The 52,643-nt window shown below is 64.1% G+C and carries 63 protein-coding genes (2 of these 63 running past the window's edge); 31 read left to right on the top strand and 32 right to left on the bottom strand.

Annotated features, from left to right (window positions below; translation table 11 throughout):
- On the top strand, positions 1-484 hold the 3' portion of the coding sequence (locus tag ACZ5WT_RS05995; protein ID WP_464286471.1) for a penicillin-binding protein activator. The gene continues 755 nt to the left of window position 1, outside the view; the window shows 484 of its 1,239 coding nt (coding positions 756-1,239); its start codon lies beyond the left edge, outside the window; its stop codon occupies positions 482-484.
- An 8-nt stretch (positions 485-492) separates the two neighbouring features.
- On the opposite strand, the gene hemW is transcribed toward ACZ5WT_RS05995, so the two are convergent.
- Genes hemW through rph form a run of 4 tightly spaced genes read right to left on the bottom strand, consistent with a single transcriptional unit; the run spans position 493 to position 3,170 of the window.
- On the bottom strand, positions 493-1,650 hold the full coding sequence (hemW, locus tag ACZ5WT_RS05990; protein ID WP_464286470.1) for a radical SAM family heme chaperone HemW: 1,158 nt from the start codon (positions 1,648-1,650) through the stop codon (positions 493-495).
- Positions 1,640-2,278 (bottom strand): non-canonical purine NTP pyrophosphatase, encoded by a 639-nt coding sequence (locus ACZ5WT_RS05985; protein ID WP_464286469.1) that lies wholly within the window; start codon positions 2,276-2,278, stop codon positions 1,640-1,642. Before ACZ5WT_RS05985 ends, hemW begins: the two co-directional genes overlap by 11 nt.
- Positions 2,275-2,457, bottom strand: a complete 183-nt coding sequence (locus tag ACZ5WT_RS05980; protein WP_464286468.1) for a hypothetical protein — start codon at positions 2,455-2,457, stop codon at positions 2,275-2,277. The genes ACZ5WT_RS05985 and ACZ5WT_RS05980 overlap by 4 nt, the downstream gene beginning before the upstream one ends.
- The gene (gene rph, locus ACZ5WT_RS05975; RefSeq protein ID WP_464286467.1) at positions 2,454-3,170 is read right to left on the bottom strand and encodes a ribonuclease PH; all 717 of its coding nucleotides are present in this window, start codon (positions 3,168-3,170) and stop codon (positions 2,454-2,456) included. The genes ACZ5WT_RS05980 and rph overlap by 4 nt, the downstream gene beginning before the upstream one ends.
- Positions 3,171-3,310: 140 nt before the next feature.
- On the opposite strand from rph, the gene hrcA reads away from it, so the two are divergent.
- The 3 genes from hrcA to ACZ5WT_RS05960 all read left to right on the top strand — a co-directional run bounded on the left by hrcA (position 3,311) and on the right by ACZ5WT_RS05960 (position 5,354).
- On the top strand, positions 3,311-4,387 hold the full coding sequence (hrcA, locus tag ACZ5WT_RS05970) for a heat-inducible transcriptional repressor HrcA (RefSeq protein ID WP_464286466.1): 1,077 nt from the start codon (positions 3,311-3,313) through the stop codon (positions 4,385-4,387).
- Between the two features lie 99 nt (positions 4,388-4,486).
- A complete protein-coding gene (gene grpE, locus ACZ5WT_RS05965; protein ID WP_464286465.1) occupies positions 4,487-5,065 on the top strand; it encodes a nucleotide exchange factor GrpE in 579 nt (192 codons plus the stop codon).
- 70 nt (positions 5,066-5,135) lie between these two features.
- Positions 5,136-5,354 (top strand): DUF6500 family protein, encoded by a 219-nt coding sequence (locus ACZ5WT_RS05960; protein WP_464286464.1) that lies wholly within the window; start codon positions 5,136-5,138, stop codon positions 5,352-5,354.
- Between the two features lie 47 nt (positions 5,355-5,401).
- Here the strand turns inward: ACZ5WT_RS05960 and pncA are convergent, their stop codons facing one another.
- Together pncA and pabB are read right to left on the bottom strand one after the other, a co-directional pair.
- Positions 5,402-6,037 carry a bifunctional nicotinamidase/pyrazinamidase gene (gene pncA, locus ACZ5WT_RS05955; protein ID WP_464286463.1) on the bottom strand — a complete coding sequence of 212 codons (636 nt, stop codon included), beginning with the start codon at positions 6,035-6,037 and terminating at the stop codon, positions 5,402-5,404.
- Positions 6,034-7,833, bottom strand: a complete 1,800-nt coding sequence (pabB, locus tag ACZ5WT_RS05950) for an aminodeoxychorismate synthase component I (RefSeq protein WP_464286462.1) — start codon at positions 7,831-7,833, stop codon at positions 6,034-6,036. Before pabB ends, pncA begins: the two co-directional genes overlap by 4 nt.
- Before the next feature lie 175 nt (positions 7,834-8,008).
- Here pabB and ACZ5WT_RS05945 point away from each other — a divergent pair, with 175 nt between their 5' ends.
- The 5 genes from ACZ5WT_RS05945 to ACZ5WT_RS05925 all read left to right on the top strand — a co-directional run bounded on the left by ACZ5WT_RS05945 (position 8,009) and on the right by ACZ5WT_RS05925 (position 14,161).
- Entirely contained in the window at positions 8,009-8,344 is a 336-nt protein-coding gene (locus ACZ5WT_RS05945; protein WP_464286461.1) for a hypothetical protein, read from the top strand.
- A 266-nt stretch (positions 8,345-8,610) separates the two neighbouring features.
- Positions 8,611-10,524 carry a molecular chaperone DnaK gene (gene dnaK, locus ACZ5WT_RS05940; protein WP_464286460.1) on the top strand — a complete coding sequence of 638 codons (1,914 nt, stop codon included), beginning with the start codon at positions 8,611-8,613 and terminating at the stop codon, positions 10,522-10,524.
- 280 nt (positions 10,525-10,804) lie between these two features.
- Entirely contained in the window at positions 10,805-11,872 is a 1,068-nt protein-coding gene (locus ACZ5WT_RS05935; protein ID WP_464286459.1) for an alpha/beta hydrolase, read from the top strand.
- A gap of 259 nt (positions 11,873-12,131) precedes the next feature.
- The gene (gene dnaJ, locus ACZ5WT_RS05930; RefSeq protein WP_464286458.1) at positions 12,132-13,268 is read left to right on the top strand and encodes a molecular chaperone DnaJ; all 1,137 of its coding nucleotides are present in this window, start codon (positions 12,132-12,134) and stop codon (positions 13,266-13,268) included.
- A gap of 32 nt (positions 13,269-13,300) precedes the next feature.
- Entirely contained in the window at positions 13,301-14,161 is an 861-nt protein-coding gene (locus ACZ5WT_RS05925; RefSeq protein WP_464286457.1) for a glycosyltransferase family 8 protein, read from the top strand.
- On the opposite strand, the gene ACZ5WT_RS05920 is transcribed toward ACZ5WT_RS05925, so the two are convergent.
- Together ACZ5WT_RS05920 and ACZ5WT_RS05915 are read right to left on the bottom strand one after the other, a co-directional pair.
- On the bottom strand, positions 14,158-14,367 hold the full coding sequence (locus ACZ5WT_RS05920; RefSeq protein WP_464286456.1) for a hypothetical protein: 210 nt from the start codon (positions 14,365-14,367) through the stop codon (positions 14,158-14,160). The genes ACZ5WT_RS05925 and ACZ5WT_RS05920 overlap by 4 nt on opposite strands.
- 70 nt (positions 14,368-14,437) lie before the next feature.
- Positions 14,438-14,839, bottom strand: coding sequence for a VOC family protein (locus tag ACZ5WT_RS05915; protein ID WP_464286455.1), 402 nt, complete (start codon positions 14,837-14,839; stop codon positions 14,438-14,440).
- A gap of 150 nt (positions 14,840-14,989) precedes the next feature.
- Here ACZ5WT_RS05915 and ACZ5WT_RS05910 point away from each other — a divergent pair, with 150 nt between their 5' ends.
- The 4 genes from ACZ5WT_RS05910 (at position 14,990) to ACZ5WT_RS05895 (ending at position 17,683) form a co-directional block, all read left to right on the top strand.
- Positions 14,990-15,532, top strand: a complete 543-nt coding sequence (locus ACZ5WT_RS05910; RefSeq protein ID WP_464286454.1) for an NADPH-dependent FMN reductase — start codon at positions 14,990-14,992, stop codon at positions 15,530-15,532.
- Positions 15,533-15,537: 5 nt separating this feature from the next.
- Complete coding sequence (locus ACZ5WT_RS05905) at positions 15,538-16,143, top strand: histidine phosphatase family protein (RefSeq protein WP_464286453.1); 606 nt, start codon at positions 15,538-15,540, stop codon at positions 16,141-16,143.
- Between the two features lie 65 nt (positions 16,144-16,208).
- The gene (pyrF, locus tag ACZ5WT_RS05900) at positions 16,209-16,907 is read left to right on the top strand and encodes an orotidine-5'-phosphate decarboxylase (RefSeq protein WP_464286452.1); all 699 of its coding nucleotides are present in this window, start codon (positions 16,209-16,211) and stop codon (positions 16,905-16,907) included.
- Positions 16,904-17,683 (top strand): TIM barrel protein, encoded by a 780-nt coding sequence (locus tag ACZ5WT_RS05895; protein ID WP_464286451.1) that lies wholly within the window; start codon positions 16,904-16,906, stop codon positions 17,681-17,683. Before pyrF ends, ACZ5WT_RS05895 begins: the two co-directional genes overlap by 4 nt.
- 97 nt (positions 17,684-17,780) lie before the next feature.
- Here ACZ5WT_RS05895 and ACZ5WT_RS05890 read toward each other — a convergent pair whose 3' ends face one another.
- A complete protein-coding gene (locus ACZ5WT_RS05890; RefSeq protein ID WP_464286450.1) occupies positions 17,781-18,785 on the bottom strand; it encodes an adenosine kinase in 1,005 nt (334 codons plus the stop codon).
- Positions 18,786-18,847: 62 nt separating this feature from the next.
- Positions 18,848-19,411: a TetR/AcrR family transcriptional regulator gene (locus ACZ5WT_RS05885; RefSeq protein ID WP_464286449.1), complete on the bottom strand. Its 564-nt coding sequence runs from the start codon at positions 19,409-19,411 to the stop codon at positions 18,848-18,850.
- Positions 19,412-19,471: 60 nt separating this feature from the next.
- On the opposite strand from ACZ5WT_RS05885, the gene ACZ5WT_RS05880 reads away from it, so the two are divergent.
- Positions 19,472-19,927: a DUF2214 family protein gene (locus ACZ5WT_RS05880; RefSeq protein ID WP_464286448.1), complete on the top strand. Its 456-nt coding sequence runs from the start codon at positions 19,472-19,474 to the stop codon at positions 19,925-19,927.
- 63 nt (positions 19,928-19,990) lie between these two features.
- On the opposite strand, the gene nth is transcribed toward ACZ5WT_RS05880, so the two are convergent.
- Entirely contained in the window at positions 19,991-20,665 is a 675-nt protein-coding gene (gene nth, locus ACZ5WT_RS05875) for an endonuclease III (RefSeq protein WP_464286447.1), read from the bottom strand.
- Between the two features lie 48 nt (positions 20,666-20,713).
- On the opposite strand from nth, the gene ACZ5WT_RS05870 reads away from it, so the two are divergent.
- Both ACZ5WT_RS05870 and ACZ5WT_RS05865 read left to right on the top strand, forming a co-directional pair.
- Complete coding sequence (locus tag ACZ5WT_RS05870) at positions 20,714-21,199, top strand: DUF2244 domain-containing protein (RefSeq protein ID WP_464286446.1); 486 nt, start codon at positions 20,714-20,716, stop codon at positions 21,197-21,199.
- Positions 21,200-21,282: 83 nt separating this feature from the next.
- On the top strand, positions 21,283-22,152 hold the full coding sequence (locus ACZ5WT_RS05865) for a methylated-DNA--[protein]-cysteine S-methyltransferase (protein ID WP_464286445.1): 870 nt from the start codon (positions 21,283-21,285) through the stop codon (positions 22,150-22,152).
- Positions 22,153-22,394: 242 nt separating this feature from the next.
- On the opposite strand, the gene ACZ5WT_RS05860 is transcribed toward ACZ5WT_RS05865, so the two are convergent.
- The 3 genes from ACZ5WT_RS05860 to dapB form a co-directional block, all read right to left on the bottom strand.
- A complete protein-coding gene (locus ACZ5WT_RS05860; RefSeq protein ID WP_464286444.1) occupies positions 22,395-23,009 on the bottom strand; it encodes a 2,3-bisphosphoglycerate-dependent phosphoglycerate mutase in 615 nt (204 codons plus the stop codon).
- The gene (locus tag ACZ5WT_RS05855) at positions 23,006-23,383 is read right to left on the bottom strand and encodes an EVE domain-containing protein (protein ID WP_464286443.1); all 378 of its coding nucleotides are present in this window, start codon (positions 23,381-23,383) and stop codon (positions 23,006-23,008) included. Before ACZ5WT_RS05855 ends, ACZ5WT_RS05860 begins: the two co-directional genes overlap by 4 nt.
- Before the next feature lie 81 nt (positions 23,384-23,464).
- Entirely contained in the window at positions 23,465-24,271 is an 807-nt protein-coding gene (dapB, locus tag ACZ5WT_RS05850; RefSeq protein WP_464286442.1) for a 4-hydroxy-tetrahydrodipicolinate reductase, read from the bottom strand.
- Positions 24,272-24,388: 117 nt separating this feature from the next.
- Between dapB and ACZ5WT_RS05845 the strand changes: the two genes are divergently transcribed.
- Positions 24,389-24,739, top strand: coding sequence for a VOC family protein (locus ACZ5WT_RS05845; RefSeq protein ID WP_464286441.1), 351 nt, complete (start codon positions 24,389-24,391; stop codon positions 24,737-24,739).
- A gap of 147 nt (positions 24,740-24,886) precedes the next feature.
- Here the strand turns inward: ACZ5WT_RS05845 and coaA are convergent, their stop codons facing one another.
- The 7 genes from coaA to hisB form a co-directional block, all read right to left on the bottom strand.
- Complete coding sequence (coaA, locus tag ACZ5WT_RS05840) at positions 24,887-25,837, bottom strand: type I pantothenate kinase (protein ID WP_464286440.1); 951 nt, start codon at positions 25,835-25,837, stop codon at positions 24,887-24,889.
- A complete protein-coding gene (locus ACZ5WT_RS05835) occupies positions 25,837-26,154 on the bottom strand; it encodes a phosphoribosyl-ATP diphosphatase (RefSeq protein ID WP_464286439.1) in 318 nt (105 codons plus the stop codon). The genes coaA and ACZ5WT_RS05835 overlap by 1 nt, the downstream gene beginning before the upstream one ends.
- Positions 26,155-26,300: 146 nt before the next feature.
- Positions 26,301-27,080, bottom strand: coding sequence for an imidazole glycerol phosphate synthase subunit HisF (hisF, locus tag ACZ5WT_RS05830; protein ID WP_464286438.1), 780 nt, complete (start codon positions 27,078-27,080; stop codon positions 26,301-26,303).
- The gene (gene hisA / locus ACZ5WT_RS05825) at positions 27,077-27,808 is read right to left on the bottom strand and encodes a 1-(5-phosphoribosyl)-5-[(5-phosphoribosylamino)methylideneamino]imidazole-4-carboxamide isomerase (RefSeq protein ID WP_464286437.1); all 732 of its coding nucleotides are present in this window, start codon (positions 27,806-27,808) and stop codon (positions 27,077-27,079) included. The genes hisF and hisA overlap by 4 nt, the downstream gene beginning before the upstream one ends.
- Positions 27,805-28,455 (bottom strand): imidazole glycerol phosphate synthase subunit HisH, encoded by a 651-nt coding sequence (gene hisH, locus ACZ5WT_RS05820; protein ID WP_464286436.1) that lies wholly within the window; start codon positions 28,453-28,455, stop codon positions 27,805-27,807. The genes hisA and hisH overlap by 4 nt, the downstream gene beginning before the upstream one ends.
- Positions 28,452-28,799, bottom strand: coding sequence for a DUF2628 domain-containing protein (locus ACZ5WT_RS05815; RefSeq protein ID WP_464286435.1), 348 nt, complete (start codon positions 28,797-28,799; stop codon positions 28,452-28,454). The genes hisH and ACZ5WT_RS05815 overlap by 4 nt, the downstream gene beginning before the upstream one ends.
- A 138-nt stretch (positions 28,800-28,937) precedes the next feature.
- The gene (gene hisB / locus ACZ5WT_RS05810) at positions 28,938-29,525 is read right to left on the bottom strand and encodes an imidazoleglycerol-phosphate dehydratase HisB (protein ID WP_464286434.1); all 588 of its coding nucleotides are present in this window, start codon (positions 29,523-29,525) and stop codon (positions 28,938-28,940) included.
- 279 nt (positions 29,526-29,804) lie between these two features.
- On the opposite strand from hisB, the gene hslV reads away from it, so the two are divergent.
- Genes hslV through hslU form a run of 3 tightly spaced genes read left to right on the top strand, consistent with a single transcriptional unit; the run spans position 29,805 to position 32,189 of the window.
- The gene (hslV, locus tag ACZ5WT_RS05805; RefSeq protein WP_464286433.1) at positions 29,805-30,365 is read left to right on the top strand and encodes an ATP-dependent protease subunit HslV; all 561 of its coding nucleotides are present in this window, start codon (positions 29,805-29,807) and stop codon (positions 30,363-30,365) included.
- Positions 30,362-30,886 (top strand): N-acetyltransferase family protein, encoded by a 525-nt coding sequence (locus tag ACZ5WT_RS05800; RefSeq protein ID WP_464286432.1) that lies wholly within the window; start codon positions 30,362-30,364, stop codon positions 30,884-30,886. Before hslV ends, ACZ5WT_RS05800 begins: the two co-directional genes overlap by 4 nt.
- On the top strand, positions 30,879-32,189 hold the full coding sequence (gene hslU, locus ACZ5WT_RS05795) for an ATP-dependent protease ATPase subunit HslU (RefSeq protein ID WP_464286431.1): 1,311 nt from the start codon (positions 30,879-30,881) through the stop codon (positions 32,187-32,189). The genes ACZ5WT_RS05800 and hslU overlap by 8 nt, the downstream gene beginning before the upstream one ends.
- Positions 32,190-32,405: 216 nt before the next feature.
- Here the strand turns inward: hslU and ACZ5WT_RS05790 are convergent, their stop codons facing one another.
- Genes ACZ5WT_RS05790 through ACZ5WT_RS05775 form a run of 4 tightly spaced genes read right to left on the bottom strand, consistent with a single transcriptional unit; the run spans position 32,406 to position 34,674 of the window.
- A complete protein-coding gene (locus ACZ5WT_RS05790) occupies positions 32,406-32,894 on the bottom strand; it encodes a hypothetical protein (RefSeq protein ID WP_464286430.1) in 489 nt (162 codons plus the stop codon).
- 60 nt (positions 32,895-32,954) lie between these two features.
- Positions 32,955-33,326, bottom strand: coding sequence for a helix-turn-helix domain-containing protein (locus ACZ5WT_RS05785; RefSeq protein WP_464286429.1), 372 nt, complete (start codon positions 33,324-33,326; stop codon positions 32,955-32,957).
- 10 nt (positions 33,327-33,336) lie between these two features.
- Positions 33,337-33,930, bottom strand: a complete 594-nt coding sequence (locus ACZ5WT_RS05780) for a Smr/MutS family protein (RefSeq protein ID WP_464286428.1) — start codon at positions 33,928-33,930, stop codon at positions 33,337-33,339.
- A gap of 30 nt (positions 33,931-33,960) precedes the next feature.
- Positions 33,961-34,674, bottom strand: a complete 714-nt coding sequence (locus ACZ5WT_RS05775; RefSeq protein ID WP_464286427.1) for a Tim44/TimA family putative adaptor protein — start codon at positions 34,672-34,674, stop codon at positions 33,961-33,963.
- 119 nt (positions 34,675-34,793) lie between these two features.
- On the opposite strand from ACZ5WT_RS05775, the gene ACZ5WT_RS05770 reads away from it, so the two are divergent.
- Together ACZ5WT_RS05770 and secB are read left to right on the top strand one after the other, a co-directional pair.
- Positions 34,794-35,297, top strand: a complete 504-nt coding sequence (locus ACZ5WT_RS05770) for an FxsA family protein (RefSeq protein WP_464286426.1) — start codon at positions 34,794-34,796, stop codon at positions 35,295-35,297.
- A gap of 78 nt (positions 35,298-35,375) precedes the next feature.
- Positions 35,376-35,885: a protein-export chaperone SecB gene (secB, locus tag ACZ5WT_RS05765; protein WP_464286425.1), complete on the top strand. Its 510-nt coding sequence runs from the start codon at positions 35,376-35,378 to the stop codon at positions 35,883-35,885.
- A 60-nt stretch (positions 35,886-35,945) separates the two neighbouring features.
- Here the strand turns inward: secB and dnaQ are convergent, their stop codons facing one another.
- Genes dnaQ through ACZ5WT_RS05745 form a run of 4 tightly spaced genes read right to left on the bottom strand, consistent with a single transcriptional unit; the run spans position 35,946 to position 38,674 of the window.
- The gene (gene dnaQ, locus ACZ5WT_RS05760) at positions 35,946-36,659 is read right to left on the bottom strand and encodes a DNA polymerase III subunit epsilon (protein WP_464286424.1); all 714 of its coding nucleotides are present in this window, start codon (positions 36,657-36,659) and stop codon (positions 35,946-35,948) included.
- Positions 36,649-37,251: a dephospho-CoA kinase gene (gene coaE / locus ACZ5WT_RS05755; protein WP_464286423.1), complete on the bottom strand. Its 603-nt coding sequence runs from the start codon at positions 37,249-37,251 to the stop codon at positions 36,649-36,651. The genes dnaQ and coaE overlap by 11 nt, the downstream gene beginning before the upstream one ends.
- A 2-nt stretch (positions 37,252-37,253) precedes the next feature.
- Positions 37,254-38,087, bottom strand: coding sequence for a shikimate dehydrogenase (locus ACZ5WT_RS05750; protein ID WP_464287154.1), 834 nt, complete (start codon positions 38,085-38,087; stop codon positions 37,254-37,256).
- Complete coding sequence (locus ACZ5WT_RS05745; RefSeq protein ID WP_464286422.1) at positions 38,081-38,674, bottom strand: Maf family protein; 594 nt, start codon at positions 38,672-38,674, stop codon at positions 38,081-38,083. Before ACZ5WT_RS05745 ends, ACZ5WT_RS05750 begins: the two co-directional genes overlap by 7 nt.
- A gap of 442 nt (positions 38,675-39,116) precedes the next feature.
- Here ACZ5WT_RS05745 and hemE point away from each other — a divergent pair, with 442 nt between their 5' ends.
- The 8 genes from hemE (at position 39,117) to ACZ5WT_RS05705 (ending at position 47,983) form a co-directional block, all read left to right on the top strand.
- Entirely contained in the window at positions 39,117-40,142 is a 1,026-nt protein-coding gene (gene hemE, locus ACZ5WT_RS05740; protein ID WP_464286421.1) for a uroporphyrinogen decarboxylase, read from the top strand.
- 20 nt (positions 40,143-40,162) lie between these two features.
- Positions 40,163-40,588: a protoporphyrinogen oxidase HemJ gene (gene hemJ / locus ACZ5WT_RS05735; protein WP_464286420.1), complete on the top strand. Its 426-nt coding sequence runs from the start codon at positions 40,163-40,165 to the stop codon at positions 40,586-40,588.
- Between the two features lie 369 nt (positions 40,589-40,957).
- Entirely contained in the window at positions 40,958-42,223 is a 1,266-nt protein-coding gene (rho, locus tag ACZ5WT_RS05730) for a transcription termination factor Rho (protein WP_464286419.1), read from the top strand.
- A 72-nt stretch (positions 42,224-42,295) separates the two neighbouring features.
- On the top strand, positions 42,296-43,582 hold the full coding sequence (gene mnmE, locus ACZ5WT_RS05725) for a tRNA uridine-5-carboxymethylaminomethyl(34) synthesis GTPase MnmE (protein ID WP_464286418.1): 1,287 nt from the start codon (positions 42,296-42,298) through the stop codon (positions 43,580-43,582).
- Between the two features lie 181 nt (positions 43,583-43,763).
- Entirely contained in the window at positions 43,764-45,626 is a 1,863-nt protein-coding gene (gene mnmG / locus ACZ5WT_RS05720; RefSeq protein WP_464286417.1) for a tRNA uridine-5-carboxymethylaminomethyl(34) synthesis enzyme MnmG, read from the top strand.
- Positions 45,626-46,273: a 16S rRNA (guanine(527)-N(7))-methyltransferase RsmG gene (rsmG, locus tag ACZ5WT_RS05715; protein WP_464286416.1), complete on the top strand. Its 648-nt coding sequence runs from the start codon at positions 45,626-45,628 to the stop codon at positions 46,271-46,273. Before mnmG ends, rsmG begins: the two co-directional genes overlap by 1 nt.
- Positions 46,274-46,294: 21 nt before the next feature.
- Positions 46,295-47,098, top strand: coding sequence for a ParA family protein (locus ACZ5WT_RS05710; protein WP_464286415.1), 804 nt, complete (start codon positions 46,295-46,297; stop codon positions 47,096-47,098).
- A 9-nt stretch (positions 47,099-47,107) separates the two neighbouring features.
- Positions 47,108-47,983 (top strand): ParB/RepB/Spo0J family partition protein, encoded by an 876-nt coding sequence (locus tag ACZ5WT_RS05705; RefSeq protein WP_464286414.1) that lies wholly within the window; start codon positions 47,108-47,110, stop codon positions 47,981-47,983.
- Positions 47,984-48,188: 205 nt separating this feature from the next.
- On the opposite strand, the gene holA is transcribed toward ACZ5WT_RS05705, so the two are convergent.
- From holA to leuS, 3 genes are read right to left on the bottom strand one after another with little or no spacing between them, the layout of a single operon-like run.
- On the bottom strand, positions 48,189-49,208 hold the full coding sequence (gene holA, locus ACZ5WT_RS05700) for a DNA polymerase III subunit delta (RefSeq protein ID WP_464286413.1): 1,020 nt from the start codon (positions 49,206-49,208) through the stop codon (positions 48,189-48,191).
- A complete protein-coding gene (gene lptE / locus ACZ5WT_RS05695) occupies positions 49,208-49,711 on the bottom strand; it encodes an LPS assembly lipoprotein LptE (RefSeq protein ID WP_464286412.1) in 504 nt (167 codons plus the stop codon). The genes holA and lptE overlap by 1 nt, the downstream gene beginning before the upstream one ends.
- Entirely contained in the window at positions 49,698-52,304 is a 2,607-nt protein-coding gene (gene leuS, locus ACZ5WT_RS05690; RefSeq protein WP_464286411.1) for a leucine--tRNA ligase, read from the bottom strand. The genes lptE and leuS overlap by 14 nt, the downstream gene beginning before the upstream one ends.
- Before the next feature lie 154 nt (positions 52,305-52,458).
- Here leuS and ACZ5WT_RS05685 point away from each other — a divergent pair, with 154 nt between their 5' ends.
- A protein-coding gene (locus tag ACZ5WT_RS05685) for a YggS family pyridoxal phosphate-dependent enzyme (protein WP_464286410.1) crosses the window boundary here: on the top strand, positions 52,459-52,643 show its 5' portion. The gene runs 493 nt beyond the window's last position; 185 of the gene's 678 nt are visible here — the first part of the coding sequence; it begins with the start codon at positions 52,459-52,461; the stop codon falls past the right edge of the window.

The following is a 52,643-nucleotide window of genomic DNA, read 5'->3' as shown; positions in this document are numbered from 1 at the left end:
GGCGCTGCCCGACATCAAGAAGGGCATGATCGATACGCTGTTCCTGCCCGAACGCGCCAGCGCGCCGAGCTTCGGTGCCCTGCTCGCACAGGCGGGCGTCACCGGGGAGATGGTGCAGGTCGTCGGCTCCGCTGACTGGGAGGGCGATCCGGCGATCGCTGGCTCCACCGCACTGGCCGGGGCAATCTACCCCACGGTCGATCCGGCGGGGATGGCGGCGATTGCGGGTGACTATCAGCGCCAGTTCGGCGGTCAGCCCCATGCGCTCGCGACCATCGCCTATACGGCGACGATACTCGCCAACGTCAACACGCTCTCGATGGCCAGCCCGCCCTACAACCCAACGCTGATGACCAGCGCCCAGGGCTTCAACGGCCGCGACGGGGTGTTCCGCTTCCTCGGCAACGGCCGCAGCGAATATGCACTGGCGCTGAAGCGCCTCGCACCGGGCGGGGCCCAGGTGATCGAGCCGGCGGGGCTTTAGGGGCAGCCTTAGGCCGCCAGGTCCGCCACCACGGCATCGAGCACCGGAAAACCCTTGTCGGTGACGCGGATATTGCCGTTGGGCAGGGTCTCGACAAACCCATAGCCCTTGAGCGCGTCGATCTGGAGGGCGGAGATCTTGCGGCCGGAAATGGCGGTGAAGCGGGCCGGGGAAATGCCTTCCTTGAGGCGCAGGCCCATGACGAGGAACTCGTCGCCCTGTTCTTCCCAGGTCAGCACGTCATCGACCACCATGCCATGGCCCTGCGCCACGACCTTCTTCTGCCATTCGAAGGGCAGCTTTTCGGCGGCGGTGGCGTGGCGCTGGTTGTTGATCATCAGCCGCCCGTGGGCGCCCGGACCGATGCCGGCATATTCGCCATAGCGCCAGTAGAGCATGTTATGACGGCTTTCCTGGCCTGGGCGGGCGTGGTTGGAAATCTCGTAGGCCGGCATGCCGGCCTCGGCCGTCAGCTCCTGGGTCATCTCGTAGAAGTCGGCGCCCAGATCTTCGCCCGGCAGCTTGAGCTTGCCGGCCTGCTGCAGGTCGAAGTAGCGCGTGCCCTGCTCGATGGTGAGCTGGTAGAGGCTGATATGGCCCTTGGCGAGCCAGAGCGCTTCCTTGAGCTCGTCTTCCCAGTCATGCAGGGTCTGCTTGGGGCGTGCATAGATCAGATCGAAGCTCGAGCGCTCGAACACCGACTGGGCGATGCGCACGGCGGAAATGGCCTCGTCGACCGTGTGGCGACGGCCCAGCTCGGCCAGCGGCCCCTCGCGCAGCGACTGCACGCCGAGCGAGACGCGATTGACCCCGGCTGCGCGATAGCCCTTGAAGCGGTCGACCTCGACGCTGGTCGGATTGGCTTCCAGCGTGATTTCGGCGTTGGAATCCATCGTCCAGTTCTTGGCGATGGCATCGAGAATGCGGCCGGTGGAGGTCGGATTCATCAGCGAGGGCGTGCCGCCACCAAAAAAGATCGACTGCACGCGCCGGCCGGGCGTCAGCGCGGCAGCATTGGCGATCTCGCGCTCATAGGCGGCGATATAGTCGATCTCGTCAAACGGCCCGCGATGAACGTGGGAGTTGAAATCGCAATAGGGGCATTTGGCCGCGCAGAAGGGCCAATGCACGTAAACGCCGAACATGTCATTCGGGTTATTGCTCAATCTGGCCCTCGACGAATTTGGCAAAGGAGCGCGCGCGGTGGCTCAGGCCGGTTTGGCCGGGAGCCCAGGAATGCTTCATTTCCGGCGGCATCTGGCCGAACGTGATGTCATAGCCATCGGGCATGAAGACGGGATCGTAGCCATGGCCCTGGGTGCCGCGCGGCGGCCAGACCAGGGTGCCCTCGCAGCGGCCCTCATAGATCACGTCGCGACCATCGGGATGGGCAAGGCAGAGCGTCGCATAGAACGAGGCCTTGCGCTGGCCGGGCGAGGTGGCGTTGGCTGCCTGCAGGGCATCTTCCACGCGCTTCATGGCGTGGTTGAAATCGCGCGGCACGCCAGCCCAGTCGGCCGTGTAGACGCCGGGATCGCCGTTGAGCGCATCGACGCACAGGCCAGAATCATCGCTCAGCGCCAGCATGCCCGAGCCCTTGGCGGCGGCATGCGCCTTGATGCGGGCATTCTCGGCAAAGCTGGTGCCGGTTTCTTCCGGCTCGGGCAGGCCGAGGTCACCGGCCGAAACCAGTTCGAGCCCGAAATGCTCGAACAGTTCCTGGAATTCCTTGAGCTTGCCGGCATTGTGGGTTGCCAGCACCAGGCGGTCGCCTTCACGCAGTTTCGGGATCATTTGGCGCTCCGCGGATCAATGTCGAGGGCCCGCACGATGTCGTTCCAGATGGCGCAATCGGGCGCGGGCGGCGCCAGTTCGACGGCAGCCAGACGCTGCGCCGGGCGGGCATCGGTGTCCTTCACGATGCCCTGCTGGGCGTCGTCAACAACGGGAACTTTCTTGCCGAAGAACTTCATGCCGCCAGCGCCGCCTGTTGCAGCAGAGTCAGCTCGCCAATGCCCTGCTCGGCCAGCGTCATCAGGCTGTTGAGCTCATCGCGGCTGAACGGCACCTGTTCGGCCGTGCCCTGGATTTCGACGAACTTGCCCGAGCCGGTCATCACAAAATTGGCATCGGTATGGGCTTCGACATCTTCGAGATAATCGAGGTCGAGCACCGGGGTGCCGCGATAGATGCCGCAGGACACCGCAGCGACCGAATCGCGCAGCGCCTTGCCCTTGGTCAGCTTGCGCTCGTCCATCCAGCGGATGGCATCGGCCAGCGCGATATAGGCGCCGGTGATCGAGGCGGTGCGGGTGCCGCCATCGGCCTCCAGCACGTCGCAGTCGACGGTGATCTGGTTTTCGCCGAGCAGTTGCATGTCGACCACCGCACGCAGCGAGCGGCCGATCAGGCGCTGGATTTCCTGGGTACGGCCGGTCTGCTTGCCGGCCGTGGCCTCACGGCGGGTACGGCTGCCGGTGGCGCGGGGCAGCATGCCATATTCGGCGGTGACCCAGCCCTGGCCCTTGCCGCGCAGCCAGCCGGGCAGGCTGGTTTCAACCGAGGCGGTGACCAGCACCTTGGTATTGCCAAACGAGACGAGGCACGAGCCCTCCGCCTTCTGGGCGACATTGCGCTCGATGGTTACCGCGCGCATCTGATGGGGCTCACGTCCGGACGGCCGCATGGGGATTCCACTAAAAATTGCAGTTAACCCGCTCTTAACCCTATGCGCCCCGCCTCACAAGACACGGACGCTTGGCGGGAAGCAGCAATGCGCTTAAATGAGGCCACACGGTTAAAGCGGACGATTTTATCGAAATCCTCATGGTCAAGCCTCCCGAAGACTTTCTGAGCGTGCTGAACGCCCGCAGCCAGGACATCTTTCGCAAGATCGTCGACCGATATCTTGAGACCGGCTCGCCCGTGGGCTCGCGCGATTTGAGCCGTATGCTGCAGGTAGGGCTGTCGCCCGCCTCGGTGCGCAATGTGATGGCGGACCTCGAAGACCTCGGCCTGATCGCGGCGCCCCATACCTCGGCCGGCCGCGCGCCGACCCAGGAAGGCCTGCGCTTCTTTGTCGATGCCATGCTCGAAGTGGGCGCCATCAACGAGAGCGAGCGCAGCCAGATCGCCCATTCCATCGAAGGCCAGCAAAGTGGCCTCGTAGAAGACGTGCTGACCGAAGCCAGCCAGCTGCTGAGCGGGCTCAGCCAGGGGGCAGGGGTGGTGATTGCCACCAAGAGCGACATGGTGCTGCGCCATATCGAGTTCGTGCGGCTCGACGCCACCCGCGCCATGGCGATCATCGTCGGCCAGGACGGGCAGCTGGAAAACCGCATCATGGATATTCCGCCCGGGCTGACCGCGGCGGCGCTGACCCAGGCGGGCAATTACCTGGCGCGGCACGTGGTGGGCCGCACCATTGCCGAGGCCCGCAAGACGCTGTCCGAACAGCGCGCCGAGCAGCGGGCGGAGCTGGACGAACTGACGCAAAAGCTGGTGGATGCCGGGATCGCCACGCTCGCCCAGGCCTCGCCGGCCAGCCAGCCGACGGTGATCGTGCGCGGCCGGGCCAACCTCATCAACGACACGATGGCCTCGGATGAATTGCTGCGCATGCGGCAGCTGTTCGATGAGCTGGAAAGCAAGGATGGGCTGCTCGAGCTGCTCGGCGACGCCGAAAAGGCGCAGGGCGTGCGCATCTTCATCGGCTCGGAAAACAAGCTGTTTTCCCTCTCGGGCTCCTCGGTGATCCTGTCCCCCTACAAGGACGCCAATGACAAGGTGGTGGGGGTGCTGGGGGTGATCGGGCCGACCCGGCTCAACTATGCCCGCATCGTGCCGGTGGTGGACTATACGGCCAACGTGATCACCGCCATGATGGCGCGCAAACGCCCGTGATTGCTGGTGCACTTTGTCCCGGCAACAGAGCAAGGCTTGAAATAGCCATCGTATTGGCCGATATCCGGGTCAAATTCAGAATTGCGGAACAGAACAATGATGAGCGACGAGAACGCCGCGTCGGGCGAGACGCCCGAAGTCGAAACCCCTGTCGAGCCCGAGGTTGACCCCACGGCGGCTTTGCGCGCCGAGAATGCCGAGCTCAAGGACCGGGTGCTGCGGACCATCGCGGAGATGGAAAACCTGCGCAAGCGCAACGAGCGCGAGATCAATGATACGCGCAGCTATGCCATTGCCGGCTTCGCCCGTGACATGCTGAGCGCCACCGACGCGCTGAGCCGCGCGCTGGTCATGCTGCCGGCCGGCGCCCGCGAATCGGAAGATGCCACGGTCAAATCGCTGATCGAAGGCATCGAGATGACCGAACGCGAAATGCAGCGCCTCTTGGCCAAGCATGGCGTGACCCCGATCCTGGCAGATGGCGAGAAGTTCGACCCGCACAAGCACCAGGCGATGTTCGAGGTTCCCGATCCGACCCGCCCGGAAGGCACGATCGTGCAGGTGGTGCAGTCGGGTTATGCCATCGGCGAGCGCGTGCTGCGCCCGGCCATGGTTGGCGTCGCCAAGGGCGGCCCGAGCCACGCCCCGGCCGACGAAGCCATCGACAAGAGCGCCTAATTCCAGCGATTGTCGTGAGAATTCAAGGACGTCCCACGGGGCGTCCTTTTTGTTTGAGGGGTATGATCCGATGACGCCAGCATTCCGCCAGAAGGCGATCGCCGTGTGCAATGCCAAGATCGCGGCGAAGGGCGAGGGCGTCGGGCTGTCGTTCTATGCCTTCTTCGCCAACCGGAATGACGACCCGGACCTGCTGATGGCGGCGGCGACCTGGTGGATCCAGACCCACAGGCTCGACCACTTCGAAAAAGCCATCAAGATCAAGGCCCTGCTGGAGGCTGGGGCGTAAGAGCCGGCCACGGTTTCACGTGAATCCTTTGGGGCACGCCTTCGTGGCTAGCCCAGGATATCCTTGCTCATCACCCGCTCGACTCCGGCATCGGCCATGTCGGTCCAGGCTTGGGCGAGGGAGCCGGCGGTGTCGATGGCGCGGGTGGCGTCTTCAATGACGGTGACATCAAAGCCGCCGGCAATGCCGTCGAGGGCAGTCCAGCCGACGCAGAAATCGGTAGCCAGGCCAACGACATAGAGCCGGCCAACGTCGCGCTCGTTGAGATAGCCGGCGAGGCCGGTCAGGGTTTCGCGGTCGGCTTCCTGGAAGCCGGAATAGGAATCCACCCGGCGATTATAGCCCTTGCGCAGGATCAGCTGGGCGTGGGGAATGTCGAGGTCGGCGGCGATGGCGGCGCCGTGGCTGTTCCAGACACAGTGGTCGGGCCAGAGCACCTGGGTGCCGTATTCGAGCTCGATGGTCTCGAACGGCGCCTTGCCCGGATGCTGGCTGGCGAAGGAAATGTGGTCGGCCGGATGCCAGTCCTGGGTCAGCACGACATTGCTGAAGTGACGCGCCAAGGTATTGATAAGCAGCACGATTTCGTCGCCGCCGGTCACTCCGAGGCTGCCGCCGGGCAGGAAATCGTTCTGCATGTCGACAACGACCAGGACGTCGGTTGGGTTGATCGAAATCGTCATGACGGCACTCCTTGATTGATGATGACGCGCTCGGCCCGCAGCAGGCCGCGCACGGAATTGCCGAGCCAGATGGCGTCTGCGGCGTCGAGATCGGCCGGGGTGAGCACCCGTTCGACCGCCTGGCCTGACGCCAGCAGCTCGGCGCGGAGCGTACCCGGCAACAGGCCAGAGGACAAAGATGGCGTCAGAAGCAGGCCATCTTTCTGCAAGAACAGATTGGTGATCGATCCCTCGGTCAATTCGCCCCGTTCATTGCAGAACACCACCTCATCGACCCCGAAAGCGGCATGGGCGCGCTGACGCGGCTCGTCGTAAAAGGCGCGGTTGGTGGTTTTGTGCAGCAGCCAAAGGCTTTGCGAATCAAGCACTTCCGGCGCGAGAGCGAAGCGGAACACAGCCGGGTTGGGCGGCAATTCCACCGCCGTCACCGCCGGGCCACTGGTATCGAGGGTCAGGCGGACGCGCATGGTATCGGCCGGGAAGCCTGCAGCAGCGTCTTGCAGCATGCTGACGGTTTTCTTGCGATTTTCCGGCAATTGGAAGTAGCGGGCCGAAAGCTCCAGCCGATCGAGGTGCCGGTCGAGCAGAACATAGCCGGTGGCACGATCCCAGCGCAGGGTTTCGATCAGGGTGACGGGCTGGGCCGGCTGGGTGAAGAAAGCCATCTTGAGCAGGGCCTCGCGATATTCATCGCCGGCGACGCTGTCGGCGACGATGCCGCCGCCAATGCCGATCTCGCCTTTGCCGGTCGAATCGATGACGGCGGTGCGGATGGCGACATTGAGCGTCACATCGCCATTGGGGGCGAAGTGGCCGATCGAGCCGGTATAGACGCCGCGCGGTCCGGCCTCGACCTGGTGGATGATTTCCATGGCGCGCAGTTTCGGCGCGCCGGTGATCGAGCCGCAGGGGAAGAGGTTTTCCAACAGGTCGAGCGGGCCGATGCCGGGACGGGCTTCGGCGATGATGCCCGAGGTCATGGTGTGGAGCGTGCGATAGGTTTCGACGGTGAAGAGGTCGGTGACCTTAACCGAGCCGATGCGGGCGATGCGGCTGAGATCGTTGCGCAGCAGGTCGACGATCATCAGGTTTTCGGCGCGGTTCTTTTCGTCGCTGGCGAGAGCGGCGCGGCCCGCCTCGTCTTCGGCGAGGGTCCGGCCGCGCTTGAGCGTGCCCTTCATCGGGCGGGCGCGCAGGGTGCCGAGGCGGCTCGAGACGAAGAGCTCGGGCGAGCGCGACAGGATCCAGTGCGCCCCAGTATTGATCAGCGCGCCATAGGACACAGGCTGCTTGCGCACCAGTTCGCGATAGAGCGCCACCGGATCACCTTCGAGACGGAAATCGGCCTTGAAGGTGAGGTTGACCTGATAGGTGTCGCCGGCCGCGATGAGCGCCTTGACCGTATCGAAGGCCCGGCCATAGGCCGCCTCGTCGACGCGGGGCACGATATCGAGCGCGGCGCCGGTACGGTCGCCGGCTATGGCGGCAAGGCGGACATCGACTTCGGTGGCGGTGAGGCGCTCGGGCGCATCATAGAGACCAAACCAGAGCAGGGGCGCCTGCGGGTCCTCTGGCAGCAGGTGCGCCAGGCGCTCCTCGAAGACGAAGCCCGCCTCATAAGCCAGAAAACCGGCGGCATGCAGGCCTTCGGAAGCGGCTGATTCGAGCCGGGCCAGCGCGCGCAGCACGCCGCGGCCGTCATGAGCAACCAGCACCTCGCGCGGGGCGGCGAACAGGAGGTTCTCCCCGGCGGGATCGAGCGTATCGTGCAGCAGAACAGTACCGGGGGCGAACATGGCGGCTTTCTAGACCAATTCGCCGCCGGGCAGAAGCGGGCTGATGGTGAGCCTCTGATACAGAATAGGGGCGATGATTTATTCACAGATCCCGCTAAACAACTGTATTGTCGACCTTATCAGTCGTGCTAGAAGCCGCTGCCCCGGCAATGTGCTTGGGGCAGGGAGTTTAAAAATGAACCTGAATGTTAAGGGCGCGCTCGTCGCCCTGGCGCTGGTCGCAGGGACTGCGTCGGCGATGGCGCAGACTGTTGAATTCACGCTGATCAACAACAGCTCGCAGTCGCTGCATTTCTTCTACACCACCCCGAGCAATGAAAACACCTGGGGTGAAGACCTGCTGGGCGAAACCGGCACGCTGGAATCGGGCATGGAAGGCACCGTAACCATCGGCGATGGTTCGGACCAGTGCCTGTATGACTTCCGCTTCGAGACCGGCGAAGGCGCGACGCTTGAAGTCGCAGCCGTCGATATCTGCTCGCTCGACAGCTATACTCTGACCGACGAATAAGCGCCTATAAACAAGCGCCTTTTGGGGGCCGGCGCCACCGTCACTTGATGGCCGGTGGCGCTGGCTCCAGCGCCGGTCCCGGCTTCGTCCGGGCCGGCGGCGAATCTGCCTGCGAAACGCTTGAAGCGTCCAGACACCCCCCCTATATAGCCAGCAAGCCCAATTGGGCGCATATCCGTTATTAAGGAACCCGGCTCGAACAGCCGCGGAGCCGCTTCCGCTGCGGAGGGCTCCAGCATGGGTTTGCTGAAAGAGAGGCTAGATTTATGGCTAAAGTCATCGGTATCGATCTGGGCACCACCAATAGCTGCGTCGCAGTGATGGACGGCGCCAATCCCAAGGTCATCGAAAACGCTGAAGGCGCACGCACCACGCCCTCGATGGTTGCATTCTCCAAGGATGGCGAACGCCTCGTTGGCCAGCCGGCCAAGCGCCAGGCTGTCACCAATCCGGAAGGCACGCTGTTTGCCGTCAAGCGCCTGATCGGCCGCCGCTACGACGACAAGGTCGTGGCCAAGGACAAGAACCTGGTGCCGTTCAAGATCGTTGCCGCCGATAATGGCGACGCATGGGTGGAAGCCTCGGGCGAAAAGTACTCGCCCTCGCAGGTTTCGGCCATGATCCTGCAGAAGATGAAGGAAACCGCCGAATCCTATCTCGGCGAAAACGTCACCCAGGCCGTCATTACGGTTCCCGCCTATTTCAACGACAGCCAGCGCCAGGCCACCAAGGACGCCGGCAAGATTGCCGGTCTTGAAGTGCTGCGCATCATCAACGAGCCGACCGCGGCTGCGCTCGCCTATGGCCTCGACAAGAAGAATACCGGCACGATCGCGGTCTATGACCTTGGCGGCGGTACCTTTGACGTGTCGATCCTGGAAATCGGCGACGGCGTGTTCGAGGTGAAGTCCACCAATGGCGACACGTTCCTGGGTGGTGAAGACTTCGACATGCGTCTGGTCGACTACCTCGCCGACGAGTTCAAGAAGGAGCAGGGCATCGACCTGCGTTCGGACAAGCTCGCCCTGCAGCGCCTCAAGGAAGCTGCGGAAAAGGCCAAGATCGAACTGTCGAGCCTGACCCAGACCGAAATCAACCTGCCCTTCATCACCGCCGACGCGACCGGCCCCAAGCACCTGACGCTCAAGCTGAGCCGCTCGAAGCTGGAATCGCTGGTGGATGACCTGATCCAGCGCACCATCGAGCCATGCAAGCAGGCGCTCAAGGATGCCGGCGTCTCGGCCAGCCAGATCGACGAAGTCGTGCTGGTCGGCGGCATGAGCCGCATGCCCAAGGTGCAGGAAGTGGTCAAGCAGCTGTTCGGCAAGGAGCCGCACAAGGGCGTGAACCCTGACGAAGTCGTGGCGCTCGGCGCGGCCATCCAGGCCGGCGTGCTGCAGGGCGACGTCAAGGACGTGCTGCTTCTCGACGTGACCCCGCTGTCGCTGGGCATCGAGACGCTGGGTGGCGTGTTCACCCGCCTGATCGACCGCAACACCACGATCCCGACCAAGAAGAGCCAGACCTTCTCGACCGCCGAGGACAACCAGAGCGCGGTGACCATCCGCGTGTTCCAGGGCGAGCGCGAAATGGCCGCCAACAACAAGCTGCTGGGCAATTTCGACCTGGCCGGCATTCCGCCCGCACCGCGCGGCGTGCCGCAGATCGAAGTGACCTTCGACATCGACGCCAACGGCATCGTGCAGGTTTCGGCCAAGGACAAGGGTACCGGCAAGGAACAGCAGATCCGCATCCAGGCCTCGGGTGGCCTGTCGGACGCCGACATCGAAAAGATGGTCAAGGAAGCCGAGCAGAACGCCGAAGCCGACAAGAAGAAGCGCGAAGCCGTTGAAGCCAAGAACCAGGCCGAAAGCCTGATCCACTCGACCGAAAAGTCGCTGGGTGAATATGGCGACAAGGTCACCGCGGAAGACAAGGCTGCCATCGAGGCCGCCATTGTCGACCTCAAGGGCGTGCTCGAAGGCGACGATGCCGAAGCCATCAAGGAGAAGACCGACGCGCTGGCGCAGGCTTCGATGAAGATGGGCGAGGCCATGTACAAGGCCAGCCAGGCGGAAGCCGAAGCCAAGGCCAATGGCACCAGCGATGACAGCGATGACGACGTGGTCGACGCTGACTTCGAAGAGGTCAAGGACGACGACGACAAGCGTCAAGCCTAAGTCGTTCCGGTTCTCAGAAACCAGGGGTTCGGCGCAAGCCGGACCCCTTTCTCTTTGCCGTTGTTTCGGCCCCAACCATCCGGCGGTTTCACGTGAATCACCGGGCAGGGGCCGGGCAGACGGCTGATCTTACCACCGGATTGGCGGGCGCCCCGCCGCCCCAATCCCCCGCTGCTGGCCGGGGCAGGCCTCGTCTGCCTCAAAATGAGCCCAATCGCGCCCAAGTCCCGGCCGGTTTTGGGCTCCAACTGCCGGGCCTCAGCGCTTGCGAGACGACCCCATGACTGACCCCTCATCCTTTCCCGCACCCGATATTCCCGCCTCCGACTCGATCGGGCGCATGGCCGAGCTGATCTCGGGCGACCCGATGGCGCGGCTTGATGCCGACATGAAGCATGTGCTCGACCGGCTGGGTGACCTGGGCGCCCGCCCGCTGGAAAACATTCCGCCCCATATCGCGCGCCGCCAGCCCAAGCCGGTCGACGCCATCAACGCAATCCTCGACCTGCAGCGCCGCGAGCGCCCCGAGGATGGCGTGGATGCCGAAGACATCACGGTGGATGGCGCCGAAGAGGCACTGGCCGCCCGCATCTATCGCCCGCAGGGCCTGCTCAAGCGGCTCAATCCGATGGTGATGTATTTCCATGGCGGCGGGTTCGTGACCGGCGATCTCGACAGCCATGACGCTTCGGCTCGGGCCATTGCCCGGCGCACCGGGGCGATCGTGATCTCGGCGGCCTACCGGCTGGCGCCCGAATACAAGTTTCCCGCCGCCCATGACGATGCCTTTGCCGCCTGGCGCTGGATGACGCTGCAGGCGGTGGAGCTGGGCGGGGATCCGCGCCGGCTGGCCGTGGCCGGGGAAGATGCCGGGGGGAACCTCGCCATGCATGTGGCGCTGCTCTCGCGCGACCATCCCAAGATCATCGCCCCGATCCACCAGCTGCTGATCCATCCGATTGCCGGGGGCGATCTCAGCACCGCTTCCTATGGCGAGACACTGCGCGCCCGCCCGATCGGCCTGCCGGCCATGCGCTGGCGGTTCCGCCACCTGCTCGAGGATGCCAGTGCGCTGGCCGATCCGCGCATTGACCTGGTGGCGCGGCACGACCTGGCGCGGCTGGCGCCGGCCACCATCGTGCTGGCGGGGATCGATCCGCTGCGCTCGGAAGGCGAGGCTTTGGCCGAGGCGCTCGAAGCGGCCGGGGTCAAAACGCGCTGCTGGACCTATGACGGGGTGACGCAGGGCTTTTTCGGGCTGGGGCTGGTGGTGACCAAGGCGCTGTTCGCGCAAAGCGACGCCGCCGACGCGCTCAGCCAGGCCTTCTTCCCGGAGCGGCGCAGCTAAGACCTTCGTCGGATTTTCCCGAAGAATTGAGCAATGGGCCGCCTGCGGGCGGCTCCTTTTTTGCCGAACGTGCCTCATCAGGGGCCCGGGCGGATTGATGGGCGGGGCCTGCCTTGCTATGGAGCCCCAGCATTACCTGCGGCTCAACGCCTCGAAACCCTTGCGGGCGGCGGTTCCGATCGCCATCTAGGGGCACGGGAGGCTTACGGCACACACGCGCGCGCCGGCAACCCGGCGCGCGGTATTGGAGACTGGACTTTTGGCAAAGCGGGATTTCTACGACGTGCTCGGCGTGCAGAAGGGCGCCGATGATGCAGCGCTGAAGAGCGCCTATCGCAAGCTTGCGATGCAGCATCACCCCGACCGCAATCCGGGCAATGCCGAAGCGGAAGCCAAGTTCAAGGAAATCAACGAAGCCTACGACACGCTCAAGGACGGCCAGAAGCGCGCCGCCTATGACCGGTTCGGCCACGCGGCCTTCGAAAATGGCGGCGGACGCGGCGCCAATGGCTTCGGCCCCGAATTCACCTCGTCAATGTCCGACATCTTCGATGACATTTTTGGCGACTTCATGGGCGGCGGTCGCGGCCGCAGCGGTGGCGGCGGCGCCTCCAAGCTGCGCGGCTCGGACCTGCGCTACAATCTCGAGATCAGCCTCGAGGAGAGCTTTGAAGGCCGCACTGTCGAGATCGACGTGCCGACGCTGGTCGGCTGCGACACCTGCGAGGGCTCGGGCGCCAAGCCGGGCACCGGCACCCATACCTGCCGCCAGTGCAATGGCCATGGCAAGGTGCGCGCGGCACAGGGGTTCTTCACCATCGAACGCACCTGCCCGGTCTGCCAGGGCCGCGGCCAGATGATGGACCAGCCCTGCACCGATTGCGGTGGCCAGGGCCGCCGGCAGGAAAATCGCAAGCTCTCGGTCGATATTCCCAAGGGCATCGAGGATGGCACGCGCATCCGGCTGGCCAATGAGGGCGAGGCGGGGCTGCGCGGCGGCCCGCCGGGCGACCTCTATATCTTCATCTCGATCCGCCCGCATGACCTGTTCCAGCGCGATGGCGCGGACCTTTATGCGCGTGTGCCGATCGCCATGACCACGGCCGCTTTGGGCGGGGAATTCGAAGTGCCCACGCTCGACAATGCCCGGGCCAAGGTGAAGGTCGCAGCCGGCACCCAGCCGGGCCAGCGCGTGCGCCTCAAGGGCAAGGGCATGCCTGTGCTGCGCAGCAAGGATGTCGGCGATCTCTATGTGCAGCTCGATATCGAGACGCCGCAGAATCTGAGCCGCCGCCAGCGCGAGCTGCTGGAGGAATTCCAGCGCATCACCACGGAAGACACCAATCCGACCTCGGAAGGCTTCTTCTCCAAGATCAAGAAGATGTTCGAGGCCTGATCGCCCCAGGGGGACGGGGCACGGGGGCGCGCGTGATCGACATAGCCGTAACGTTTGATGACGGGTTCTGGGCGCCGGCCTATGCCAGCATGCGCTCGGTCTGCCTGACCACGAGCCGGCCGCAGGACCTGCGGTTCCACGTCATCCATTCGGGACTGGCGGCGGGCGAGCATTTCGACGCCATCGCCTCGATCGGGCGCGACTATGGCGCGGCACTCAATTTCATTGACCTCGATGCCACCAATATCCTGTCCGAACGCATTGCCGGATTTCCCCAGATCCGGCTGCGGCGGCTCAACCCCATCGTCTATGCCCGGCTGTTCCTCGGCGACCTGCTGCCGGCCGATGTGAACCGGGTGCTGTATCTGGACTGCGATATCTTCGTGCGCAGCCCGATCGAGGGGCTGTTCCATGCCGATCTGGACGGCAAGGCAATCGGCGCGGTGCTGCAGCCGGACCGCATGCACTGCATTGCCGGCAAGGACCTGACCCAGCGCTCGGCCTTTTCGATGGCCGAGCCCTATTACAATGCCGGGGTGATGCTGATCGACCTGGAGCAGTATCGCGGCATGGATTTCGCGCTGACGCTCAATGCCAGCCTGACGCCAGACGAGCTGGCGCTGTTCTATTACGACCAGGACATCATCAACTACGTGTTCAAGGGGCGGTTCCAGGAGCTCGATACGCGCTGGAACCTGCAGAATCCCGAACCGGCGCATGAGGTGTTCAACCCCCATATCGTGCATTATTCGGCCAATGCGAAACCCTGGCTGAGCTGGTCGCGCGTGGCGTTCAAGCGCACCTACCGGCACCTGATGACCAATGACTATTTCTACCGCTATCGCAAGGAGCGGCAGGTGCGGCGGCTCAAGCGCCTGCTGCGCCTGGGCTAGGGCAGGGACAGCGCGCTGGCATCGAGCTCGCGCGCCAGCGCATCGAGCGCCGTGCGCGCGGCCTGTTCGGCATCGGCCAGCGCGGTGCCATAGGGCACTTCGAGGCCCAGGCGCTTGGCGGGATCATCGGTCCAGATGATCGACACATAGGACTTGCCGGCCTGCAAGTCGTGGCTCAGCCCGGTAACGACCAGTTTTGCTGCCATCGCGGCCTCCCTGTTTGCAGGGAGGATAGGCAGACGCAAGCGACCTCGGCAAGCCGAGGCCTGCCACGCCCTACTGCACGTAGGTCGGGTCCATCCAGAGAAATTCCCAGATGTGGCCGTCGAGATCGGCGAAGGCACGCGAATACATGAAGCCCAGATCCTGCACCGGGCGGGGCTCGGTGCCGCCAGCAGCGAGGGCCGCGGTCATGATCTCGTCGACCTCCAGCTTGCTGTCGCGCGAGATGGCATAGAGCGCCTGCGTCGCCTGTTTGGCATCGGCAATCGGCAGGGTGATGAATTCGGAGAATTTGGGCTTGGTGAGCAGCATGAAATAGATGCTGTCATCGATGACCAGGGCGGCGGCCGTCTCATCGGTGAACTGGGCATTGAAGCTGAAGCCCAGGCTGGTGAAGAAGGCCTTGGAGGCCGGCAGGTCGGCCACCGGGAGATTGACGAAAATGGACGTGGTCATATCCTGTCTCCTGTTACTTAATTGATTGCTTAAGTATAGAGCGCCGGGTCTTGGCGGTCAAGATGGCGCCAGACGGATCGTGCCAATCGGGTCTTGCGCGGATATCCCCGGCATCGCAGGATTGGGCAACAAAATCAGGAGTCTATCCGCATGGTCACCGCCCTCACGCTTTCCGGCTCCATCCGCAAGGGCTCGTATAACCGGATGCTGCAGGCCCATATGGGCGAGAAGTTGGCGGCGGCCGGCGTGAGCGTCAATGCCATCGACCTTGGCGATTTCGACCTGCCGATCTTCAACGAAGATCTCGAGGACAATATGCCCGAAGCGGCCGTGCAGTTGGCCGAACTTTGGCGCAGCCACGATATCGTCTTCATCGCGAGCCCGGAATATAATGGGGGCGTGCCACCGCTGCTGGTCAATGCCATCACCTGGATCAGCCGGCAGCGGCCGAGCCCGTTCCGCAACGCCATTTTCGGCATTGGCGGGGTCAGCTCGGGCAAATACGGCACGATCTGGTCGCTCAGCCATCTGCGCGACTCACTGTCCAAGGTGGGGGCGCTGGTGGTGCCGACCCTGCTGGGGATCGGCCCGGCCGAGGGGGCATTCGATGAAGAGGGCGGATTCGTCGAACCCGCCATCAAGCGCAAGGTGGACCAGATGGTGCACGAACTGACCCATTTCAGCCGCGGATAACCCAAATGCGGGCCCTCTATGTGACGCATCCCCAGGTCGACCTGGACGCCAGCGTGCCGGTGCCGCTGTGGGGGCTGTCGGCCTTGGGGCGGCAGCGCGCCGAAGCCTTTGCCACCTCGGGCGCCGTGCCGGAGGGCGCGCCGATCTTTTCGAGCGGGGAGCGCAAGGCGCTGGAACTGGCCGACCTGATCGCGGCGCGCACTGGCACCCCGGTGCAGATCGACCACCAGATGGGCGAGAATGATCGCAGCGCCACCGGCTTTCTGCCCCCGGCGCTGTTCGAGGACACCGCCAACCGGTTTTTCGAGCAGCCGGGGCAGAGCATTGACGGCTGGGAGCGGGCGCTCGACGCGCAGGCGCGGATCGTCGATGCGGTGCAGCGGGCACTGTCCGGGCTGAGCCAGCCGGGACCGGTGATCTTCTGCGGGCATGGCGCGGTGGGCACCTTGCTCAAATGCCATCTGGCGGCGCGGACCATTGCCCGCAGCGAAGACCAGGGCAATGGCGGTAAGCCCGGCGGGGGCAATTGCCTTGTCTTCGACATCACCGAAAGGCGGCTGATCTGCGACTGGACGGCCATGGAAACCCTGGCACCGGACTGGTTCGCCTAGCCGTGGTTGCGATGCGGCCGGATTTGGTTTAGTCCGGCCTCATCATACATATCGGAGGTTCGACCATGGCTGGCCAATTGATCGTGGGCCTGGACGTTTCATCGCGCGCCCGCGCCGAAGAAATCGTTGCACTGCTCGGCGATAGCGTCGACTTCTACAAGATCGGCTACCAGTGCTTTTACGGCGCCGATGGCTATGCGCTGGGCAAGGCGCTGATCGCGGCGGGCAAGAAGGTGTTCTTCGACCTCAAGCTGCTCGATATCGACAACACCGTCGAAAAAGGCGTCGCGGCCTTTGCCGAGACGGGCGCGGCCATGCTGACCGTGCATGCCTATCCAAAGACCATGGCCGCAGCCGCCCGCGCCGCGGCCGGATCGGGCCTCTGCGTGCTGGGCGTGACCGTGCTGACCTCGATGGACGATGCCGACGTGCGCGATGCCGGCTATGCCCGCGACGCGGCGGGGCTGGTGGCCCTGCGCGCCCAGCAGGCGCGCGATGCGGGGATTGGCGGCGTGGTCGCCTCGCCCCATGAAGCGGAAATGGTGCGCACCATTGTGGGGCCCAAAATGGCCATAGTGACCCCGGGCATCCGCCCCAAGGGCGCCGCTCTGGGCGACCAGAAGCGCGTGATGGGCCCGGCCGAGGCGCTGGGTGCCGGGGCGAGCCATCTGGTCGTTGCCCGCCCGATCATCGAGGCCGCCGACCCGACCGCCGCGGCCCGGGCAATCCTCCTGGAAATGAATACCGGCTCGCGCCTGGCATGAGGGGCTATTCCGCCTGCATCGACATGCTGTTTACGCGCGAAAGCGCCGATGTGGCGCAGCGCATCCACCTCGCCAAGGCCAATGGCATGGCGGCGGTGGAATTCTGGCTGTGGTCGAACAAGGACCTCGACGCGATCGAGGATGCCTTGGGGGAGACCGGGCTCGCGCTGGCCGGGATCGTCGCCGAGCCGTTTGCCGAGCTGACGCGAGTATCCGACCACCAGCGGTTCCTCGATGGACTGGCGCAAAGCCTTGCCGTGGCGCAACGGCTCGGCGCGCCGGTGATGATCGCGCAGGCGGGGCCGGAACTGCCCGGCATAGCGCGCCAGAGCCAGCATGAGGCGCTGGTGGAAGCCATGGCGCGGTCGGCCGAGGTGCTGGCGGGGTCGGGCGTGCGGCTGGCGCTGGAGCCGCTCAATACGCTGGTCGACCACAAGGGGTATTATTTGCCCTCCACCTCGGAAGGGCTCGACATCGTCGATGCGGTCAACCGGCCCGAGATCGCGCTGCTCTATGATCTCTACCATTCCATGGTGATGGGCGAGGACACTGCCAGCGTGCTGGCCGGGCGCGTGGATCGGATCGCGCATATCCATGTGGCCGATCATCCCGGCCGCAACCAGCCAGACACCGGGCAATTGCCGCTCAAGGCGAGCCTCGACTGGCTGGCGGGGCAGGGCTATGGCGGGTTTGTGGGGCTGGAATTCCGGCCGACAGACACAACGGCCGATGCGCTGGCAGAGACGCGGCGCGAGCTGGGCGATTTCGGCGGCTAGCCAGAATTGCCCAGGGCCGGATATCTCAAAAAGGCATCTCAGGATGGATCCCGGCTCAAGGCCGGGATGACATCGCGTCTGGCGTAGCAGCCGTTCCTTAGCCGATCAGGCCGTGCTGGCGGCCGAGGTCTTCGAGGTCGATCTGGGGGCGGGCGCCGATGTGGCTGATGACCTCGGAGGCGGCGAGGCACCCGGTCTTGAGGGCGCTTTCGATGGTCTGGCCGCGCGCCATACCGAGCAGGAAGCCCGAGGCGAAGAGATCGCCGGCGCCGGTGGCATCGACCACCTTGTCGACCGGGAAGGCCGGGACCGAAACCACTTCGCCATTGAAAATGGCCATGGCGCCATCGGCGCCCATGGTGATGGCGGCGAGTTCTGCATCCTTGGCGATTTCACGCACCGCGACGCCGAGATCGTCGGTCTCGTAGAGCGACTTCAGCTCATGCACATTGGCAAAGACATAGTCGATGGTCTTGGAGCGGATCAGGTCGAGGAACTCGGGGCGGAAGCGATCGACGCAAAACGGATCGCTGAGGGTAAAGGCCGAGGCGCGCTCATGCTTGTGGGCATAGTGCGCGGCGCGCACGAAGGCCTTCTTGGCCTCGACCGGGTCCCACAGGAACCCCTCCATATAGGTGATGGCCGAGCCACCGATTTCGTCTTCGATGATATCGGCCTCGGTCAGCTCGTGGCAGGCGCCGAGATAGGTATTCATTGTGCGCTCGCCATCGTCGGTGACGAAGATCATGCAGCGCGCCGTCATGGCGCCATTGATCAGGCGCGAGGTGGCGTAATGCACGCCCTGGTCGGCCATGTCGGTGGCAAAGACATCTCCCAGCTCATCCTGCGCCACCTTGCCGACGAAAGCCGCGCGGCCACCCAACGAGGCCACGCCCGAGGCGGTATTGCCGGCGCTGCCGCCCGAAAAGCGCTGCCGCTGCATCGGCATCTTGCCATAGAGATCGGCCGCGCGATCGCTGTCGATCAGGTGCATGATGCCCTTGTTCATGCCCTCGCCGGTGATGAAGCCCTCATCCACAGGGGCGATGACATCGACAATGGCATTGCCGATGGTGAGGACGTCGAAGCGGGTCTGGGTCATGAATTTTTCCGGCAGGAGGGGAGCCGTCAGTCGGTTTAGAGCAAGGGCGGGGCGGCGGCAACCTAGTGCTTCTCGATGATCTCGCTGACCAGCGCCTCGATATCCTCGCCCGCCTGCAGGGCGATCTGGCCATCGAGCAGCAAAACTGCCAGTCCATGCACCCGCGCCCAGGCCGCCAGAGCGGCGACGCGTCCGTTGCGATCGCTGCCGCCGGTCAGCTCGCGCAAAGTGGCAAAGGCCGCATCGGCCGCCATGCGCAGGCCCGGCCGGTTGTCCTTGCGCAACTGAGGCGAGAACATCAGCCGGAACAGGCCAGCATTATCGAGCGCGAACATGACATAGGTCTTGCCCATGGCCGTCAGCGGATCGGCGGGCTGAGAGGCCGCCACGTCGCGCATGGCCTGGGTGAAGCGCTGGAAGCCGGTGACGGCCAGAGCTTCGAGCAGAGCGGCGCGGCTATCGAAATGGCGATAGGGCGCGGCGGGGGAAACGCCCACCGCCCGGGCCAGGTCGCGCAGGCCTAAGCCTGCCTCTCCCTCGCGTTCGAGGATGCGCAGGGCGGTATCGAGCAGGACCCGGCGCAGGTCGCCATGGTGATAGGGGGCATTGAGGAGCGATGTTGACATTGCTTACTTGGCACTGAATATATGTAGGCGCTGTTAACATGAGGCAGCGGGGAGCCGCAAATGGATATCGACCTGATCCTGGCCATCGCCCATCACCTGGCCGTGTTTACCCTGGTAGCCGCCTTCGCGGCGGAGTTTGCATTACTGCGGCCCGGACTGGGCGGCGCGCGCATCGGGCAGCTGGCGCGCATCGACGCGGCCTATGGAGGGCTGGCGGCGCTGGTGATCGTGGTGGGCGTGCTGCGGGTGATTTTTGGGGCCAGCGGCTGGCACTATTACGTCACCAATTATGCCTTCTGGGCCAAGATGGCGGCGTTCCTCGCCATGGGGCTGCTGACCATTCCCCCGACCATCGCGATCCGCCGCTGGCTGGCCGGGAAGAAGGGCGATGCCAGCTATGTGGTGCCCGAGGGCGAGATTATTGCCAACCGGCGCTACATCTATCTGCAAGGGGCCACGCTGGTGGCTATTCCCAGCTTCGCGGCGGCTATGGCGCGGGGTTATGGCGTGGCGTGAAGGATGTACCCCACCTAGCCTCCTTTCCCCTCTCGGAGAGATTAGGTGGGTTGCACAACAATCCTACTTCCCCACGGGCAGCGGGGTCTTGGGTTCGAAGCGGCACCATTGGCGGATTTCGCAGCGCCAGCATTCGGGTGTGCGGGCCTTGCAGACATAGCGGCCGTGCAGGATCAGCCAGTGATGGGCATGCAGCATATATTGCGGCGGGATCAGCTTTTCGAGTTTCAGCTCGACCTCGAGCGGGGTCTTGCCCGGGGCCATGCCGGTGCGGTTGCCGACGCGGAACAGGTGCGTATCCACCGCAATGGTGGGCTGCTTGAAGAAGATATTGAGCACCACATTGGCGGTCTTGCGGCCGACGCCGGGCAGGGCCTCGAGCGCTGCGCGATCGGCGGGGACTTCGCCGCCATGCCGCTCGAGCAGCAGTTGGCTGAGCAGGAAGACATTCTTGGCCTTGGTGCGGAACAGGCCGATGGTCTTGATATGGCGCTCGATCTCGTCCTGCCCCAGCGCCACCATGGCGGCGGGATCGGGGGCCAGCTGGAACAGTTCCTTGGTGGCCTTGTTGACCCCGACGTCGGTGGCCTGAGCCGACAGCACCACCGCCACCAGCAGCGTGAAGGCATTGACGTAGTCGAGCTCGCCCTTGGGCTCGGGTTCGATCTCGTGAAAGCGGGCGAAAATGGCCTCCACATCGGCCTTGGGCAGGGCCTTCACTTTTTTTGCAGTCGCCATTCTCTCGCCTTTGATTCTGGGCCTATAGTCTATCTCCGAGAGATCGACATGCCGATGCAAGCCACAACCACTTCGCCGCTGTTTTCTGCGGCGCTGAAACCAGACCGCTCCCCGCGTGTCGCGGGTGGGTGGATTGCCTTTGCGGCTGCGACGGTGATGGGTGCGCCCTTTGCCGTACTGGTGCCCGAGGCGCTGGTGCCGGCGATCGTCGCCTTCTGTGCCGGGGGAGCCGGGCTGACCGTGATGACGGTTCGGAAGGCACGCCAGCTCAGCATCGTCGAACAGATCACGCTTTGGCCCGACCAGCTGGAAATCGTCAGCATCGATGGCGGCGGTACCCGCAGCCTGCGCCGGTTCGATCCGCATCTGGTGCGGCTGGTGCTGGAGCGTGACGAGAACGAAAAGACCACTGCCGTGCATCTGCGGGCCGGCAGCGAAGCCGTGGAAATCGGCGCCTGCCTCAAGAGCGAGGACAAATCGAGCTTTGCCAAGGCCCTGGGCACCGCATTGCGGCGGGCGCGACACCTGCAGTGAGCCGGGTCAAAACCGGGTCGCTTTGCCCCGATATCAGGCGTAGTCAGACACCCTGAACCAAGACGAGCGAAATGGGTGCCCGGATGAACCAGATCACACAGATGCCGCCGGCCAGCGACTATGACACCATTCGCGCCGCCATCCGCTATCTGAGCGAGACCGGCCCCGACATTGCCGATCTCAACGGCTTTGCGCGCAGCCTGGGGCTCAGCGAGCGGCAATTGACCGACCTGTTCCGGCGCTGGTGCGGGCTCAGCCCCAAGAGCTTTGCGCAGGCGGTGGCGCTCGACCATGCCAAGAGCCTGCTGCGCGACGCACAAAGCGTGCTCGACACCACATATGAAGTGGGCCTGAGCTCAACCTCGCGGCTGCATGACCTGTTCGTGACCTATGAGGCCATGCCGCCCGGCATTTTCCGCGCCGGCGGGGCAGGGCTCGACATGGTGTGGGGCGTGGCGCCATCGCCCTTCGGGCTCGCCGTGGCTACCGCCACCGAATATGGCATGTCCGGCCTTGGCTTTGCCGATGCCACCACTTCGGTGCAGCAGGCCTTTGAGGACCTAGCCAATCGCTGGCCCAATGCGCGCTTCACCCGCGATGACAACCGGGTGGCCCCGATGATCGCGCAGGTGTTCGACCCCTCGCGCTGGTCGCCCGACCGGCCGGTGCGGGTGGTGCTGATCGGCACCGACTTCGAGGTGCAGGTGTGGGAGACGCTGCTCAAGATACCCTGCGGGGCGGCGACCACCTATCAGAATGTCGCCAACCAGATCGGCCGCCCCAAGGCGGCGCGGGCGGTGGGCGCAGCCGTGGGCAAGAACCCGATTTCGTTTGTGGTACCCTGCCACCGCGTGGTGGGCACGTCGGGCGCGCTGACCGGCTATCACTGGGGCGTGCCGCGCAAGCGGGCCATCCTGGGCTGGGAAGCCGGGGTGATCTCGGCGGCGCATTGACGCTGGTGAGCGTCCGAAGTTTCACGTGAATCCGACGGGGTGGCTGGCAAGCCACAGAGTCATTCCGGCGCAGGCCGGAATCCACGTCCGGTAGCTACCGCAAGATCAGGTGTTGGGGTGAGATGCGGATATGGATCCCGGCCTGCGCCGGGATGACATCGGAGGCGGGGGAGCGCCGGCGGACAGGAAAGTGGCCCGCGGATCAAGTCCGCGGGCAGCGCCGGTGGGTGGGGTCGTAGAGATCAGATCTCGACGCGTTCGACGAGGGCGCCGTTGGGGCCGATCTTGTAGATGGTGGGCTGGCCGGTGCCGATTTCGCGCTTGAGGATCTGCTCGGGGGTGAGCCCTTCGATGGCCATGACCAAAGCACGCAGCGAATTGCCATGGGCGGTGACGAGAACGGTCTTGCCGGCTTTGAGCAGGGGCAGCAGCTCGGCGTCGTAATAGGGCAAGGTGCGGTCGGCCGTGTCCTTGAGACTTTCACCGCCCGGCGGGGGCACGTCGAAGCTGCGGCGCCAGATAAGCACCTGTTCCTCGCCCCACTTCTCGCGCGCATCATCCTTGTTGAGGCCGGAGAGGTCGCCATAGTCGCGCTCGTTCAGCGCCACATTGCGGGTGATGGTGACGTTGAGGATGTTCATTTCCTCAAGGATCAGATCGAGCGTGTGCTGGGCGCGGCGCAAGGCCGAGGTGTAATAGAGATCGGGCACGATACCCTTGGCCTTGATCGCCCGGCCGGTTTCGCGGGCTTCTTCCACACCCTGTTCGGTCAGGTCGGGATTGCGCCAGCCGGTGAACAGGTTCTTGAGGTTCCATTCGCTTTGGCCGTGGCGCACGAGGATCAGGGTGCCGGTCATTCAGAGTCTCCGAGGGTGAAACTTGCGCCAACGCCCATGGCGGCGGCGATGAGGGAAAAGTCACGCGCGCTGACGGGGAACAGCGACTTGCGGAAATACATGCCCCAGTGCACCGGATCGGTGACGAAATCGAACTGGGGCAGCAGGGGATAGATGTCGGCTTCGCTGGCCGGCAGGTAATGCGCGGGCCGGCTCCAGCCGGTGATGTCGGCGGTCATATGCCGGGGCAGAGGGTCACCCGGCGCGATGGTGCCGATGGCGACGAAGCGGCGGACCGCATCCTTGCCGCCCAGCGTTTCGGTGGGCGCGTAATAGGCAAACCAGTCGCCCGGCTGAACGCGGCGCACGGCGGTGTGCTGGCCATGCGCGAACATGACAAAGCCATGGGCCGCCCCTTGCAGAGCGTGGGCACGGGCCGCAACCCCAATCCAGCAATTGGGTGCGGCCACCAAGGTCTAGAGCCCCAGCACGTCGTTCATGGAATAAAGGCCGGGCTGCTGCCGCGCGGCCCACAGGGCGGCCCGGGCGGCGCCATTGGCAAAGATGCCGCGATCTTCGGCGCGGTGATTGAGCTCGATCCGCTCGAACTGACCGGCAAAGATCACCGAGTGATCGCCCACCACGGTGCCACCGCGCAGGGTGGCAAAGCCGATCGTGCCGGCTTCGCGCGGGCCGGTATGGCCATCGCGCACGCGAACCGAATGGTCGCGCAGGGAAATCTCGCGGCCAGCGGCGGCGGCCTCACCCAGCAGCAGGGCCGTGCCGGAGGGGGCATCGACCTTCTTGTTGTGGTGCATTTCGAGAATTTCGATATCGAATTCGGCGAGGGTCGCGGCCGCCTTGCGCACGAGGTCAGCCAGTACCACGACGCCCATCGAAAAATTGCCCGACTTGACGATGCGCGCGCCATTGCGCGCGGCTTCGGCAATGGCGGCATCATCGGCCTCGGAACAGCCGGTGGTGCCGATGATATGAATGAGGCCATGGGTGGCGGCGAGACGCGCATGGGCAACCGTGGCGCTGGGGGCGGTGAAATCGATGATGACATCGGCCCCGGCCAGCGCAGCGGCGAAATCGTCGCCGATCGCCACGCCCAGATCCTCGATGCCGGCAAAGCTGCCCGCGTCACGCCCGATGGCGGGAGCGCCGGGCCGGTCGATCGCGGCATGCAGGACCAGATCCTTGTTGGCAGCGACAGCCCGGATATTGGCGGCGCCCATACGCCCGCTTGCACCCGCTACCAAGACCTTGAGTTCTGCCATGTTCGACTCCCCAGCAATTGGGCCTGCCTATAGCAGCGCCACGGGAAAACGCCAACAGTTGCGCCCCGCGGGCGGCTTCATGCTAGGCTCGTTCCCAACCACACAGGGAGTGCTGCATTGACCATCACCAACGCGCTGGCCGGTATCGCGGTGGAGGACATCAACGACGCAATCGAATTCTATGAACGGCTGTTCGGGCGGCCCGCCGATGCCCGCCCGATGGGCGACGTGGCCGAGTGGAAACTGCCCGGCGGCGGCTGGGTGCAGGTGGTGAGCGACGCCGACCGCGCCGGCGCTTCCATGCTGACGCTGGTGGTGGACGATATTGCCGAGGACCTGGGGCGGCTGGCGCTGCATGGGGTGATGCCGGTGGCCAAATCAGTGGGCGACTTCTTCAAGACCGCCAAATTCCGCGACCCCGATGGCAACCAGATCGTGCTGAGCCAGCCGCAGCACGGGACGTATTAGGGTTTTTTGGGACTGGGTGCAGCGGCTCTCGGCCCCCACCTAGCCTCCCCCTGAAGGGGGAGGGACGGATAGAGTTTGGGGCGGGATCATTTCCCTCCACCGGATGGTCCCTTCCCCTTTCAGGGGGAGGTTAGGTGGGGGTAACGCCTAAACCCGGCGCAGTTGCACTTCTTCAATCAGGTGGCTCTTGCCCTTCTTGAGGATGAGGTCGGCGCGGCTGCGGGTGGGCAGCACGTTGTCGATGAGGTTGGGCAGGTTGATGGAGCGCCAGACCTGGCGGCCGAACACCCCGGCCTCCTCCTTGCTCATCTCGGCAAAGCGGCGGAAGAACGAGGTCGGGTCCTTGAAGGCGGTTTCGCGCAGGCGGAAGAAGCGCTCCATGAACCAGGCTTCCAGGTCATCGGTATCGGCGTCGATATAGATCGAGAAATCGAGGAAGTCGGAGGCGAACAGGATCGGCTTGCCATCCTTGGGCAGTTCGCCCGGCTGCAGGATGTTGAGCCCCTCGACGATAAGGATCTCCGGCTGGTCGATGGTGATGTCGCTGCCGGGCACCACGTCATAGACCAGGTGCGAATAGACCGGGACCTGTACATTGCCCTTGCCCGACTTGATATCGGCGAGGAACTGCACGAAGCGGGCGCGGTCATAGCTTTCGGGAAAGCCCTTGCGCTCCATCAGGCCTTTTTCGGCGAGGACCGCATTGGGATAGAGGAAGCCGTCGGTGGTGACGAGGTCGACTTTGGGGCTGGAGGGCCAGCGCTGCAGCAGGGCCTGCAGGATACGGGCGGTCGTGGATTTGCCGACCGCCACCGAACCAGCCACGCCGATGATGAAGGGCACTTTCTGGTCGGGCGTATCGAGGAAGCGGGTCGAGACGTTGTGCAGGCCCTGGATGGCCTCGACATAGTAGGACAGCAGGCGCGTCAGCGGCAGGTAGATCTTCTCGGCTTCTTCGAGCGAGATCGGATCGGAGAGGGTGCGCAGCCGCTCGATATCCTCGGCGGTGAGGGTCATCGGCTGACCATCGCGCAGCGTGCTCCACTGCGCCTTGGTGAAATGGTGGTAGGGGCGCTGAACTGGAGAACGCTTGGCCATCAGGGGGTGTCCCCGCGCGCGGCCTTTTCGGCGAGACCGGACTGGGCGGTGCGCGCGTCAAGCTCGGCCATCACCTCGCCCAACGGCACCCCGGCGGCGCGCAGCACCACCAGCAGGTGGTAGAGCACGTCGGCGGATTCCTTGACCAGCTCGGCGCGGTTGCCCGTCACCGCCGATATCACCGCCTCGGTCGCCTCTTCACCCAGCTTCTGGGCGCATTTTTCCATGCCCCGGGCGATGAGCTTGGCGGTGTAGCTCTCGTCGGGCGAGGCGGCCGCCCGCAGGGCGATGCGGGCTTCGAGGTCTTCGAGATTCATCCTGGTGCTCCCGATCTCTGGGTTGTCATCCCGGCCTTGAGCCGGGATCCATCTTGGGATCTCAGGATGGGCCCCGGCGCAAGGCCGGGGTGACACTGTGGCTGGGAAGGGCTTAGAGCAAAAAACCGGCGCGTCGTCACTACGACCTAAGCAATGCCGTCCATGCGGACGTCGACGCCGTGGTCGCGCAGATATTGCTTGGCCTGGGGGATGGTGAAGGTGCCGAAGTGGAAGATCGAGGCGGCCAGCACGGCGCTGGCATGGCCTTCCTTCACGCCCTCGACCAGGTGCTGCAGCGTGCCGACACCGCCCGAGGCAATGACGGGGACTTCCACCGCATCGGCAATGGTGCGGGTCAGCGCCAGGTCGAAACCGGACTTGGTGCCGTCGCGGTCCATCGAGGTGACCAGCAGTTCACCGGCGCCGCGCTCGACCATGCGCATGGCAAATTCCACCGCGTCGAGCCCGGATGCCTTGCGGCCGCCATGGGTGTAGATTTCCCAGCCCTGACCGCCATCGGCGCGCTGCTTGGCATCGACCGACACGACGATGCACTGATTGCCGAACTTGTCGGCGGCGCGGCCGATGAAATCGGGATCGTTCACGGCAGCGGAATTGATCGCCACCTTGTCAGCCCCGGCCAAGAGGAGCTTGCGGATATCTTCGATGGAGCGGACACCACCGCCCACCGTGACCGGCATGAAGCAGTGCTCGGCGGTGCGGGCGACAACGTCGAAGATCGTGTCGCGGCCTTCGTGGCTCGCAGTGATGTCGAGGAAGGTCAATTCGTCGGCACCAGCCGCGTCATAGGCGATGGCGGCTTCCACCGGGTCACCGGCATCGACCAGGTCGACGAACTGCACGCCCTTGACCACGCGGCCACCGGCAACATCGAGGCAGGGGATGAGACGGGTCTTGAGGGTCATGACTTTGCCTTCAGCAGAGCGAGTGCTTCACGTGAATCAATGCGCCCGTCATAGAGCGCGCGGCCGGAAATGGCGCCTTCGAGCACCTGATATTCCGGCTGGGTCATGCGCTCGATATCGGCCATGGAGGCAAGACCGCCCGAGGCGATCACCGGAATGGACGTGGCGCGGGCCAGTTCGAGCGTGGAGTCCCAGTTGATCCCCGCCAGAATGCCGTCGCGGTCGATATCGGTATAGATGATGGCGGCAACGCCAGCGCCCTCAAAACGCTTGGCCAGTTCGATGACGCTGAGCTCGGAGGTTTCCGCCCAGCCTTCCACCGCCACCATGCCGCCACGCGCATCGATGCCGACGGCAACCTGGCCGGGCCACTTCTGCGCCGCCTCTTTCACCAGAGCCGGATCGCGTACGGCGACAGTGCCGAGGATGACGCGGGCCAGGCCCTTGTCGAGCCAGCTTTCGATATGGCCGAGATTGCGGATGCCGCCGCCCAGCTGGACGGGGAAGTTGACGGTCTTGAGGATGGCCTCCACCGCCGCGCCATTGACGCTCTCACCGGCAAAGGCGCCGTTGAGATCGACCACGTGCAGATACTCAAAGCCCTGGTCTTCGAACGATTTGGCCTGCGCAGAGGGATCGTCGTTGAACACGGTGGCCTGGTCCATATCGCCCAGCTTGAGGCGAACGCACTGGCCGTCCTTGAGATCGATGGCGGGGAAAAGGATCACGGGGTCCACCTCAAAAAATTCTCGATAAGTTGCAGACCCAGCGCCTGGCTTTTTTCCGGGTGGAACTGGGTGCCGAAGATATTGTCGCGCCCGACGCAGGCCGTGACGGTGCCGCCATATTCGGTGGTGGCAAAGCAGGTGTCGGCGGTCGCGGTGGCCAGATGGTAGGAGTGCACGAAATAGGCGTGCAGCCCATCGGGACCATCCTTGATGCCGGCCAGCAGCGGATGGGGCTGGGTGATGGAAATGGTGTTCCAGCCCATATGCGGAATCTTGAGGGCAGGGTCGGACGGGGTGATGCGTTCCACGGCGCCGGGAATCCAGCCCAGGCCCGGTGTCACAGTCTTTTCGCGGCCTTCGCTGGCCAGCAGCTGCATGCCGACGCAGACGCCGAGGAACGGCGTGCCGCCCTTGATGACGCGCTCCTCGAGCACCTCCACCATGCCGGGCACCGCATCGAGCCCGGCCTTGCAGTCGGCAAAGGCGCCGACGCCCGGCAGCATGATGCGGTCGGCCTTGCGCACACGTTCGGGATCGGCGGTGACGACCACCTCGATGCCACCCAGGCCCGCCGCCATGCGCTCAAAGGCCTTCGAGGCCGAGTGCAGGTTGCCTGCGCCATAATCGATGATGGTGACCAGACTCATTGCAGTGCCTCCAATTGGGCGAGATCCGTGCTGGGTGCGACGCGGTAGCCCCGCGGCTGCCAGCCCCGCCAGACCAGCGCATGACGCCGCAGGCCCGGGGCGGCAAAACCCAGCCAGGTCACCGCGAGCAGATAGAGCAGAAAGGCGGCATCGTCGCCGATGAGCCCGGCCAGGATCACCAGCGCCACAACCTTGAGACCATAGGCCACCAGCTCCAGCCAGAGCCCATGGGCGACCAGAAAGACCGGCGGCAGTAGGGCGGCCAGCCACGAGAACTTTTCGGGGATCGCCGCAGGCAAGGCGGGCTTGCCGGGCTTGGGATCAAAAATGGCGTAGAGGGTCACAATGGTCTCCAGTACCTCGATGTCATCCCGGCCTTGAGCCGGGATCCATCTTGAGATCTCAGGATGGGCCCCAACTCAAGGCCGGGGTGACACCGCAGATGTGGGACGATCTAGTGCAAAAGGCGCGAAAGCGAAAGCCTAGAGCGTTCCCTTGGTGCTGGGCACACGGTCGGCGGCGCGGGGGTCGATTTCCACGGCGTCGCGCAGGGCGCGGGCCACGGCCTTGAACATCGACTCGGCCAGATGGTGGTTGTTGTCGCTGTAGAAGTTCTCGATATGCAGCGTGATGCCGGCATTCATGGCGAAAGCCTGGAAGAACTCGCGGAACAGCTCGGTGTCGAGATCGCCCACCTTGTCGCGGTTGAACTCGGCGCGGAACACAAGGAACGGACGGCCGGACACGTCGAGCGCGGCGCGGGTCAGCGTGCCATCCATCGGCAGGTCGGACGAGGCGTAGCGGCGAATACCGCGCTTATCGCCCAATGCCTGTGAAATGGCCTGGCCCAGCGCGATGCCGACATCTTCCACCGTGTGGTGAGCATCGATGTGCAGGTCGCCCTTGCAGGTCACCGACATGTCGATGAGCGAGTGGCGCGACAGCTGATCGAGCATGTGGTCGAAGAAGCCGACGCCGCTGGCCATGTGATGCACGCCAGTGCCATCGAGGTTCACCGAGACTGAGATCTCGGTCTCGTTGGTCTTGCGGGCAATGCTGGCGGTACGCATGTCGTTGGGTCTCCGGCGAAGATGAGGCTCACCTAGCATTAATGCACACAGGCTTAAAGAGAGCGTTGCATGGCGGCTCTTTCGGGTAGGCGCGGCCGAGGTCCTAGCCGAACGGATTAGGGGCCCCGATCCCAGCTGGGCATGGCATGGGCCGGCGGATCAGGCAGGATCGCGCCTGATGTACGTGCCCGGACCGGCCGCCCGCCGTGCCGGCCTGTACATTGCAATCGCGCCACCACCGCCTAAATATTGCAGCATGAGTTCTGGAGTACCTCCCCTATGAGTGACAGCAATTTCCCCGGGTGGCATGGGACGACGATCGTCTCGGTGCGCAAGGGCAACAAGGTCGTGGTGGCCGGCGATGGCCAGGTCTCCATGGGCCAGACCGTGATGAAACACGGCGCCAAGAAAGTGCGGCGCCTGGCGGGTGGCAAGGTGATCGGCGGCTTTGCCGGATCGACCGCCGATGCCTTCACGCTGTTCGAGCGCCTCGAAGCGCGGCTGGAGCAGTATCCCGACCAGCTGATGCGCGCCGCGGTGGAACTGGCCAAGGACTGGCGCACCGACCGCTACCTGCGCAAGCTGGAAGCCATGATGATCGTGGCCGACAAGAAGGAAACCCTGGTGCTGACCGGCACGGGCGACGTTCTGACCCCCGATCATGGCGTGACGGCCATCGGCTCGGGCGGCAATTACGCGCTGTCCGCGGCGCTGGCTTTGGCCGATGCCACCGACCTCGATGCCGAGGACATCGCCCGCCGCGCCATGAAGATCGCCGAGGAAATCTGCGTCTATACCAATGGCAATGTGACCCTCGAAACCATCGAGCTCGATAAGTGAGCCATGCGATCCGGCGCCTGACGGGGGACGATGTCGATGCCTACCGGGCCATCAGGCTGGAGGCGCTGACCGTATCGCCGGAATCCTATGGCACCTCGGCCGAGAACTTTGCCGCCCGCAGCACCGAATCGCTGCAGCGCCAGCTCGACACCATGGCGCTGTTCGCGGTGGCGGGCCCCGCCGGGGAGCCGGCTGGTATCGTCGCCTATGGCCGCGACGAGGGCGAGCGGGAAACCCATCGCGGCTGGCTGATGCAGGTCTATGTCAAACCGGCCCTGCGCGGCACCGGGGCATCGCTGGCGCTGCTCGAAGCGGCGGTGGAACATGCCCGGTCCGAGGTGATCCAGCTGCATCTGATGGTGGGAGCCCATAATGCCCCCGCCATCCGGCTCTACCAGAAGGCGGGCTTTGCCATCTATGGCACCGATCCCCGCTGCCTCTACGTGAACGGTCGATATATCGACGAACACATGATGGTGCGCTTCCTCGATGAGGCACCAGGAAAGACAGAAGATGAGTGAGAGTAACTTTTCCCCGCGCGAGATCGTGTCCGAGCTCGACCGCAACATCGTGGGCCAGAATGACGCCAAGCGCGCGGTGGCCGTGGCCCTGCGCAATCGCTGGCGCCGCCAGCAGCTGCCGCCCGAAATGCGCCGCGAAATCACGCCCAAGAATATCCTGATGATCGGACCGACCGGTGTCGGCAAGACCGAGATCAGCCGCCGCCTGGCGCGGCTGGCGCAGGCGCCCTTCGTCAAGGTGGAAGCCACCAAGTTCACCGAAGTGGGCTATGTCGGCCGCGACGTGGAGCAGATCATCCGCGACCTGGTGGAAGCCGGGATTGCCGTGCTGCGCGACAAGCGCCGCGCCGACGTTCAGGCGCAGGCCCACCAGAATGCCGAAAACCGTGTGCTCGACGCGCTGGTTGGCCATTCGGCGGCGCCCTCGACGCGTGACGCCTTCCGCAAGAAGCTGCGCAACAACGAGCTCGACGACAGCGAAATCGAGATCGAGATGACCCCGGCCACCAATACCGGCGGCTTTGAAATCCCCGGCATGCCCAATGGCGGCATCGGCATGATCAACATTTCCGACATGCTGAAATCGGCCATGGGCGGACGCGGCGTGAAGCGCAAGATCAAGGTCCGGGAGGCTTATGAGCCGCTGATCGCCGAAGAGGCCGACAAGCTGCTCGACCAGGAACAGCTCAAGAGCGAAGCGGTGGAACTGGTGGAAAACCACGGCATCGTCTTCATCGACGAGATCGACAAAGTGGCCGCGCGCGAAGGTGGGGTGACCGGCGGTCCCTCGCGCGAAGGCGTGCAGCGGGACCTCTTGCCGCTGATCGAAGGCACGACGGTGTCGACCAAATATGGTCCGGTGCAGACCGACCATATTCTGTTCATCGCCTCGGGCGCGTTCCACGTCTCCAAGCCGAGCGACCTCTTGCCCGAATTGCAGGGCCGCCTGCCGATCCGGGTGGAACTCAAGGCGCTGACCCGTGAGGACTTCATCCGCATCCTCGGCGACACCGATGCGAGCCTGATCAAGCAGTATGTGGCGCTGATGAGCACCGAAGGGGTGACGCTGGAATTCACCCAGGACGCCATCGAGGCGATTGCCGACGCGGCGGTGCGGGTCAATAACTCGGTCGAGAATATCGGCGCGCGGCGCCTGCAGACGGTGATGGAGCGGCTGGTGGAAGACATCAGCTTCGACGCCCCCGACAAGCAGGGTCACGTCATCAAGATCGACGCCGCCTTCGTCGCCGACAAGGTGGGTGTGCTGGCCGCGGACCAGGACCTGAGCAAGTTCGTGCTCTGATGGCGTTTGACCGCTGAACTGTTCCTCCCCCTAACAGGGGGAGGTCAGGTGGGGGTGTTGGGAGCCACGAAATCGGGGGAATCTGCGCGCGAGATACCGCCGCGCACTCCTATGCTGCCCCCGGACTTGATCCGGGGGCCTCTATCAACATCACCGAGCCGAGAGTGGCCCGCGGATCAAGTCCGCGGGCAGCGCCGGTGGTTGGGTGAACCAGCTCTAAATCAGCGCGGCGATCCTGGCTTCGCCCAAGGCGTGCAGGCAGGCGTTGCGGGTCTGGGACAGCTGGGGATCGGTGACTGCCGCGACCTTGACCAGGGCCGCGTCGATGAACTGGGCCGCCACAGCCGGCGGACCCTCGACATGGCTGGTGCCGCAGATGTCGGCGACGGTGAAACTGTCACCGGACAGCAAGGTCAGCACCCCGACCGGATTGGCGCTCAGCGCGCGGGACAGCGCGGTGGCAAGGCTTTGCTCGATCGCGGCGTCGGCGCCCGGTTGCAGCAGGGGCACCACATCGATCCAGCCGCGATCGCCCGCACTGACATGGGCGAGAAAAGTCTCCCAGCTGATAGGATCGAGCCCATGCACCACCGTGGCGGCGTCGCCCTCGGCCAGCAAAGCGCGCAGGTCTCCGGGGCTCAGGTCGGCGGAGAAGGCGGGTAAACTCATCGCGGCGAGGATGGCCGCGACACCTAAAGTGCGCATTTCAACCTCCTTTTGCGGATAGTTGAGAATACGCCTGTCAGGGCCGGCGCACCAGCGCCCTCAGGGGCGTTTGCGGCCCGAACGGCGCACCACTTCATCGCGCAGGAAGCGCAGGTCTTCCGGTTCGAGCTTGCCGATATCGAGCGCCAGGCGATTGGTGAGTTCGGTGGCCTCAGGCGCCATGCCGCCGGTATCGATCGTCACCTTGGGGTCGCTCATTTCGGCGAGGCGCTGCAGTTCCTCGGCCTCGTCCCAGATGACGTTGAAGAAGGTGATGATGCGGTGCAGCAGGAAGCCGGTGGGCTTGCCGCGCTTGCCGTGCTCCAGCGCCGACAGGTAAGCACTGGACACATTGAGCGCGGTGGCCATTTCCTTGAGCGAGATGCCGCGTTCCTCGCGCAGCTGGCGGATTTTTGCACCAAGCGGGGTCATGATCGGTCCCTCATGCGCGGCGCAGGCGCACATACCACGCCCCCTCGCCACCATGGCCGCGCGCGGCAATGCTCCAACCCGACACCATCGGCGCCAGGGACGGCTCGTTGAGCCAGATCGGCAGCATGGTGCGCAGCACGCCGCGCTCGGTCATCGCCGCCATATAGTCGTTGTCAGTCTTGAGGCCCTTGCCAGTGATGACAAGCACGGTGCGATCGCCGCGCAGGAACCGGGCATGGATGAAACGATGCAGCGCGCCACGCGCTTCGGTCTGGGTCATGCCATGCAGGTCGATGGTGCCGTCGATATCGATACGGCCGCGCCCGACCTTTTTGCGGATGGCCGGATCGACCGCCTTGTCGGGCACGCTGGCCGAGGGCGGGGGCGCCTGGTAAGGCGGCAGGAAGGATTTTTTGGGAGGCTGGCGCCGCGGCGGCGGCCTGAGTTCGGGGGCGGGAACAACGGGTTGTTCCTCGGCTGGCAGCGGCAGCGGCCCATTGGCCAACTTGAGCAGGCCCTTGCGGCGCAGGGGATCCACCGTGGCGGCAACAGCCGTCCACAGGTGGAAGTCATGGGGCAGGCGCCTCGGTTCACGCTTGGACATGGATAGGACGCCGGCCCGCCGGTTGAAATATCAGTCGAGCTGGCTGGTCGTGATGACCTTCCAGTTCGGGTCGCGGGACTTCGGGTTGCGCGCAAAGGTCCAGGCGTCGGCGATGGTCTGCACCTGGTCGGCATTGCCCTCGACCAGATTGCCGTCCTTGTCGCGGGTGGCCGACACCACTTCGGCGTGGAAGCGCACGGTCAGCATGACATTCTTGCGGTCGTATTCAGCTTCGGCGATTTCGATCTTGGGCAGGCCGACAAAAGTGAAATCGACCGTCTGGCCGGCAGCTTCGCGCTCGGCGATGGCGCGCTGGAAGCCCTCGAACACGTCCTTTTCGAGGAGGTTCTTGAGGGTCTGGCGGTCACCGGCGGCATAGGCCGTGACGATCATCTCATAGGCCTGCTTGGCGCCATCGAGGAAGGATTTCGGGGTAAAGGTCGGGTCGGCCTCGGCCACATCCTTGAGGCCGGCGGCCAGCGTCTCGTTGCCCTTCGAGAACTGCTCGATTTCGGCTTCGATCTTGCGGTTGCGGCGCTCGTCATCGAGTTCGGGCGCGGCGGTGCCCCGCGGGCGCAGCGGCACGACGGTGTCGTCATTGGCCCCTTCGGTGGCAGGTTTGCGACGCTCGACGGGTGGACGTTCATTGCCGGTACGGGTGCCCAACACCGAGCGCAGACGGAACAGTACAAAGACTGCCACGGCAATCACGATGAGGGTCGGCAGATCGAAGAATTCATCCATGGGGCAATGCACCTTACCGTGAGCGCCGTAAGAAAAACGACGCGGTGACGCTCGCTGAGCGTTTCAACATGCCTATATATAGGCAAAGCTTCACCCCAAAACCAGTTCACAAGGGGGCGATGAGCCCCTTTTGCCGCAAGGACGCAAAGAAGGAAACCCTGACCTTGGCACGATTATTCGCCCTAGGCCTGATTGCCCTGCCGATCATCGAGATCGCCCTGTTCATCAAGGTGGGCCAGACAATCGGCCTGCTGCCAACGCTCGCCTTGGTCATCGGCGCCGCCATTCTGGGGGGCCTGCTGCTGCGCCAGCAGGGCATGGCGGTGCTTGGCCAATTGCGCAACAATGTCAATTCCGGACGCCTGCCGGGGCGCACCATCTTCGACACCATGCTGATCGGGCTGGCGGCGCTGCTGCTGGTGCTGCCGGGCTTTCTGAGCGATGCGGTGGCGCTGCTGCTGCTGTTGCCGCCGGTGCGCGGCTGGATCTATGCGGGTCTGGCCAAGCGCGTGACGGTGGTGGAAACCACCACGACCTATCGCTCCGGCCCCAGGGGCGGGGACCCGCGCCTGCGCGGAGAAGGCACGATCGATCTCGACGAAGACGATTACCGGCCGCGCTAGGCCTTAGTCAGCCTTGTCGCTCCAGCGCAAAGATGCTAGCCACGCCAGCAACAATATCGGGCAAAGGACTGCATGATTATGGCTGACGATACTCAGGGCGGCGCGGCGCCCCAGGCGGCAAACCTGCCCTCCATGAACATGGTAGGCCAGTATATTCGCGACCTCTCCTTCGAGAATCCGGGCGCGCCCGGCTCGATCATGACCGGCGGCGGCAATCCGGCGTTCAACGTCTCGATCTCGGTTGCGGTCAAGAAGCAGGCCGACGACATCTATGCGGTCGAGCTGACGCTGAATGCCAAGGCCAATCGCGAAGCCACCATCCTGTTCAACGTGGAACTGGTCTATGGCGGCGTGTTCCGTCTCAAGAACATCCCCGAGGCTCAGCTCAGCCAGTTGCTGATGATTGAATGCCCGCGCCTGATCTTCCCGTTTGCACGGCAGGTTCTGGCCAGCGTCACCCAGCAGGGCGGTTTCCCGCCGCTGATGATGGAGCCGGTCGATTTCGCCGCCATCTACCGCCAGAACCTCGCAGCCCTGGCGGCCAAGCAGAATGCCGCCGAAGGCAATGGTGAAGCCAAGCCGAACTGATCCCAGTCGGCCAGTGCGAATTGAAAGCCCCGCTGCAATGCGGGGCTTTTTTTATGGCTGTTATTCGGCCGCGGCGGTCTGCTGCAGGTAATGGGCCCAGATCGAATCGGCGCCGAGCGAAGCCACCATCTTCTCGTGGGCAGCACGCTCTTCGAGGCTGAGCCGCGAGGGCAGGGCCACCGGCCGCTGCGCCGCGATGGGCCGGCTGGCCATGGCTTCGAGCGGCGACACGGTGATTTCGGCCATCAGCGCCAGGCTCACCTGCTTGCCGCCGAGCAGTTCGAGATAAACCTCGGCCAGGATCTCGCTATCGAGCAGCGCGCCGTGCAGGGTGCGGCGGGAATTGTCGATGCCATAATGCTTGCACAGGGCATCGAGGCTGACGCGGGCGCCCGGATGCTTCTGGCGTGCCAGCATCACGGTGTCGATCACGTTGTTGCTGAGGCGCGACTGTCCGGCGCGCTCCAGCTCGACATTGAGAAAGCCCATGTCGAAGGGCGCGTTGTGGATGACCAGCGTCGCATCGCCGATGAAATCCCGGAACGGGCCTGCCACCGCGTCGAATAGAGGCTTGTCGCTGAGGAATTCCTCGCTCAGGCCATGCACGCGGAAAGCCTCTTCGGGCATCGAGCGCTGCGGATTGATATAGACGTGGTAGGTCTGGCCGGAGGGAATGTGGTTGATCAGCTCGACACAGCCGATTTCGACCAGCCGGTCGCCCTGGGTGGGGGACAAGCCGGTGGTTTCGGTATCGAGGACGATCTCACGGTTCATTCTGCGGCCCTTTGGCTCTGATCTCCGCAACCAGTGCGGCAACCATCGCCACCGTCGTTTCAACCGGCTGGCCGGTATTGAACAGATAGGTGGCACGAGCCTTCTTGTCGGCCTGTGGCATTTGCCGGGCAAGGATGGTCTCGAGCTTATCCACGGTCATGCCCGGCCGGCCGAGCGCACGGCGCCGCTGCTCGGCTTCATCCACCCAGGTCACCGCAACCGCATCGAACCCGTAATCCCAGCCACTTTCAAACAACAGCGGCACTTCCACCGCCGCCAGATCATGGCCGGCCTGCTCGGCTTCATCCATGAAGCGGGCAATGCGCGCCCGCACTAGTGGATGGACCACCGCTTCGAGCCGAGCAAAGCCGGTGGGATCGGTAGCCAGTTGCTGCGACAGACGAGCCCGGTCAATCACACCATCGACGGCAACGCCGGGAAACAGCGCCTCCACCGGCGCGACGGCCTCGCCGGCATAGAGTTCGGCAACGGCCGCATCGGCAGACAGCACCGGCACGCCCTGGGCAGCAAAGGCCTTGAGGAGCGTCGACTTACCCGTGGCGATCGAGCCGGTAATGCCGATGCGCAGCATTGCTAGTGGTCCAGGCTGGCCACGACGCGGGCCCGCAGCTCCGGCGTCACGCTGGGCCGCACCCCGAACCAGGCTTCAAAACCCGGCACGGCCTGATGCAGCAGCATGCCCAGACCATCGACGGTGCGCAGGCCATGGGCCTGGGCCTCGGCCAGCAGCGGAGTGATCAGCGGCGTATAGACGATATCGGTGACCAGCGCCGTCTTGGGCAGCAGGGTCATGTCGAGCCAGTCAAAGCGCGAGCCATGCATGCCGATGGAACTGGTGTTAACCACAAGCCCGGTATGGGCAGCCAGCTCGGGGAAGGCGTCAAAGCCATGCGCCTCGAAGGGCCCGTCGATTTCCTCGACCAGCGCCTGGGCATTGGCCAGCGTGCGGTTCAGCACATGCACCCGCCCGCCATCGCGCCGCCGCAGCGCCATCAGCACGGCCCGCGCCGCGCCACCGGCGCCGATGATCATCGCGTCATGGGGGCCATCGGACCAGCCGGGCGCGCCGGCATCGAGATTGCCGAGAAAGCCGAGATAATCGGTATTGGTGCCATGCACCTTGCCGTCCCGCACGGTCAGCGTATTGACCGCGCCAATGGTGCGGGCCAGAGGATCGACGCTGTCGCACAGCGCGAACACGGTTTCCTTGTGGGGAATGGTGACATTGCCACCGGCAAATTCGCCGCTGCGCAGGCGCTCGAAAAAGGCCGGCAAGTCGGCCGGGGCCACATCGATCGCTTCATAGCTGCCATCAATGCCGTGCTGCTCCAGCCAGGTGCCGTGAATGAGCGGGGAGCGGGAGTGATGGATCGGATGGCCGATAACAAAGGCTTTGGTGGTCACGATAGGGTCTCGGGGGCGTGAAGGCGCAGTGCTTGAAGCAGTGATAGCAGCGGCAGGCCCAGAATGGTGAAATAGTCGCCGGTGACGGTCTCGAACAGCTGGATCGACGGGCCTTCGAGACGGTAGCCACCAACCGAGGACAGAATGGCGTCGCCTTCGCGATCGAGCACGGCGTCGCGTTCCTCGGGGGTAAAGTCGCGCACCGTGAGCTCCGCGGTCTCGACGCCGGACCACAACAGCAGGTCATCGCGCACCAGCGCCACGGCGGCATGGAGGCGATGGGTCTTGCCGCGCAGATGATCGAGCTGGGCCGCCGCCTCGGCGCGGTTGGAAGGCTTGTGCAAAAGCTCGTGCCCGAGCGCCAGGGTCTGGTCTGCGCCAATGACGATTGCGCCCGGTTTGCCCGCCGCAACGGCAGCCGCCTTGGCCTGGGCGAGCGACAAAGCCACGTCCCGCCCATCGCCGCCGGCATCGAGAACCGCCTGTTCCAGTGCGCGCTCATCGACACTGGCCGGAGCGGTGGAAAAAGCCATCCCGGCCTGTTCCAGCAAGGCTTTGCGGGTGGCGCTCTGCGAGGCAAGGATCAACATGGGAGCGATGTTTTCCACACTGTCATCCACAGCTCAAGCCTGTCCTGTGATAATGACTCATGACTTTTGCCTTTCGCCCGACTTGTTCGACCTCGTTATCATTTCATTAACATTTCGGCCCCGGCCCCGGGCCCAGGGGGCCTCTGGATAGCTCTGGGGAAAACCTCGTTAGGCCAGGATGGGCCCGCCAAACGGTTTTGCACAGTGCCAAGCGAATCATTGACTCGGGAGTCGCCTCGTTAATCTGTCGTTAACCAATTGGGCGGCGTGGTCGCTCGAAATGATTCACAGGACTCGTTTACACCCCGTTAACCACTCGGCTGCGCTCTTGTGCCGCCACCATGGCAATTGTGGATGCGCGTGAATTGGCTAAAAACACCGCTATGATAATACAGATACGAAGTAAGAAAGAATCTCTTGGGGTTTGGAAGGGAAGAAAGTCATGACCCACAAACCTCTGCTCGCAACCGTATGCGGTGAACGTCAGGCGCGTCCGCCAATCTGGGTGATGCGCCAGGCTGGCCGCTATCTACCGGAATATCGCGAAGTCCGCACCAAGGCCGGAAGCTTCCTCGACCTCTGCTACAATCCAGAGCTCGCTTGCGAAGTGACGCTGCAGCCATTGCGGCGCTTCGATCTCGACGCAGCGATCCTGTTCTCCGATATTTTGGTCGTGCCCGATGCCTTGGGGCAAAAAGTACGCTTCGAAGTGGGTGAAGGCCCACGTCTTGATCCATTGACCCCGGACACCCTGTCCAGCCTCAAGCCCGAAGGGGCTTTGGAAAAGCTTGAGCCTGTCCTTGAGACGGTACGGCTCGTCCGGGCGGCACTGGCTCCCGAAAAGACGCTGATCGGCTTCTGCGGCTCTCCCTGGACCGTGGCGACCTATATGATCGCCGGTCGTGGCTCGCCCGATCAGGCCGCCGCGCGGCTCTATGCCCTGCGCCAGCCCGACGATTATGCCCGGCTGATGGACTTCCTGGTCGAAACCAGCATCGATTATCTCGTCGCCCAGTTTGAAGCCGGCGCCGACGTAGTGCAGCTGTTTGAAAGCTGGGCGCTCAATCTCGACGATGAGGCCTTCACCACCCAGGTGATCGAGCCAAATCGGCGGATCGTCGAAGGCGTAAGGGCCCGCGTGCCCAATGCCCCGATCATCGGTTTCCCGCGCGGCGCCGCCGGCAATATTGCGCGCTATGTCGAAATGACTGGCGTCAATGCGGTGGGCCTCGACTATTCGACCCCGCTCGATTTCCCAAAAAAGACGCTGCCGGCCACCCTGCCGGTGCAGGGGAATCTCGATCCGCTGCGCCTGGTTACCGGGGGCAAGCAGCTCGACGAGCGGATCGACGCCATCATCGAAGCCTTCAGCGACCGGCCGCACATCTTCAATCTGGGTCATGGCATCGTGCCGGAAACCCCGATCGAGCATATGGCGCGCCTGGTTGATCGCGTCAAAAACGGCTAGCCCGACTTAGGAAACGCCCCATGGAAATGTGGATCAAAGCGCTGCATGTGATTTCGGTCATCTCCTGGATGGCCGGCATGCTCTATCTGCCGCGTCTATTCGTCTATCACTCGGTCACCGAGGTGGGTTCGGACAAGTCCGAGACTTTCAAGGTGATGGAACGCCGGCTCTACCGTGGCATCACCACCCCGGCGATGATCGCCAGCTGGGCGTTCGGTCTGTGGATGATCCATCTGGGCCTGGTCGACTGGAGCGCGGGCTGGCCCTATCTCAAGGCGGCCTCGGTCATCGCGCTTTCGGGCGTGCACGGCATGCTGGGCAGCTATCTCCGCGCCTTCAAGGAAGACCGCAACACCAAGCCGCAGAAGTTCTTCCGCCTCATCAACGAAGTGCCGACGGTGCTCATGGTGGTCATCGTCATCGCAGTTATCGTCAAGCCGTTCTAACCCACGTTGTGGGGTGGACTTTTTTCGGAGCCCGCCCCACGCACAATGTCACCCCGGCCTTGAGCCGGGGCCCATCCTGAGATTTTTCCTTCGGCCGCTTGGTGGATCTGCTCAGACACCTCGAGTTGGATCCCGGCTCAGGGCCGGGATGACACCGAGTTTGTTGCTGGCTTCCCCACCCAAATCGCCGCGTTTCACGTGAATCCGCTGGCCCACCCACGGTTTCTTTCTTGAAAAAGCCGCGGGATCGCGCTACATGGCTGCCGACGCATCCCATATTTTAGCTGACCGGCCCCGGTCGCTGCGCGGTGCCTGCCCCCAGAAAATACCCCCCGCCTTACCAGATTTCCCTCAAGGGTTTATCGCTACATGCAGAATATGAAGCTCAGCGAGCTCAAGGCCAAATCCCCGGCCGAATTGCTGGTGTTCGCCGAAGAACACGAGGTCGAGAACGCCTCGACCATGCGCAAACAGGAATTGATGTTTGCCATCCTCAAGGAGCTCGCAGCCCAGGAAGTCGACATCACCGGCGAAGGCGTCGTTGAAGTCCTCCCCGATGGTTTCGGGTTCCTGCGTTCGCCCGACGCGAACTATCTCCCCGGTCCTGACGATATCTATGTCAGCCCATCCCAGATCCGCCGTTTCGGTTTGCGCACCGGCGACACGGTTGAAGGCCAGATCCGGTCTCCCAAGGATGGCGAGCGCTATTTCGCGCTGCTCAAAGTAAACACGATTAACTTCGAAGATCCCGAGGCCGTCCGCCACAAGGTCAACTTCGACAACCTGACCCCGCTTTACCCCGAAGAGCGTCTCCGCATGGAGCTGCCCGATCCGACCCTCAAGGATCGTTCGGCGCGCCTGCTCGATCTGGTCGCTCCACTCGGCAAGGGGCAGCGTGCGCTGATTGTTGCGCCGCCACGTACTGGTAAGACTGTACTGTTGCAGAATATCGCACAGTCGATCGCCACCAATCACCCCGAATGCTATCTGATCGTGCTGTTGATCGACGAGCGTCCGGAAGAAGTGACCGACATGCAGCGCTCGGTGCGCGGCGAAGTCATCTCCTCGACCTTTGACGAGCCGGCATCGCGCCACGTCCAGGTCGCCGAAATGGTGATCGAAAAGGCCAAGCGCCTGGTCGAACACAAGCGCGACGTGGTCATCCTGCTCGATTCCATCACCCGTCTCGGCCGCGCCTACAACACTGTCGTGCCAAGCTCGGGCAAGGTGCTCACCGGCGGTGTGGATGCCAACGCGCTGCAGCGCCCTAAGCGCTTCTTCGGCGCCGCCCGCAATATCGAAGGCGGCGGCTCGCTGACCATCATTTCGACCGCGCTGATCGATACCGGTTCGCGCATGGACGAAGTGATCTTTGAAGAATTCAAGGGCACCGGTAACTCGGAAATCATTCTCGACCGCAAGGTCGCCGACAAGCGCATCTTCCCCGCGCTCGACATCACCAAGTCGGGTACCCGCAAGGAAGAACTGCTGGTCGAGCCCGATATTCTCAAGAAGATGTACGTGCTGCGCCGTATCCTCAACCCGATGGGGACGATCGACGCGATGGAATTTCTCATGGACAAGGTTCGCCAGACCAAGACGAATTCCGACTTCTTCGACTCGATGAACACCTGACACACGCCGTGTGTTAAGTTTGAAGAGCGGCATGCCGAAGGCGTGTCGCTCTTTGCTTTTGGGACGCTGTGAATGACTGACACGATCGTCGCCTTGTCCTCCGGGACACCGCCGTCCGGGGTGGCGGTCATCCGTCTCTCCGGGCCCGATGTTCCGGCGCTGCTTGGCAAGGTGGCCGGTGCGCTGCCCGAGCCGCGGCGGTTGACCCTGCGCCCCATCGGGCAGGACTCGTTGCTCGACCGAGGCCTCATTGCCTGGTTCCCCGCACCCCACAGCTTTACCGGCGAAGACTGCGCCGAATTGCAGGTGCATGGCTCGCCGGCCGGCGTCCGTGCTATTCTCAAACTCCTCGTCAATGAAGGTGCCCGTCTCGCCGAGGCGGGTGAATTCACGCGCCGGGCTTTTGAAAACGGCAAGCTGGACCTGGTGGAAATCGAGGGGCTCGGCGATCTGCTCGAAGCCGAAACCGAAAACCAGCGCCGCCAGGCGCTGGCACGATTTGAAGGTGGCCTGTCGCAACGCATCGATGGCTGGCGTGACCAGCTGCTTGACCTACGCGCCGAAATCGAAGCGCGACTCGACTTTTCCGATGAAGGCGACGTCGCCGAATCCCTGCCGGAGAGCTTTGGCGCCGCGATTGCTGCGCTGCGGGCGGAACTGGCTGATGCGGTTGCCTCCATCGAACATGGCCGCATTGTCCGCGAAGGCATCCGCGTTGCTCTCGCCGGGCCGCCCAATGCGGGCAAATCCAGCCTACTCAATGCGCTGGCCAAGTCCGACATCGCCATCGTCACCGACGAAGCCGGCACCACTCGCGACGTGCGCGAAGTGCCGCTCGATATCGGTGGCCAGCTTTATATCCTGCTCGACCTGGCCGGATTACGGGAGACTGACAGCAAGGCCGAGGCCGAAGGCATTCGCCGCGCCCGGCAGGCGATAGACCAGGCCGATATCGTGCTCTGGCTGATGGCCCCCGATCTCACCGAGACCGAGGCCATGCCCAACCATCCCAGGCTGCTGCGCGTTGCCACCAAGCTGGATCTGGGCAGTGCCAACGCCGCCGACCTTGCCGTCTCCGCACAAACCGGGGCAGGGCTGTCGACGTTGCTCACGGGAATCGAGCGTCTCGGCAGCACGCTGGCACAGGGCGAACCCTCATTGCTGAGCCGCGAGCGCGACCGCGCCGCATTGGCCGGCGCCATGGAGGCGCTGGACCAATCGGCCCGCCAGCTGGATATGCCCGAGCTCGCCGCCGAAAGCCTGCGCATTGCCTCGCAAGCCCTGGAACGGCTGGTCGGCCGGATCGATGCCGAACGGGTGTTGGATCGATTGTTTGCCAGCTTCTGCATCGGCAAATGATTCACGTGAAACTTCGAGCCGTTCCGTAGGACATATCGCGCCAGTGGCGCGATATGAGGCGAGAAGGCCATAAGAGCTACGCTCGAATGGCACGACCACTGACCACGCATAGCCGCTAAACCCAGCCGTGAATTGATTCACGTGAAACATTGGCCTATTGAGCGCGTCTGGAGAAAAAGCCATGACCGATTATGCTGTCATCGTCGTTGGGGGCGGTCACGCCGGCTGTGAAGCCGCGGCCGCGTCGGCACGCCTGGGCGTACCCACGGCCCTCATCACCCACAAGTTCGATACGATCGGCGTCATGAGCTGCAATCCGGCCATTGGCGGTCTGGGCAAGGGTCATCTGGTGCGCGAGATCGATGCGCTCGATGGCTTGATGGGCCGGGTCGCCGACGCCGCAGGCATCCAGTTCCGCGTGCTCAACCGCCGCAAGGGCCCTGCGGTGCGTGGCCCGCGCGCCCAGGCCGACCGCACGCTTTATCGCAAGGCGATGCAGGCCGCGATCACGGCCCAGCCCAATCTCGATGTGATGGAAGCCGAGGTCGACGATATCGAGGTCACCGATGGCGTGGTGAGCGGCGTCGTGCTGCTGGATGGCCGCCGCATCGGCGCCAAGGCCGTGGTGCTGACCACCGGCACCTTTTTGCGCGGGCTGATCCATAGCGGCGACAACAGCTATCCCGCCGGGCGGCTCGGCGAGAAGCCGGTGCTTGGCCTCTCCACCCGTCTCGAAGCGCTGGGCCTCAAGCTCGGCCGCCTCAAGACTGGCACGCCTGCGCGTCTCGACCGCGCCTCGATCAATTATAGCGTGCTCGAAGAGCAGCCGGGCGACAACCCGCCCGAGCCGTTCTCGGCGCTGACCACGGCGATCACAACGCGCCAGGTGCCGTGCCATATCACGCGCACCTCGGCCGAAACCCACGCCATCATCGCGGCCAATGTGCATCGCTCCGCCATGTATTCGGGCCGCATTCAGAGCCGCGGCCCGCGCTATTGCCCGTCGATCGAAGACAAGATCGTCCGCTTCGCCGATCGCGACAGTCACCAGATCTTTCTGGAGCCCGAAGGGCTGGACGATATCACCGTCTATCCCAATGGCGTTTCGACCTCGCTGCCGCCCGAAGTGCAGGACGAGTTCCTGCGCACCATGCCCGGGCTCGAGAATGTGCGGATCATTCAGTACGGCTATGCCATTGAATATGATCACGTTGATCCACGTGAACTGCGCTCGACGCTGGAACTGAAGAAGCAGCCGGGCCTCTATCTGGCCGGGCAGATCAATGGCACGACGGGCTATGAAGAGGCGGGCGCCCAAGGCCTGCTGGCCGGCGCCAATGCCGCCCGTGCCGTGAACAATGACGAAGCCATTATTCTCTCCCGCACCGACAGCTATCTCGGCGTGATGGTCGATGACCTGGTGACGCGCGGCGTGGCCGAGCCCTATCGCATGTTCACCTCGCGCGCCGAGTTCCGCCTGCATCTGCGGGCCGACAATGCCGATCAGCGGCTGACCCCGCTGGGGATCGAGATGGGCCTCGTGGGTGAGGAGCGGCGTGAGCTGTTCTCCAGCAAGTCGCGCCAGCTCGATGAGGGCAGGGCGATGCTGCACCGTCTCAGCGCCACCCCGAGCGTGGCCCGCAAGGCCGGTATTGCCGTTAACGAGGACGGCAAGGCCCGCAGCGCCTTCGACCTGCTGTCCTATCCCGATGTGACCCCGGAAGACGCCATCCGCGTCTGGCCAGAGGTCGCTGACATTGCCCCGCCCGTGCTGGAGCAGCTGGTGGTGGATGCACAATATGCCGTCTATCTCGATCGCCAGCGGCGCGATATTGAAGCGGTGCGGCGCGACGAACAGAAGGCGATACCCGAGACGCTCGACTACGACAGCATTCCCGGGCTATCCATTGAGTTGCGCCAGAAGCTGCAGCAGCAGCGGCCGCAAACCATCGCGCAGGCCCAGGCCCTCGACGGCATGACCCCTGCAGCAATTACACTTCTGCTCGCCGTGGTGCGGCGTGGCGACATGCGTAAGGCCAGTTAATGACCGATCTCGGGGCGATTGCGCCCTATGCACCCCATTTCACCCGCCCGATCGGTGAGGTCGCCGCGGATCTGGAATCCTATGCTCAGCTGCTCAAGAAGTGGCAGGGGGTACAGAATCTTGTTTCACGTGAAACACTAAATGCGATCTGGTCGCGGCATTTTGCAGACAGCCTGCAGGTATTGCCTCTGCTGCGCGACAGCGACCACACCTTCCTGGACCTGGGCAGTGGTGGCGGCTTTCCCGCGCTGCCGCTGGCGATCGCGCTCAAAGGTCCGAATCATCGATTCACGCTGGTGGAGCCCACCAGCCGCAAGGTCAGCTTCCTGCGCACGGTCGCCCGCGAGTTGGATCTCTCGGTTACCGTCGAGGGACGGCGCAGCGACCAGATTGATTCACGTGAAACACCGGTTCCCGACGTCATCACTTCGCGCGCACTAGCCGCTTTGCCCATGCTGTGCGGCTGGATGGAGCCGTTTTTCGGGGCCAATAGCCGCGCCATCCTGCACAAGGGCAGGGAACATGTTGAAGAAGTGTCGGAAGCCGCTACGCAATGGGGCTTTGACGTGTTAGTAACCAAGAGTGACACGGACGAAAGTGGTGTTTTGCTCACGCTGACAAATTTGCGTGCCAAAACAGCTAGTTAGCGGCGAACGATCTGGAGGCCGATGGTGGCACCCCGTATTCTGACACTGGCAAATCAGAAGGGTGGCGTTGGTAAGACAACGACCGCCATCAATTTGGCAACCGCCCTGGCGGCGATCGGCGAGCGCGTGCTCATCGTGGATCTCGATCCGCAGGGCAATGCCTCGACGGGTCTGGGCATTTCGCGCACCGACCGCGAAGTGTCGTCCTATGACCTTCTGGTGGGCGAGGCGACCGTGGCGCAGGCCGCGATCATGACCAGCGTTCCCAATGTCGCCATCGTCCCCTCGACCATGGATCTGCTCGGCGTCGAGCTGACCATTGCCGGGCATGGCGACCGTGCCTTCAAGCTGCGCGACGCCTTCAAGCAGCTGCACGACCTCACCATCAACGACAAGCCGGTCAGCTATATCCTGATCGATTGCCCGCCGTCGCTCAACCTGTTGACCATCAATTCGCTGGTCGCGGCCGATGCCGTACTGGTGCCGCTGCAATGCGAGTTCTTCGCGCTGGAAGGTCTCAGCCAGCTGCTGCAGACCATCGAGCAGATCCGTTCCACCCTGAACCCGCATCTGTCGATCCAGGGCGTGGTGATGACCATGTTCGACAAGCGCAACAACCTCTCCGAGCAGGTGCTGCAGGACGTGCGGAGCGAAATGGGCGATCTGGTCTACGAAACGGTCATTCCGCGCAATGTGCGGCTCAGCGAGGCGCCGTCCTATGGCAAGCCCGCTTTGCTCTATGATCTCAAATGTGCCGGCAGCCAGGCCTATCTGCGCCTCGCCACCGAAGTTATCCGCCGCGAACGTCAGCTCCAGGCGGCATAGGAGCCCGATATGAACGATAAACCCACACGTCTCGGTCGCGGGCTCGCCGCTCTGATTGGCGATATGGCCACCGTTGAGGGCGCGCGCGTCACCGAATCGGGCGGCGTCAAGCGCCTGCCGGTCGAGTTCATCATCGCCAACCGCGCCAATCCCCGCCGCACCTTCGATCCCGATCAGCTCGAGGAGCTGACCAATTCGATTCGCGAAAAGGGCGTGATGCAGCCGCTGCTGGTGCGCCCCAGCGAAGATCCCAATATCTTCGAGCTGATCGCCGGTGAACGCCGCTGGCGCGCCTCGCAGGCCGCCGGCCTGCATGACGTGCCGGTCATCGTGCGGGATGTCGATGACAAGGAAGCGCTCGAACTCGCCATTATCGAGAACGTGCAGCGCGCCGACCTTAATCCGCTGGAAGAAGCCATGGGCTATGGCCAGCTGATCGAGCAGTTCGACTATACCCAGCAGGACCTGGCCCAGGTAATCGGCAAGAGCCGCTCGCACGTCGCCAATACGCTGCGCCTGCTGCGCCTGCCCGAGGATGTGCGCGGCATGGTGTCGAGCGGCACCCTGACCGCCGGCCACGCCCGCACGCTGATCACCGCGGAAGACCCCGCCAAGCTCGCCCAGCAGATCGTTGCTGGGGGCCTCTCGGTACGCGAGGCCGAGGCCCTGAGCCAGCAGCGCGAGGTTCCCGGCAAGAAAAAGCCGAGCGAGGGCCCTTCCGATCGCGATCCCGATACCGTGGCACTGGAGCGGCGCCTCTCCGACGCACTTGGCCTCTCGGTGTCGCTTGCCCATAGCGAGCGCGGCGGCAAGCTCGAAATCCGCTACAAGACCCTGGAACAGCTCGACGGCATCTGCCTCAAGCTAACCGGCTACACCAACTAGTCTTTTGGCCTTTTGGCGCTATGGTTCTGGCACCACCCGGTTTGGTCCGGGTGGTGTTTTTGTTTGGGCGTGATTCACGTGAAACGCGTGCCGCGCGTTGCTCGTCCAAGACGTCCATGACGATCCCGGCCTCCGCCGGGATGACATCGTGGAATATGACACCGATCTGTTTAGAACACACGCCGACGTTTCACGTGAAACGTCGTTAATGCGCGGCGGCCATCATGCAGATGGCGAGCAGGGCGCGGCGCAGAGTAGCGTCGGCCAGAGCGGGGCGGCGGCGGCTTTCGGCCGTGGCCTGCAGGATCCGGGCGCAGGCGGTCGCCAGGGCGCTATCCGACCACAGGCGTAACTGCTGTTCCAGCGCCGACATGCGGGAGAAGTGCGGCTTCGGCCGCAGCCCATCCAGCACCATGCGGGCGCTCTTGCCGCCATCCACATCGGCCCGCCAGCGGCGCAGATTGGCAAAGTGAATGGTGCACATGGCCAAAAGGCGCTGCGGATCGACGGCCGAGGAGAGGGCGCGGTTCAGTGCCAGTTCCAGCTTCTCGGCGTGCCCGCCACCAGCGGCGTCGAGAATGGCGTCGATCACCAGCATGCCGTTGTCGGCACAGAGCAGCAGCACGTCCTCGCGGGTCAGCTGCTTGCTGGCGGCGGCGTAGAGCGTCAGCTTTTCCAGCTCGCGGCGGGTGATCTCGCGGTCATTGCCCAGGATCTCGCGCAAAGTGGTCACCACGTCGGCGTCGACGCGAATGCCCTGCTGGTTGAAGGCATCGCGAATAAGCGCCTGCAGCGTCTCTTCGCTGTCGGGGTAGCAGGGCAGGGCCCGGCCGAGCTTTGCGGCCTCCACGAGGGCCCGCAGCGCATCCTTGGGGGTGAGATTGCCGGCCTCGAGCACGATGGCGGCGCCGACCGGGTCATCGCGCAGTTCGGTGAGGGTCAGCACCAGCGATTTGGTGGCGCCGCGCACGCGCACGATGCGCTTGCCTCCGAAGAGAGAAATGGTACGCGCCTCGACGGCCAGGATGGAGGGATCAGCATCGACCTCTGAGCCATCCAGCGTCACGACGCTGGTGTCCGGATCATCGCCGCTGAGCTGGCGGATCAGGCGTTGCGCGGTTTCGCGCACCAGCCCCGCATCGGGACCATAGGCGAGAAAAATGCCTTCGGTCAGGTCCGGGCGGACCAGAAAACGCGCAACTTCATGCGCCTTGAGCGCGGTCATCAGCGGCTCGATGCGGCCAGCAGGGCAAGGCGGAGGGATTCGGCTGCTGCGCGCGCTGCGCGTTCGCCGGCATCAGCCTGCGCGGCATTGTCCGCCAGTACCTGGCCGGTGGTGGTATATTCGGCGGTTGCGGTGCGCGTGAAACTCTGCGGCTTGGCGGCGCCACCATCGCGCGGCGTTACCACCAAGGTGGCCGTCACGGTCAGCTCATAGGGCGTGGCAAAGCCCACGCTCTTGGTCCGGGTCATCACGGCCGCGCTCTGGCTCACGCTGACCTTGGCCAGCGGGGCCGTGGGCGCATCGGTGGTGCCGATGCGCAGCGCCAGATCCTGATAGATGATCTGTTCGAGGCGGCTGGCCGGCTTGGCATAGGCCAGGGCCGCCACCGGCTTGCTTGCCGTGGTGCTATAGACCGGGGTGAAGCTGCAGGCACCCGCAAGGGTGCCCGTCGCTGCGATAAGCCCGGCGAAAGCGATACGGCGAGCGAGCCTAGACCACGACATTGACGATCCTGTCTGGGACGATGACGATTTTCTTTGGTGCCTTGCCGTCGAGAATGCGGACAATCTCATCCAAAGACAAGACCAGCTTCTCGACCTCAGCGGCCGGCGTGCCCTTGGCGACGCTGACTTCGCCGCGGCGCTTGCCGTTGATCTGGATCGGCAGCGTCACGCTGTTGTCGACCAGCAAGGCCGGATCGACTTCGGGCCAGAGTGCGTCCACCACGAGGCCGGGCTTGCCCAGCTCATGCCAGCAGGTTTCCGCCAGGTGCGGCATCATCGGGGCGAGCATCTGCACGAGGCGCGCCACGCCATCTTCCAGGGCGTCGAGGCGGGCCGCGGGAGCAGCCGCCGCGATACCGGCCGAGCGCACCAGCGCATTGGTCAGTTCATAGATCTGGGCCACGGCGCGGTTGAAGTGCAGGCCTTCAATATCGGTGCCGATCTGCTGCACCGCGCGATGCACGGTCTTGCGCAGGCTCAGTGCCTCGTCGTCATCCGAACCACGAACAATCCCTGCGGACTGTTTGGCAATCTCGATGGTCTCACCCACCAGGCGCCAGACGCGCTGCTGGAAGCGGCCGGCGCCCTCGACACCGGCTTCGGTCCACTGGAAATCGCGTTCCGGCGGGGAATCCGAGAGCATGAACCAGCGTGCGGTATCGGCGCCATAGGTGGCGACGATCTCGTCGGGATCGACGACGTTCTTCTTGGACTTGCTCATCTTTTCGACGGCGCCGACGGTGATCGGCTCATTGGTCGTCAGATGCCGCGCGCCATTGGTGTCCAGCACCACGTCGGAGGGCAGCACCCAGTCGCCGGCGGCCGACTTGTAGGTCTCGTGGGTCACCATGCCCTGGGTAAACAGGCCCTTGAACGGCTCTTCGATGCCCACATGGCCGGTGGCCTTCATGGCGCGGGTGAAGTAGCGCGAATAGAGCAGGTGCAGAATCGCGTGCTCGACGCCGCCGATATACTGATCGACCGGCAGCCAGCGATTGGCCACTTCTGGTTCGGTCGGGGTTGCGGCATGTGGCGAGGTAAAGCGCGCGAAATACCAGGACGAATCGACAAAGGTGTCCATGGTGTCGGTTTCGCGGCGGGCCGCACCACCACACTGGGGGCAGTTCACATGCTTCCAGGTCGGATGGTGGTCCAGCGCATTGCCGGGCTTGTCGAAGGTCACGTCCTCGGGCAGCACCACCGGCAGGTCCTTCTTGGGCACGGGCACGGTGCCGCAGACCTCGCAATGGATCACCGGGATCGGGCAACCCCAATAGCGCTGGCGCGAAACGCCCCAGTCGCGCAGGCGGTAGTTGACCTCGACCTTGCTTTGCGGCTGGCCGTCAACCTGGCGCGCGGCGAAATGCTCGGCAATCGCCTTCTTGGCGGCGTCGACGCTCATGCCGTCGAGGAAACCGGAATTGAAGATGGTGCCCGGATCGGTCACGGCCTCGTCGTCCACCGTGAAGGTGGCGGCATCGGCGCCGCTCGGCAGCACCACCGGGATCACCGGCAGGTCATATTTGCGGGCAAAGTCGAGGTCGCGCTGGTCATGCGCCGGGCAGCCAAAAATGGCGCCGGTGCCGTAATCCATCAGCACGAAATTGGCGACATAGACGGGGAGCGTGGCGCCTTCGACCACCGGATGCTTCACGTGGAGCCCGGTGAAAACGCCCTTTTTCTCGGCCTTTTCAATGGCTTCGGTCGCGGTGCCCTGGCGATGGCATTCGGCCACAAACTCGGCCAAAGCCGGATTGCCGGCGGCCAGTTCGCTGGTCAGCGCGTGGTCCGGGGACAGCGCGATGAACGATGCGCCGAAAATGGTGTCGGGACGGGTCGTGAAGACCTCGATGCTGGTCGCAGCCGTGCTGTTGGCAGGCAGCATTTCGAACAGCAGGCGCAGGCCCTCGGACTTGCCGATCCAGTTGCGCTGCATGATGCGCACCTTTTCGGGCCAGTCGGTCAGCCCGTCGAGCGCTTCGAGCAGCTCTTCGGCCATGTCGGAAATCTTGAAGAACCACTGCGTCAGTTCGCGCTGTTCCACCGGTGCGCCCGAGCGCCAGCCCTTGCCGTCGATCACCTGCTCATTGGCCAGCACGGTCATGTCGACCGGGTCCCAGTTGACCTTGGACTGCTTGCGGGTCACCAGGCCCGCCGCCATCATGTCGATAAACATGGCCTGCTGGTGCTGGTAATATTCGGGTTCGCAGGTGGCGATTTCGCGCGACCAGTCGATCGCCAAGCCCATGGACTTGAGCTGGGCCTTCATGGTGGCGATGTTCTGGCGCGTCCAGGTGCCCGGATGGGTCTTGCGCTCGATGGCGGCATTCTCGGCCGGCAGGCCGAAGGCGTCCCAACCCATCGGGTGGAGCACATTCTTGCCCTTGGCGCGCTGGTAGCGGGCCACCACGTCGCCCATGGAATAGTTGCGCACGTGGCCCATATGGATGCGGCCCGAGGGGTAGGGGAACATCTCAAGGACGTAGTAGGGCTCGCGCGTGTCGTTGTTATCGCTGACAAAGCTGCGGGCGTCGTCCCACACCTGCTGCCATTTCGGTTCCATTTCGCGCGGATTGTAGCGTTCGCCGCTCACTATGCTCGTCCTTGAGTGATTGGCGCTGGGCGCCCAGGGGTGGATTCTCGCGAAGCGGCACAAAACTGGTGCACTGCTTGCGTTTATGGGGGATTTTGGCTACCGGACCATCACCAGAAATCCCCTCCAAGGTCAACAGAAACAGGGCAAAACCATGGACTCGGCCGCTGCCAGCAACCTGGAATCCATCCGCACCCGCATCACCCGGGCCCGCGACCGCTTCGGCGCGCCGCCCGAGGCGGTCGAGCTAGTCGCCGTGTCCAAGACTTTTCCGGCCGAGGCAATCGAACCCTTCATCACCGCCGGGCAGAAGGTGTTCGGGGAAAACCGCGTGCAGGA

The sequence above is a fragment of the Devosia sp. T2-14 genome, assembly GCF_055397495.1.
Note: the sequence above shows the minus strand (reverse complement) of the source record. Positions and strands in the feature narration are given on the sequence as shown.

Excerpts from the sequence above, each read along its gene's own strand:
- ACZ5WT_RS05985 (WP_464286469.1), bottom strand. The coding sequence starts at position 2,278 with ATGATCCCGAAACTGCGTGAAGGCGACCGCCTGGTGCTGGCAACCCAC.
- ACZ5WT_RS05980 (WP_464286468.1), bottom strand. The coding sequence starts at position 2,457 with ATGAAGTTCTTCGGCAAGAAAGTTCCCGTTGTTGACGACGCCCAGCAG.
- rph (WP_464286467.1), bottom strand. The coding sequence starts at position 3,170 with ATGCGGCCGTCCGGACGTGAGCCCCATCAGATGCGCGCGGTAACCATC.
- hrcA (WP_464286466.1), top strand. The coding sequence starts at position 3,311 with ATGGTCAAGCCTCCCGAAGACTTTCTGAGCGTGCTGAACGCCCGCAGC.
- grpE (WP_464286465.1), top strand. The coding sequence starts at position 4,487 with ATGAGCGACGAGAACGCCGCGTCGGGCGAGACGCCCGAAGTCGAAACC.
- ACZ5WT_RS05960 (WP_464286464.1), top strand. The coding sequence starts at position 5,136 with ATGACGCCAGCATTCCGCCAGAAGGCGATCGCCGTGTGCAATGCCAAG.
- pncA (WP_464286463.1), bottom strand. The coding sequence starts at position 6,037 with ATGACGATTTCGATCAACCCAACCGACGTCCTGGTCGTTGTCGACATG.
- pabB (WP_464286462.1), bottom strand. The coding sequence starts at position 7,833 with ATGTTCGCCCCCGGTACTGTTCTGCTGCACGATACGCTCGATCCCGCC.
- ACZ5WT_RS05945 (WP_464286461.1), top strand. The coding sequence starts at position 8,009 with ATGAACCTGAATGTTAAGGGCGCGCTCGTCGCCCTGGCGCTGGTCGCA.
- dnaK (WP_464286460.1), top strand. The coding sequence starts at position 8,611 with ATGGCTAAAGTCATCGGTATCGATCTGGGCACCACCAATAGCTGCGTC.
- ACZ5WT_RS05935 (WP_464286459.1), top strand. The coding sequence starts at position 10,805 with ATGACTGACCCCTCATCCTTTCCCGCACCCGATATTCCCGCCTCCGAC.
- ACZ5WT_RS05920 (WP_464286456.1), bottom strand. The coding sequence starts at position 14,367 with ATGGCAGCAAAACTGGTCGTTACCGGGCTGAGCCACGACTTGCAGGCC.
- ACZ5WT_RS05915 (WP_464286455.1), bottom strand. The coding sequence starts at position 14,839 with ATGACCACGTCCATTTTCGTCAATCTCCCGGTGGCCGACCTGCCGGCC.
- ACZ5WT_RS05910 (WP_464286454.1), top strand. The coding sequence starts at position 14,990 with ATGGTCACCGCCCTCACGCTTTCCGGCTCCATCCGCAAGGGCTCGTAT.
- ACZ5WT_RS05905 (WP_464286453.1), top strand. The coding sequence starts at position 15,538 with ATGCGGGCCCTCTATGTGACGCATCCCCAGGTCGACCTGGACGCCAGC.
- pyrF (WP_464286452.1), top strand. The coding sequence starts at position 16,209 with ATGGCTGGCCAATTGATCGTGGGCCTGGACGTTTCATCGCGCGCCCGC.
- ACZ5WT_RS05895 (WP_464286451.1), top strand. The coding sequence starts at position 16,904 with ATGAGGGGCTATTCCGCCTGCATCGACATGCTGTTTACGCGCGAAAGC.
- ACZ5WT_RS05890 (WP_464286450.1), bottom strand. The coding sequence starts at position 18,785 with ATGACCCAGACCCGCTTCGACGTCCTCACCATCGGCAATGCCATTGTC.
- ACZ5WT_RS05885 (WP_464286449.1), bottom strand. The coding sequence starts at position 19,411 with ATGTCAACATCGCTCCTCAATGCCCCCTATCACCATGGCGACCTGCGC.
- ACZ5WT_RS05880 (WP_464286448.1), top strand. The coding sequence starts at position 19,472 with ATGGATATCGACCTGATCCTGGCCATCGCCCATCACCTGGCCGTGTTT.
- nth (WP_464286447.1), bottom strand. The coding sequence starts at position 20,665 with ATGGCGACTGCAAAAAAAGTGAAGGCCCTGCCCAAGGCCGATGTGGAG.
- ACZ5WT_RS05870 (WP_464286446.1), top strand. The coding sequence starts at position 20,714 with ATGCCGATGCAAGCCACAACCACTTCGCCGCTGTTTTCTGCGGCGCTG.
- ACZ5WT_RS05865 (WP_464286445.1), top strand. The coding sequence starts at position 21,283 with ATGAACCAGATCACACAGATGCCGCCGGCCAGCGACTATGACACCATT.
- ACZ5WT_RS05860 (WP_464286444.1), bottom strand. The coding sequence starts at position 23,009 with ATGACCGGCACCCTGATCCTCGTGCGCCACGGCCAAAGCGAATGGAAC.
- ACZ5WT_RS05855 (WP_464286443.1), bottom strand. The coding sequence starts at position 23,383 with ATGTTCGCGCATGGCCAGCACACCGCCGTGCGCCGCGTTCAGCCGGGC.
- dapB (WP_464286442.1), bottom strand. The coding sequence starts at position 24,271 with ATGGCAGAACTCAAGGTCTTGGTAGCGGGTGCAAGCGGGCGTATGGGC.
- coaA (WP_464286440.1), bottom strand. The coding sequence starts at position 25,837 with ATGGCCAAGCGTTCTCCAGTTCAGCGCCCCTACCACCATTTCACCAAG.
- ACZ5WT_RS05835 (WP_464286439.1), bottom strand. The coding sequence starts at position 26,154 with ATGAATCTCGAAGACCTCGAAGCCCGCATCGCCCTGCGGGCGGCCGCC.
- hisF (WP_464286438.1), bottom strand. The coding sequence starts at position 27,080 with ATGACCCTCAAGACCCGTCTCATCCCCTGCCTCGATGTTGCCGGTGGC.
- hisH (WP_464286436.1), bottom strand. The coding sequence starts at position 28,455 with ATGAGTCTGGTCACCATCATCGATTATGGCGCAGGCAACCTGCACTCG.
- hisB (WP_464286434.1), bottom strand. The coding sequence starts at position 29,525 with ATGCGTACCGCCAGCATTGCCCGCAAGACCAACGAGACCGAGATCTCA.
- hslV (WP_464286433.1), top strand. The coding sequence starts at position 29,805 with ATGAGTGACAGCAATTTCCCCGGGTGGCATGGGACGACGATCGTCTCG.
- hslU (WP_464286431.1), top strand. The coding sequence starts at position 30,879 with ATGAGTGAGAGTAACTTTTCCCCGCGCGAGATCGTGTCCGAGCTCGAC.
- ACZ5WT_RS05790 (WP_464286430.1), bottom strand. The coding sequence starts at position 32,894 with ATGCGCACTTTAGGTGTCGCGGCCATCCTCGCCGCGATGAGTTTACCC.
- ACZ5WT_RS05785 (WP_464286429.1), bottom strand. The coding sequence starts at position 33,326 with ATGACCCCGCTTGGTGCAAAAATCCGCCAGCTGCGCGAGGAACGCGGC.
- ACZ5WT_RS05780 (WP_464286428.1), bottom strand. The coding sequence starts at position 33,930 with ATGTCCAAGCGTGAACCGAGGCGCCTGCCCCATGACTTCCACCTGTGG.
- ACZ5WT_RS05775 (WP_464286427.1), bottom strand. The coding sequence starts at position 34,674 with ATGGATGAATTCTTCGATCTGCCGACCCTCATCGTGATTGCCGTGGCA.
- ACZ5WT_RS05770 (WP_464286426.1), top strand. The coding sequence starts at position 34,794 with ATGAGCCCCTTTTGCCGCAAGGACGCAAAGAAGGAAACCCTGACCTTG.
- secB (WP_464286425.1), top strand. The coding sequence starts at position 35,376 with ATGGCTGACGATACTCAGGGCGGCGCGGCGCCCCAGGCGGCAAACCTG.
- dnaQ (WP_464286424.1), bottom strand. The coding sequence starts at position 36,659 with ATGAACCGTGAGATCGTCCTCGATACCGAAACCACCGGCTTGTCCCCC.
- coaE (WP_464286423.1), bottom strand. The coding sequence starts at position 37,251 with ATGCTGCGCATCGGCATTACCGGCTCGATCGCCACGGGTAAGTCGACG.
- ACZ5WT_RS05745 (WP_464286422.1), bottom strand. The coding sequence starts at position 38,674 with ATGTTGATCCTTGCCTCGCAGAGCGCCACCCGCAAAGCCTTGCTGGAA.
- hemE (WP_464286421.1), top strand. The coding sequence starts at position 39,117 with ATGACCCACAAACCTCTGCTCGCAACCGTATGCGGTGAACGTCAGGCG.
- hemJ (WP_464286420.1), top strand. The coding sequence starts at position 40,163 with ATGGAAATGTGGATCAAAGCGCTGCATGTGATTTCGGTCATCTCCTGG.
- rho (WP_464286419.1), top strand. The coding sequence starts at position 40,958 with ATGCAGAATATGAAGCTCAGCGAGCTCAAGGCCAAATCCCCGGCCGAA.
- mnmE (WP_464286418.1), top strand. The coding sequence starts at position 42,296 with ATGACTGACACGATCGTCGCCTTGTCCTCCGGGACACCGCCGTCCGGG.
- mnmG (WP_464286417.1), top strand. The coding sequence starts at position 43,764 with ATGACCGATTATGCTGTCATCGTCGTTGGGGGCGGTCACGCCGGCTGT.
- rsmG (WP_464286416.1), top strand. The coding sequence starts at position 45,626 with ATGACCGATCTCGGGGCGATTGCGCCCTATGCACCCCATTTCACCCGC.
- ACZ5WT_RS05710 (WP_464286415.1), top strand. The coding sequence starts at position 46,295 with ATGGTGGCACCCCGTATTCTGACACTGGCAAATCAGAAGGGTGGCGTT.
- ACZ5WT_RS05705 (WP_464286414.1), top strand. The coding sequence starts at position 47,108 with ATGAACGATAAACCCACACGTCTCGGTCGCGGGCTCGCCGCTCTGATT.
- holA (WP_464286413.1), bottom strand. The coding sequence starts at position 49,208 with ATGACCGCGCTCAAGGCGCATGAAGTTGCGCGTTTTCTGGTCCGCCCG.
- lptE (WP_464286412.1), bottom strand. The coding sequence starts at position 49,711 with ATGTCGTGGTCTAGGCTCGCTCGCCGTATCGCTTTCGCCGGGCTTATC.